Here is a 57,671-nt window from a genome sequence, read left to right as displayed (position 1 = left end):
TGGTGGGGAATCCTGTTAGAGAGGGATTGTTAACGCTAGCCCCTTATGAGCAACGATATGGCGCACGAAGTGGAAGACCATTACAGATTCTTGTTGTGGGAGGTTCGCAAGGAGCTCGAATCTTAAATCAGGTGATGCATGCTTTTGCTCAAACAGAGATGGCCGGCGCTTATCAAATCTGGCATCAGACAGGGGAGGCCTTCTATCAGTCCCATAAAGATAAGCCCTCTTTTCAGTGCGAGCATTATCGCTTAACCCCCTTCATCGATGATATGGTAGAAGCGTATGGATGGGCAGATCTTGTGATCTGTCGTGCCGGCGCTTTGACTGTTTCCGAAATATTAGTAGCAAATGTTGCAAGTTGCTTTATCCCTTTTGCAAAAGCCGTTGATGATCATCAAACCAAAAATGCCGAAGCATTAGCAGAGATTGGAGCTGCGTATCTCTATCCTGAGAGCGACTTTAATCTAGCAACACTTCAAGAGATGTTAACTCATTTTACAAGAGAAAAAGCCATCGAAATGGCGAGTAAAACCAAAATTTTAGCGAAACCTGAAGCGACAGCTGAGATTGTTTCAGTAATTGAAAAGGTCATAGAATCATGAATCAAAAAAGTTATATTTGTCCCTCTGAAATGCGCCGTATTGAGAGAATTCACTTTGTTGGAATTGGGGGTTCGGGGATGTGTGGTATCGCCGAGGTGCTTCTCAATTTGGGGTATGAGGTGACAGGATCAGATATTGCCGCTTCACCTGTTGTTGATCGTTTGATTGATCTGGGCGCTTTAGTGTGGATTGGCCATCAAAAAGAGCATGTGATCGGTGCTGATGTTGTGGTGATCTCTACCGCTGTCAAAGAGGATAATCCGGAGGTGATTAGCGCTAAAGCGGAGCGTATTCCTATTATTCAGCGAGCGCAGATGCTTGGTGAGTTGATGCGTTTTCGTTTTGGGATTGCTGTTGCCGGTACTCACGGGAAGACGACAACAACCAGTCTTTTAGCCTCTATTTTAGATGAGGCAGGGCTTGATCCAACCTATGTTATCGGTGGACGTTTAAATAGCTCTAATGTGAATGCGCGTCTAGGTTTAGGGCAATATCTTGTTGCAGAAGCGGATGAGTCTGACGCCTCATTTCTTCATCTTCATCCTATGTCTGCCATTATTACCAATATCGACCAAGATCATATGAGTACTTATGGGGGGGATATTGAAAATTTACGTCAAACATTTGTCGATTTTCTTCATCTGCTTCCTTTTTACGGCTTGGCGGTTCTCTGTATCGATAATGAAGAGGTTGCATCGCTTATCCCACGAATTCATCGTCCAATAATCACCTATGGTGAGAGTGAAGGGGCAGATTATCAGCTTCTCAATTATGAGTCGCGTGGTATGCAGACCCGTTTTGAAGTCAAAATGCCACATGGAGTGAGTGAATTTACCGTTGCTCTTCCAGGAAAATATAGCGTTCTTAATAGTTTAGCTGCAATAGCAATTGCCAATGATTTGGGGGTTCCTCATCCCGCTATCCGTCGTGCTTTACGTCGTTTTAAAGGTATTGGTCGTCGCTTCCAATTCCACCCTTCTGTTCCATTACAGAGAGGGGGAAGTGTAGAGGTGATGGAAGATTATGGGCATCATCCGACAGAGATTAAGGCCGTCTATGAGGCTTTAACGACAGCTTATCCTGAAAAGCGAATTGTTGTTGCATTTCAACCTCATCGAAATTCAAGAACAGCTGAACTCTATGATGAGTTTATTGCGGTCTTATCAGAGATCGATACGGTATTGATCACGGATATCTATGCGGTAAGAGAGGCTGAAATTCCCGGGATTTCAGGTGAGAAGCTAGCAGAAGATGTGGCCAAGAAAGGAGGGAGAAATACCCTCTATGTGGGATCGATCGATGAGATTAGAAGTGCTTATGCCAAAATCGCCCAAGATGGTGATCTCATAGTGATGATGGGGGCGGGCAATATCGGTGGCATTGCTGCCAATTTTTATAAGGGAGGGGCACTCTAAATGGTTTCAGCATTAAATCGATTTGAAGACCCGAAGGTTTTCGGTAAAGTTGCCGTTGTCTACGGTGGTCACTCATCGGAGCGAGAAGTCTCGCTCTGGTCGGGAGAGGCTGTTTTAGCAGCGCTCAAAGCACAAGGGATCGATGCTCATGGGATCGATACTGCCGAGGTAGAACTGCTTTCTCATCTAGTAGCAGAATCTTTCGATCGCGTCTTTATTGTCCTTCATGGTCGTGGTGGGGAAGATGGTGTTTTACAAGGTGCGCTTGAGTATCTCAATATTCCTTACACCGGGAGTGGAGTATTAGCTTCTAGTGTAGGGATGGATAAGTTAAAGAGTAAGCAGATTTGGCAAGCTCTAGGGCTTCCCGTATTGGAGTCTTACCTTCTCAATTCAGAAGAGGATGTTGCTCGGTTAGCGCCGATCTTAAAATACCCGGTAGCAGTTAAGCCGGCAGAAGAAGGGTCGAGCATTGGTGTTAGCCGTGTTGAGAGTGCGGATGATCTGCTAGCTGCATGGAAGGCTGCGGGAGGCTATAATTCTCCTATATTTGCAGAGAATTGGATTGTGGGTAATGGTGAATATACCTGTGCAATCTTAAATGGTACGGCGCTCCCCATTATTCGTATGGAGACCGATTTAGCATTTTATGATTATGAGGCAAAATATCTCCGTGAAGATACGCGTTATTTCTGTCCATCGGGATTGAGTCAAGCTGATGAGATGCGTTTTAGAAAACTCTGTGAAGAGGCTTTTCATGCATTAGGAGCAGACGGTTGGGGGCGCGTTGATTTTGTCTTAGATCGTGATAATAATCCCTGGTTATTGGAGATCAATACCGTTCCAGGAATGACAAATCATTCGCTTGTTCCTTTAGCGGCAAATCGTGCCGGTATCTCATTTGAGCGCCTCTGTTGGTTGATCTTAGAAGGCTCTTTGTGATCTTCTTTAGGGATATTTCAGAACCATTACATTGATGTATAATAGGCTATAGTTAATCTTGAGTAGATCATATATTTTGTTGCAATCAAATTATCGTACCTCTCGACCCAAACGTCGTCAGCGGTCAGGTGTCGTCCAGAAAAAGCCTTTTGATTGGCGACAATTTGGAAGATTTCTCTATCGCTTATTACGCTATCTTCTCTTAATCGCACTTCTTGTTGCGATCTTTGTCGGCCCCTATTGGGGATGGCAATATTTAAAAGAGAATAATCTCTTTTTTAAAATAGAGACGGTTTCTGTCTATGGAGAGATTGAGCATCTTCCAGAAGAGCGAGTCAATGAGTTGGTAAAAGATGCGATAGGGCAAAATCTGATCGGATTAGATATGAAGGGCTATCAAGATGAGATCCTTTCTGAGAGCTGGATTAAGAGTGTCTCTCTTAAACGAAATTGGTTTCATGAGCTAGAGGTGCATATTGAAGAGCAGGCACCGGTGGCGATCTGGAATGGCGTTGAGATGATCGATGCATCAGGAGAGCGATTTACCCCCTCTTTTTATCCTCAAGGAGAGTGGGTCTTTCTTGCAGGACCTGATGGTCGTGCGCTAGATGTCTTAGAGGTTTATAACCGGACTAAAGAGCGCTTAGAGGGAACCGGGTTTCAACTGAGTCATCTCTCATTAGATGAGAGTGATTCCTGGAGTCTTGTTTTAGATGATCAGCTCTTGCTCATTATGGGGTCTGAAAATTTCGATCAACGCTTAGAGCGATTTCTACGGCAATTTTCAGATCGAGAGGTTCTTGATAGAATTCAACATATCGACTTTAGATATAAAAATGGATTCTCTGTAAAGTGGAAAGAGAATTCAGATAGTATAAAGAATAAATTATAAGGTGCAGAAAGATGACGGATACCTCAGTTTCATCAGTAGGAGTTTGCATAGATATAGGAACGAACAGAGTCGTTGGTATGATGGCAGAAATTCGGGATGATGGGTCCATTGAGATTATTCGAATTATCTCAAAACCCTCTCGAGGCATTAAGCAAGGGAGTATTGCCAATATAGCGCCAATTTCAAATATTGTTCGGGATATTATTGCGGAATTTGAGCGTGAAGAGAATGTAAAGGTTCTTTCTGTCTCAACCTCTATTACGGGCACACATATTCGTAGTCGTCAGAATAATGGTGTTGTGACGATTTCAGGGGATCGTTTTACCGAAAAGGATAATGATCGAATCTTACAGGAAGCGGGTAAGATTAAACTTGATGCTGGAGAGAGCGTTCTCCACGTATTGCCACAAAAATATATTATCGATGGGGGAAGTCCTGTTGAAAATGCCATTGGACTCTCAGGGGTTAAGTTTACTCTTGATGCTCATCTCGTAACAGCATCGACCAATGCGATCAACGATATTACTAACTGTATTACAGAGAGCAATGTAGAGATCGACAATATTATCTACGAAGGTGTTGCTGCTGCGATTAGTGTTTTAACTGAGGATGAGATGCAACGTGGTGTCACCCTAATCAATATTGGTGCGGGAATAACTGATGTTGTTGTCTATAAAGGTGGGGCGGTTGTCTATCACTCTCCTATACCATTAGGTGGCAATGATGTGACAACCGATATCGCTAAAATTAAGCGTTATTCCACCCAAGTTGCTGAGAGTATAAAGCTAGAGCACGGCAGTTGTCTTGGCTATAGTAGCTATGATGATAGTTTTAAATTACCGGTGATTACCAATCAGACTGAAAATAGAACAATGTCTCGTCGAGAACTCTCTTCTATTATTGAAGCGCGCTATCGTGAAATTTTTGAGATTATCCGAATGAATCTTGAAGATGCCAATGTCTATCTACCTCATGATGCCGGCGTGGTATTGACGGGAGGCGGAAGTATGATCCCGGGATGTGCTGATCTAGCGCAAGAAATTATGGAAAAACCGTGCCGTATTGGAACTCCGTTAAATGTCATATATGATAAGGGTGAAGGATTGACGCCGGAACATGCAACAGTTGTTGGGCTTTTAGCCTCTCATAAGTATGACAATATCTGGCAAAAAGAGTTACAAAAAACAATGCCAAGTGGTAACTTTTTTAGTAACATATATAAGAAAATCACTGGAATGTGTCGAAACTACTTCTAGTGTTGTTAAGAATACGAATAAAATGAGGATTTATAATGTCCATATTTGAGTTGCAGCAAGATATTAACGAACATGGCCCTGTTATAAAAGTAATAGGTGTGGGTGGCGCTGGTGGTAATGCGATTACTCATATGGTTGATTCCGGATTAACGGGAGTAACGTTTATTGCCGCAAATACAGATGCTCAAGATCTAAGAGAGGCGAAAGCAGATATTCGCATTCAATTAGGAGAAGCATTAACTCGTGGTTTAGGGGCGGGGGCAAATCCAGAGATTGGACGTCAAGCTGCAGAAGAGACTAAAGATCACATTAAAGCAGAATTAAATGGTGCTGATATGGTCTTTATCGCTGCAGGAATGGGTGGCGGAACAGGAACCGGTGCAGCGCCTATAGTTGCTGAAATTGCAAAAGAATTGGGCATCTTAACGGTTGCGGTTGTTTCAAGACCTTTCTCGATGGAGGGTAAGAAGCGTGATCAAGCCGCAAATCAAGGATTAAAACAGTTAGCACAACAAGTTGACTCGCTCATTACAATTCCTAATGACCGTTTAATGAGCGTTCTTGGGAAAGGGGTGAGTCTCTATGATGCTTTCAGTGCGGCGAATAATGTTCTCTTCAATGCGGTACAAGGGATTACTGATAGCATTATCAAGCCAGGAATGATCAATCTCGATTTCAATGACGTTAAGACAGTTATGAAACAACAGGGATTGGCAATGATGGGGGTAGGGCTCTCATCAGGGGATAATGCGGCAAGAGAAGCGATTCAACAAGCGATCTCATCTCCACTTTTAGAGGAGGTGAGCTTGAAAGGCGCGAAAGGTCTGCTTGTTAATATTTCAGGTGGTCCTAAGTTGAGTATCGGTGATCTTCATGAGATTGGTGCAATTATTAGTGATTATGCTAATGAAGAGACAACGGTTGTCTTTGGTGCCGTGATTGATGAAGAGATGGGGGAAGATATTCGGGTAACGTTGGTAGCAACAGGATTAGGTGAATATCAAGCTCCGATCGAGCGCGGTAGTATTGCAGATCAACTATTAGGTAGAACTATAAAGCCTGCGGCAGCAACAATTCCGACGGAACCTGCGGTAAAAGAGCAACCTAAAGCCTCGCCATCATCACAATCTTCAGGATATCTCGATATCCCTGCTTTTTTAAGAAAAAATTCTTAATCGCTTCAGCTGCTACTCTTAATTTTAGGAGATAGCGTTGAAGAGAAGATTAATGAATAGAGGAATCTCTAAGTAAATAATATGCTAAAACAGAGAACAATAAAGAGTTTAGTCCAAACAACAGGTATCGGCCTTCATTCTGGGAAGAAGGTCTACTTAACCTTGCGCCCAGCAAGCATAGATCAGGGAATTATCTTTAGAAGAACAGATGTCGATTCTCCAGATATTAAAATTCAGGCTGATTCTGTTGTTAGTACGCAACTTGCAACCAAGATTGCATCCCCTTTAGCGCCAGATGTTACTATCTCGACGATAGAACACTTAATGTCTGCGTTGTGTGGTTTGGGGATTGATAATATTATTATTGAAGTAAGTGCGCCAGAGATTCCGATTATGGATGGTAGTTCGGCGCCTTTTGTTTATCTTATTCAATCGGCAGGCATTCAAGAGCAGAATGCGGCGAAGAAATTTATTAAAATTAAAAAGCCGGTCGTTTATAAACATGAAGATAAATTAGCAAAGCTTCTTCCATATGATGGATTTAGACTCGATTTTACAATCAAATTTGATCATGCTGTCTTAGATAAGACCAATCCTCAACATCGTTGTGAGTTTTCAAGTCAATACTATATTGAAGAGATTGCTCGTGCGAGAACATTTGGTTTTATGAAAGATCTAGAGCTAATGCGAGAATTAAACTTAGCGCTAGGGGGCAGTATGGATAATGCTATTGTTGTGGATGATTACCGGATTCTCAATAGTGATGGATTGCGTTATGAAGATGAATTTGTTCGCCATAAAGTTTTAGATGCGGTAGGAGATCTTTATGTATTAGGTCATCCTATTATTGGAGAATTTGTTGGTTATAAAGCGGGGCATATGATGAATAATATGTTGATCCGTGAGCTGGTAAAAGATCCATCTGCATATGAGTTTGTGGTCTATGAAGAGGCAGAGACATCACCTGTTACATTTAAGGTGCCGGCCTGGAATTAAATTTAGTAATAAAAGTGAGCAGTAAAAGTTAGTAATAATTTAGTTATTTTCACTAATGGCTCTTTTAATTTCTTTGAAAGTAGCGTATAGTTTGTGGTTTACGATTTTATATTGAATAACGTGTCTCTATATAATATAAAAAAGTTTTGGATTATAGTTGAATATAGGATATAAATTTTTATGGTTACAATTCGTCTAGCTCGTGGAGGCTCTAAAAAGCGTCCTTTCTACCAAATCGTTGTTGCGGATCAAAGAAACTCTGTAACTGGTAAATACATTGAGCGTCTTGGCTTTTTTAATCCCATCGCTAAAGGTGGAGAGAAACGTTTAGAACTTGCCCAAGATCGTGTAGATTACTGGGTAGGAGTGGGAGCACAACCTTCTGAGCGTGTTGCATCTTTAATCAGAGAAGCTAAAAGAGCTGCTGCTAAAGAAGCTTAATAGCTTATAAAGTAGAGTTTTAGAGCCATCTTACAATTTCAGTAAGGTGGCTTTTTTGTGTCAAATAAGGAGAGATCATGAGTGATGAAAAGATCATTGTAGGGAAAATCAATGGTTTTCATGGCGTTAGAGGCTTTATAAAAGTCTTTTCTGAAACAAGACCGAGAGAGGGAATTTTAGAGTATTCTCGCTTTTTTATGAAGCAAGGTAATGAATGGGTTACTTTAGAGGTTGATGGTCGGCAGAAGCATAATAAGCACGTTCTCTTAAAGTTTGAAGGATATGACTCCCGAGATGCTGTAGAACCGCTATTGGGGCAAGAGCTCTATATTTCACGTGAAGATATGCCGGAGTTAGAAGATGGTGTTTACTGGCTTGATCTTTATGGTTTAAAGGTGATCAATCATGAAGGGGTGGAGTTAGGAGAGATTGTTGATATCTTTGAAACAGGTGCTAATGATGTGATTACTGTTAAAGGCGCTAAAGGTGAGATGATGATTCCTTTTTCGATGGAGTATATCGTTATGGAGATCAATCTCGAAGAGGGTTATGTTCAGGTTGATTGGGATGAAGAGTAGAGATGAAGGGTAAGTTGATCATCGATGTTATCGCTTTAATTCCTGAGTTAATAGCACCTATTATCGAAGATGGGGTTGTCAGCCGCGCTCATAATAATGAGCTCTTTGAACTCCGTTTTTGGAACCCTCGCGATTACTCTACAGATAATCATCATACAGTGGATGCCCGTCCTTATGGTGGGGGGCCGGGAATGGTGATGATGTATGAGCCGCTGAAGAAGACTTTTGATGCTATTGAGAGCTTTAGAGGGAGTAGAGGTTTACGTCTCTATATGTCTCCACAGGGAGATCTTCTGAAGCAACAACGCGTCAGAGAGCTTAGTGAAGAGCAACATCTTATTATTCTTTGTGGTAGATATGAGGGGGTTGATCAACGTATTATCGACACAGAGATTGATGGTGAGATCTCTGTTGGTGATTATGTGCTCTCAGGAGGGGAGTTAGCGGCTGCCATCTTAATTGATGCGATTGTCCGAATTCTTCCCGATGCGATCTCAAATGAGGCGTCTCATCTTCATGACTCTTTTAGTATTGGAGATCAGCTTGATCATCCTCACTATACTCGTCCGCGGGAGATTAATGGCTTAAAGGTGCCGGAAGTACTCTTTTCTGGCGATCATGCAAAAATTGCCCAATGGCGTGACGCAGAGGCAAAAGCAAGAACGGAAGCGAGAAGAGCGCGTTTACGACAAGAAGAGTTGTAGTATCGTTAAGCAGAGAGTAGAAAGTAGGAGAGGAAAAAGGGAAGCTAATTATTAAGCTTCCCTTTTTCTATTTTGTTATCTATTGGTTCAGTTATCTCTAATTTGTCTCTAATTTTAACCCTATATTCTTGGTTAGAATTATTTTGATTTAAAACTGATTTAGAACTGATTTAGGACTCAATTAGCTCTTAATGACTTTTAGATTAGATTGAGTAGTAGAGCTTATATTCCATAGGATTAGGTGTTTCTGCTACTTGATTGATCTCTTTCTGTTTCAGTGCAATGTAAGAATCGATAATACTATTGCTAAAAACCCCACCTTTAAGGAGAAATTCACGATCCTGATCGAGCGCCTCTAATGCCTCATCAAGATTACGGCAAACTTTAGGGATATTGTTGAGTAATTCGCTTGAAAGATCATAGAGATTCTCATCAGCGGCAGGTCCTGGATGGATTTTATTCTCAATACCATCTAAGCCTGCCATAAGAAGCGCCGAAAATGCTAAGTAGGGGTTTGCTGTCGCATCAGGGAAGCGTACTTCAATACGGCGAGCCTTCTCATTAGCCACATAAGGGATACGTATAGATGCGGTTCTATTTTTGGCTGAATAAGCTAAAAGTACGGGAGCCTCAAAGTGAGGAACAAGGCGCTTATAGCTATTCGTTGAGGCATTTGTAAATGCATTGAGTGCGCGCGCATGTCGGATGATGCCACCAATAAAGTAGAGGGCATCTAATGAGAGATTGCTATATTGATCTCCGCAGAAGATATTGTCGCTCTCTTTAAAGAGAGAGATATGGACATGCATTCCAGATCCGCTCTCACCATGATAGGGTTTAGGAAGGAATGTTGCGCTTTTACCATGAAGATCGGCTGTTGTTTTTGTAACATATTTGAGACGTTGTACCTCGTCTGCTTTTTTAAGAAGCGTATTGTAACGAACGCCAATTTCACATTGTCCTGCAGAGGCGACTTCGCGATGATGAATCTCTACTTCAAGCCCCATCTTTTCTGCATTTAAGACAATCTCATTACGAAGGTTATGTAGCTTATCGACAGGTTGAAGTGGCGAGTAGCCCCCCTGTTTTTCAGCATAATGTCCAGAATAGGAGTTTTCATCATTTGATGACCAGTAGGAGGTATCTGATTGTAACTGATAGCTCATATGATCTGGTGCAATATTGTAACGGACGCTATCGAAGATAAAAAACTCATTTTCGGGTCCAAAAAAAGCTTGATCGGCAATATTGAGGTTTGATAGATGCTCTTCTGCGCGACGAGCAAGCGCTCTCGGATCTCTCTCATAATAATCCATTGTATCGGGCTCTAGAACATCACAAATTAAGACTAGGGTCGGATGTTGAGCAAGATGATCGACGAAAGCAGTCTCAGGACGAGGTAAGAGAATCATATCTGAGCACTCTGTCTTCTTCCATCCTTTAAAGCTTGAGCCATCAAAAAACTTACCCTGAGTGAAGAGGTCTTGGTTCGCTTGTCGTGCTGGAATAGTAAAATGATGTTCTTGTCCGATCATATCGGTTAAACGAAGATCGATGAATAAAATCCCATTTTCTTTAATAAACTCTAAAATGGAACGAATACTATCAGCCGGCATGCTCACTCCTTAAATTTTTCCATGTGGTGTAAATCGGTATTCTACACTAATTTTTAGGAAAAATGCTCAATAAAGTAGTAGTAACAATAAAGAAAACGATAAAGAAAACGATAAAGAAAATAATTGCGTAAAGGGTGACAAAGGGACCGAAAAAGAGATTGTTGAAAACCAACTGAGAATTTGTCCAAGAGATTTACGAAGATATTTGCTCCAAATTTGTTAAGGATTTGCTAAAAACTTGCCAAGAATGTGCTCGTGCTATTGACTGAGGCATTTATCCAAATATTTTTTGTAAAACTGTAAAACTGTAAAACTGTAAAACTGTAAAACTGTAAAACTGTAAAACTGTAAAACTGTAATAGCTAAGAAGCTTGTTTAAAAAGAGGAGCCCTTTTTTTATCTCTTTCGCTTTTAGGGAGAGTTACGTAGAATGCGCTACAATATAACTTATGTTTAAAGAGATAGAGATTAAATAATAGAATGAAAATAACTACTTGGAATGTTAACTCAGTCAATGTTCGTTTAGCCCATTTAGAGCAGTTTTTAAAAGAGGTCTCTCCTACCGTGGTGGGGCTACAGGAGCTCAAATCAGTTTCAGAAAAATTCCCCTTAGAAGCTTGTGAAGCATTGGGTTATCACGCTGCAGTTAATGGGCAGCCCACCTATAATGGTGTGGCGCTATTATCTCGCTTTCCGATGAGTGATATTCTCTTTGATCTTCCGGGATTTGAGGATAGTGAGAAGCGTGTCATTAGCGCAACGATCAATGGCGTTCGAGTTATTAATGCCTATGTTCCTAATGGACAGAGCCCCGATTCTGATAAATATCAATATAAGTTAAATTGGTTACAACATTTTAAGGCGTTTATTGAGGCGCAGCTTCAGATCTATCCGGAACTTATCGTGATAGGGGATTTCAATATTGCCCCTACCGATGATGATGTTCATGATCCTAAGAGCTGGAAAGGAAAGGTGCTCTGCACTGACGCAGAGCGAGAAGCTTTCTTTCAACTTCTCGATTTAGGGTTAATCGATGCTTTGAGAATAGAAGCGCAACCGGCGGGCCTCTTTACTTGGTGGGATTATCGTCAGAATGGATTTGAGAAAAACAGTGGTATTCGGATTGATCATCTATTATTATCAACAGTAGTGAGTCGACGATTTGTGACCTCTAAAGTTCATTTGGAGTATCGAGCGATGGAACGCCCTTCAGATCATGCGCCGGTCTCTGTTCTGTTGAAGGATCGTGAAAAAGATACGGATAGAGTATCGAAATAGAGTAGAGATAGCCTACTATTACTAGATGTCGATAGATGTCGATAGATAAAGTAGTAGATCGTAAAAGTAGAAATAGCTGCATAACGCAATCTATGTAATAGTTAAGAGAAGGACGAGATGGAGGGAGCTCATTGAAAAGCCCCTGTATTAAATTTGATAAGGAGAGAATTATGTTTGGTGGTAGTATTGTCGCGATAGTCACCCCGATGTTTCCGGATGGTCGTATTGATTATGATTCATTTGAAAAATTGGTTGAATTTCATATTGAAAATAAGACAGATGCGATTGTTGCGGTAGGTACAACAGGAGAGTCTGCGACAATTAACTTCGATGAGCATCGTGAAGTTGTTAAGCGGGTAGTCGGTTATGTGCGTGGGAGGGTTCCTGTGATTGCAGGAACAGGTGGCAATTCTACAGAAGAGGCGATTCGCTTAACCCATTGGGCGGCTGAAGATGGTGCCGATGCTTGTCTCTTAGTTGCGCCTTACTACAATAAGCCACCACAAGAGGGGCTCTATCAACACTTTAAGTTGATTGCCGAGACTGTAGATATTCCACAAATTCTCTACAATGTACCGGGGCGTACAGCATCTGATATTTTGCCAGATACTGTTGAAAAATTAGCAAATCTTAAAAATATTGTTGCGATTAAAGAGGCGAGTACTTTCGAGCGTGTAGAGCAGTTAGTTCGCCGCGTTGGTGATAAGATCGATATCTTAACAGGTGAAGATGGAATCGCGGCAAAATGTGTATTAGCAGGCGCAAAAGGGGTTATCTCTGTTACGGCAAATATTGCTCCGCTTCTAATGCATGAGATGATGGAAGCTGCTTTAGCGGGAGATGAACAGCGCGCTTATGAGATCAATGATAAGATCAAAGAGCTTCATCATGTTCTCTTTTTAGAGGCAAACCCAATCCCTGTAAAATGGGCACTTCAGCAGATGAATCGTATCCATGCCGGAATTCGACTCCCCTTAGTTCCGCTCGACAAGCAGTATCATCTAACAGTACGTGAAGCGATGAAGGGTGCAGGACTTCTATAAATCACTGTCAGATAAGTATAAAATTAAATTGTTATGAAAAAGGCATCTTATTGTTTTTTTCAGCTATAATTTTCAAAACAAGTATTTTGTGATTGTTTCAATTGCCGATACGATAACAAGAATTTTATTCAGTAAAGGTTGTTTCATGTATACAAAAAAAATAGCGTTTGCAGTGGTGCTATCTGGCTTAATTATAGGTGGGTGCTCTACTCAAAATGTGCAGTCACGAGATAATTTGCGTTATTTGAAATCATCGCAAGTTAATCCTTTAGAGTATCCTCCTAGTTTAGTGAAGCAGACAGAAACCAATGTTGAAGCTGCAACGACCCTCAAGGAATATCGTAATTATCAGAAGCAAGCAGCCTCGAAGGTATTGCCTACTGCTGGAGAGAGTATTACATTCATTGAGGCAGAAAATGGTCGCCGCTGGATCAATACAGGTCACACTCCTGATTTTGTTTGGCAGCAGGTACATCAACTCTTAAGACAGTTAGGGTTAGAGATAGAATCTCAAAGTCCTGAGGCCGGTCTTATTGAGACTAAGTGGGCAGAGAATCAAGCAGATGTGCCGGAAGGATTTATCCGAGGCTTAATTAAACGTGTAGCAAGTAATCTATTAGGTTCCTCATCGAGAGATAAATTCAAGATTCGTTTAGAGCGTGATGGTAATCGAACGCTAATTTTTGTGACACACTATGCGATGAAAGATGAAGCAACTGGAAATGATGATCAATTCCATCGATGGGTAGATGCTCCTAAAGATCCTGAACTGGAGGCGGAATTTATTGCACGCCTTGCGGCAAGATTAGGGGGTGACGGTAGCACCGCTATGGGAAAGCAGGGGCTTCCCGTCACTGATCGGGAAGGGTTACAACTTATCATTAAAAATCGCTCACAAGATGTTGTATGGGAGCAGGTGGCTAATATCTTAGATGATGGGGTCAAATATAATGTATTAGAGCAATATGCGGATCTTAATACATTGCGTGTTGGGCGAACGGTGAAAAAGCGTCGTTTCTGGTTCTTTAGTAAAAATGATCCGGAAGGAGAAGTCTACTATATACGAATCAACCCTATCGGCGAGGAGAGAACGCAGATCGATGTCTTGCCAGTATTAACGCTCAATCATCTTGAAGAGATGATGGGGAAGGTACAGACAGGATTGAAATAGGTTCCTTATAATCTGATAAAATGGAGACGCCTGGTTATTATTTAGCCAGGCGTTTCTTCTTATTTGGGAGAAGATGAGAGAGCATGAGTGAATATGAGCGAAGGAGAGAGTTTATGAGTCGACGTATTGCTAAATTAGCACCTCACGTCATCAATCAGATCGCCGCCGGAGAGGTGGTTGAGAGACCTGCTTCTATTGTGAAGGAGTTGGTCGAAAATAGTATTGATGCTGGAGCAACCGAGATTACCATCGATATTAAGGGTGGCGGAATCGATCATATTATTGTACAAGATAATGGTCATGGCATTGCGAAAGATGACCTTAATTTGGCACTGTCGAGTCATTCCACAAGTAAAATTCGCTCGCCGGAAGATCTGGTAGAGGTTTCAACCTTAGGGTTTAGAGGGGAGGCGCTTCCTAGTATTGCGGCAGTCTCACGCTTGACTTTAATCTCTCGAGAGCGGGGGGCAGAGTATGCCTACCGTGTTGATGGGAAGGGGGATGATTTAGGGGAGGAGCCGATGCCGGCCTCTCTCTTAGAGGGGACGAGAATAGAGGTGAGAGATCTCTTTTTTAATGTGCCGGCAAGACGTAAATTTCTTCGAACTGAACGGACAGAATATAGCCATATTGAGACCTTAGTGAAGCGTTTAGCACTCATTCGTTATGATATTGCATTCACCTTAATCCATAATGGTCGTGAGCAATTCTCGCTACCTCGAGCTGAGACTTTGGAAGAGCAGCAGAATCGCATTGCTGCGGTATTTAATCAGGAGTTTTTGGCAGAGAGCTTTCACTTTAGTCATACGAAGAAGATCCCGCTTGATGATTATGATACCACCCGCACCTTAACGATTGAGGGATGGTTAGCAAAACCGACATTTTTTCGCAATAACAATGATTGGCAATATGTTTATGTGAATGGACGTATGGTGAAAGATCGTCTGGTAGCGCATGCTATTCGACAAGCTTATCGTGATGTGATGTATAGTGATAAGCATCCCGTATTTGTCATCTATTTAACGCTCGATGCTGCGGCTGTGGATGTGAACGCTCATCCTCAAAAGCATGAGGTGAGGTTTCGTGAATCAAGAATGGTTCATGACTTTCTCTTTAGTACGCTCAATCATGTTATCTCACAACCTGAAGTTCTAGAGGGGCATGAGAGTCTCCCTGTCGTTGCCACGTTAGAGGATGAGGACTCAAAGGGGCTCTTGTCATCAGCATCATCAGCGTCATCAATAGCTTCTAGCGGTCAGAAAGGTTTCTCTTTTGGCGCACCTCCGGCAAAGAGTCATAAACCGGTCAATCTTTATGAGGCGATCGGCGCATCTACAGAGCGTTTAACGCCCTTATCGGGAGGTGTGGAAGAGCATTATAGTGTCACTGCCGGCAGTAATGGTGAATTGCAATCAGGAGGCTTTAATTTAGCAAAACTGAACTCCTCTCAGGAAGATCAAGCAACTGAACTCGATCCTGATGAAGCCCCTTTAGGTTACGCTTTAGGGCAACTACATGAAGCCTATATCTTGGCAGAAAATCGACAAGGTCTTGTCCTCGTTGATATGCATGCAGCGCATGAACGAATTATCTATGAGCGATTTAAGAATGCGATTGCTACAGAAGAGGGGATTATTCGTCAAGCACTCTTGATTCCAAAGCCGATCGATGTCTCAAGTCATGAGATTGCGTTAGTTGAAGAGTTTCAAAAAGAGCTACAAGATTTAGGGTTAATCATTGAGGTTTTAAGCCATAATAGTATCGTGGTGCGAGAAGTGCCGGCGAGCCTGATTCGTGCGGATATTGAAAAGTTGGTGATAGAGGTTCTTCACGATTTCGATCAATATGGATCGAGTCAAAAAATTACAGAGCATCTCAATGAGATCCTCTCTACGATGGCTTGTCATAGCGCTATTCGCCATCATCGGCGTTTAACATTGCCGGAGATGAATGCATTGCTACGTGATATGGAGCGTACTGAGCGCGCAGGTCAATGCAATCATGGAAGACCGACATGGCGTACCTTAGCCTTAACAGACCTTGATAAACTCTTTTTTAGAGGGGAGTAACATATGCAAAATAGTCAGAAGAAGTTGGCAGTTATTTTTGGTAATCCCGTTGCACAATCAAAATCACCAGAGATGCAGATGCAGTTTGCGAAAAATGTAGGAGTTGAGCTCAATTATTTAAAAGTATTAACGACACTCCCACAATTTGAGACCAACCTTAAAGAGTGGATCGAGAAGGGAATTGTGGGTGCCAATATTACCGTTCCCTTTAAAGAGGTTGTCATGTCCTATTGTGATCAATTAACGATTGAGGCGGAAGAAGCAAAGGCAGTTAATACGATTCGCATCGAAAAAGATGGTTCGATTACAGGTCATAATAGTGATGGGATCGGACTGCTAAGAGATATTACAGAGATCAAAAGGATCGATATTACCGGTAAGCGCATCTTGGTATTAGGTGCCGGCGGGGCAGTTAGAGGGATTTTAGGGCCTCTTTTAAGTCACAAGCCCGCATCACTCATCATCACGAATCGCACTTTTTCTAAAGCGAAAATGTTAGCAGAAGAGTTTTCCCACTTAGGGGAGATTAAGGCCGTAGAGCGAGATGATTTGACGGGAAGTTTTGACCTGATTATTAATGGGACAAGTGCCTCTTTACAAAATGAGTTCCCGCCACTACCTGCCGGCGTGATCAGCTCTCACACTATCGGTTATGATCTTGTTTATGGTGATCAGCCAACCATTTTTATGGAGTATCTTCTCTCGGAAGGGGGGAGAGCGGCTTATGATGGATTAGGGATGCTCATTGAGCAGGGGGTTTACGCATTTGAGTTTTGGTTTGGTAAGCGTCCAAGCATTGAAGGGGTATTAGAGATTTTTGGGCGCACCTCTTAATGCTCTTTATGAACCTCCCTTATGAACCCCTTTTTATGATCAATAGATCTGCCTTTTATCAGACAGAGAAAGTGAGATTTTGGTATCATTTCAGAATCATTATTTTAGGATAGAGAGATATGTCGGAAGAAAAAACCCATTTTGGTTATCAAACCGTAGATCGTGATGAGAAAGAGGCTAAGGTGGCGGAGGTTTTCCACTCAGTTGCTAGCCGTTACGATGTGATGAATGATGTGATGAGCTTTGGTATTCACCGTTTATGGAAAAATACCGCACTCTCATTATCAGGTGCTCGTAGAGGGCAGAAAGTTCTCGACCTTGCCGGAGGAACAGGCGATTTAACAAAACGTTTGAGTAAGCGTGTTGGTTCGGAGGGATTAGTTGTTCTCTCTGATATTAATGAGTCAATGTTGGAAGAGGGGCGCAAGCGTCTTATCAATGAAGGGATTGTTGGGAATGTTGAATTTAAACAGATCAACGCCGAAGAGATCCCTTTCGAAGATGCTACCTTTGATCTTGTGACGATCGGTTTTGGTCTTCGCAATGTGACCGATAAGATGAAAGCTTTAAAAGAGATGCGCCGGGTACTAAAGCCGGGCGGGCGCCTCTTAGTCTTAGAGTTTTCTAAACCGGTTGTTCCCGGATTAGCGACAGTTTATGATTTTTACTCATTTCAGATTATTCCTAGAATGGGGCAATTAATCGCTAGTGATGGTGATAGTTACCGCTATCTTTCTGAATCAATTCGTATGCATCCCCCGCAGGAGGAGTTGCGCGATATGATGTTAGAGGCAGGTTTTGATGAGGTTGATTATAAAAACTTAACCGGCGGTATCGTTGCTATTCATCGCGGATTTGTCTATTAGAGCAAAATTGAGAAGAGGGGGCTCCATTGATCATCTAATTGATTACTCAATTGATCATTCAATTGGTCGCCTGCCTCTTCGATATCGCGTAATACTTGTTACATTTATAAAATAAGGATGCTTTGATGATTGCTCGTAGTTTGCGAATGATTCAGATTTGGTGGATCTTTTTACGCTTTGGCCTCTATGATCTTGCCTTTATGATGCCGGGATTGCGTCATTTGCGCTTTCTTAAGCCTCTACTCTCCCTCTTTAATGCACATAAGGGAACAGCGTTACCGGTTCGCATTCGTTTAGCATTAGAGCAGTTAGGGCCCACCTTTATTAAGTTAGGTCAAGCTCTCTCAACACGCTACGATCTGCTCGATCGGGAGATTGTTGTCGAGCTTGTAAAGCTACAGGATCAGGTTAAGCCTTTTCCGACAGATATCTTAATCGATATTATTGAGCGATCTTTTGATAAGCCTTTAATGGAGATCTTTAAAGAGTTTGATGAAGTGCCGATGGCCGCCGCTTCTATTGCACAAGTCCATAGTGCGCGATTGCATAATGGGCAAGAAGTGGTGGTAAAAGTTGTTCGTCCCGATATTCAGAAGGTGATCAAACGTGATATTGCGATCATGGAGGTATTAGCCTTTATGATTGAGCGTTACTATCCTGATGGTAAGCGTTTGCGTCCGGTCGAGATTGTTGAGGAGCATGCAAAAACAATTCTCAATGAGCTCGATCTAACGATTGAAGCGGCTAATGGGGCGCAATTGAGGGAGAACTTTCGGGATTCAAAGATTCTCTATGTGCCGGAGATCTATCTCGACTATGTGCGTAAAAATGTCTTGGTTATGGAGCGCATTTCAGGTGTGCCTGTTGGTGATATTGCAACGTTAAAAGAGCTTGGTGTTAATATTCCACTTCTAGCGCAGCGTAGTGTCGATATCTTCTTCACCCAAGTCTTTGAGCATAGCTTTTTTCATGCAGATATGCATCCTGGCAATATCTTTGTCGATGTGAGTAATCCCGCTGATCCAACCTATATCGCGCTCGATTTTGGTATTATCGGCACTTTAAATGAAGAGGATCAGCACTACTTAGCAAGTAACTTTTTAGCTTTCTTTAATCGAGATTATCTAAAGGTTGCTGAGCTGCATGTTGAATCGGGCTGGGTTCCTCCCGATACCTCTGTGGGAGATTTTGAGGCAGTGATTCGCTCTCTTTGTGAGCCGATCTTCAATAAGCCCTTAAAAGATATCTCATTTGGAGCTTTTCTTCTCTCCCTTTTTCAGACGGCGCGTCGCTTTAAGATGGAGATGCAGCCTCAATTGATGTTATTGCAAAAGACCCTCTTTGCAATCGAGGGATTAGGGCGAGAACTCTATCCTGAGCTTGATTTATGGGCAACAGCAAAACCTTATTTAGTGGAGTTTGTGAAGAAGAAGCGGGGGCCCAAAGCGATTGTATCCCGTTATCGTCGAGATATCCCGATCTGGATAGAGCAATTGCCTGACTTGATGCAAAATGGTCAGCTGACGTTACAGCAAGCGGCAAAAGGGAAGCTGAAGGTCAATTTAGCAGATAATGAGTGGGCTCGTTTGGCTAAATTAGAGCATGACTCAACTGTCCGGCGAATCTACGGAGGTATTGGTGCGGTCTTTCTTTTAGCGCTTTTATTGAAGTTTGAGGAGAGTTCGCTCTGGATGATTCTCTCATTGGGAGGCGCATCATTACTCTTTCTCTATTTAGCATTGAAGAAGAGAAACCATTAGCGTCGTTAAAGGTTCTCAAATCACTTGAATTAACTTAGATCGCTTGAATCACTACTACAGAAAGAGCGATGTAGAAATAGATGTAAAGAGTGGTAAAAATTAGAGAGGGTCATATCAAGAAAATAATAAACTAAAGATTATTATAAAGAGGTTGCCTTAGCGCTTGTTAATACAATAAAAAATCATATAATGAGTGCTATATTAAATATTTATTTACGATATAATAGGGATACTGGATCTTATTGAGATCTATCATTAATAGATGATTGATTTGGATGATTGATCTGAAAGAGATGCCGGAAAATTATTAATAAGGAGAGAAGTCAATGAAAAAATTAGCACTTGCTGCGATCTTAGCAGTGTCAACGATGGGCGTTTCTATGGCAGATGTCGATAGCGAAAAAGTGATCGATTATCGTCAAGCTGCATTTAAAGTTGCAGGTTGGAATATGGGCATTCTCGGTGGAATGTTAAAAGGTGAGATTGAGTATAATCCAGAAGAGGCAGTTGCAGCAGCTAAGCGTATCAATGAGATGGCAAAAGCAGTTGGTGCGACCTTTGTTGATGGAACTTATGAAGGCTCAAATGCTAGCCCAAAAATTGTTGAAGAGCGCGCAGATTTTGATAAAAAATTAGCAGCATTTATTCAAGAGAGTGATGTAATGGTTGAAGCAGCTGGAGAGAAGAAGACTTTAGCGGCACAAATGGGTAAATTAGGTGGTACCTGTAAATCATGTCACGATAGTTACAAAGTCGATTAATGACACTCAATGGGGGCGGTAGAGTTATCGTGAGCAATAGATAGCCTTTTCCCTCAAGTATGATATAAGTTAAGAGCGGTTGAGTGATAATCAACCGCTTCTTTTATGTCTACCCACTTTATAGGAGATCAATAAAGTGATGAAAAAACTTAAGCTTGCAACTCTTTTATCCTTAGGGTTCTTATTTGGTAGTCATACCGTTAATGCGCAGGAGGTTCGTGTCTATAACTGGACAGATTATATCGATCCTGAGCTGATTACTGAATTTACTGATAAGACCGGCATTAAGGTGATTTATGATACTTTCGATAGTAATGAAGTGCTTTTGGCAAAAACGTTAACGGGCAACTCAGGTTACGATATTGTGGTACCTTCTGATTACACTTTAATCTATATGGTACAAGCAGATGCAGTTCAGAAGATTGATCGTGATAAACTTAAAAATATCGACAATATCTGGCCCTTTGTGGAAGAGAGGTTAGATGAGCTTCCCGGTGCGATAGAGTATTCAGTTCCCTACATGTGGGGAACAACGGGGATAGCCTACAACGTCAATAAAGTTAAAGAGTTAGTACCAGATGCACCATTAGATTCAATGGAGCTTCTCTTTAACCCAGAATATGCTTCAAAATTGGCAAGTTGTGGTATCTATATTGTTGACTCCCCGAGTGAGTTCTACCCGATGGTGATGCGCTATTTAGGGCTACCGGCAGAGAGTACATCTGATGCAGACTTGGCTAAAGCGAATGAGGTATTACAAGCTATTCGTCCTTATATCACTAAGTTTCACTCCTCTGAATATATCAATGCGATGGCCAATGGCGATGCTTGCTTATCACTCGGTTGGTCAGGAGATCTCTATCTAGCAAAAGCAAGGGCAAAAGAGGCGAATGCCGGTGTTGAGATCGAGTATTTTATTCCTAAAGAGGGTGGGCTTCTTTGGTTTGATCAGCTTGCAATCTTAAAAGATGCTAAAAACGTTGATGAGGCATACGCTTTTATCGACTATCTTTTAGATGCGAAAGTGAATGCACGCGCGGCAGATTATGTGGAGTATGCCACTTCTAATGAGGCGGCCTTTGAGTTTGTTGATCAGGATCTGCTTAACGATCCGACGCTCTATCCTTCAAAAGAGCAATTGGAGCTTCTCAATGTGAAGCAACCTTACACTCAACGGGAACAGAAAAAGTTGATGCGCGATTGGTTAAGAATTAAAGCGCAACGTTAAAAAATAACGCCGGTATGAGTCCGTTATAAGATTTATTATAAGATTCAGATCGATATGAAGATGGAGAAGAGTATCTAGCTGTTTTAGATACTCTTTTTTTATTTTTCTTGCTCCCCGGCTCTTTTATCATCTGTTATCCCTTTCATAAGATTTCATCAAACCTCATCGAGCTTCATTAACTCCTATTATTTCTCACGATCCCTTGTTGATGAGAGAGATATCAATATTTAATCGGTGTTACCGCCGAACGACAGCTCTTGAGTGAAACTTTTAATGTATAATGCAGTGTTAAGCATTCGATAGGACACCTAGTGAAAACTAGGTACAAGAGTTCGATAAAGTTGGATAAAAAGTTAGATAAAAATGGGGAGCGGTAGAGTATTAATGTGATCTCGTTACTGCTAAAGTTATCGATAACCCCTATCGATAGATGATATCGATAAAGATATCGATAAAGATGTCGATAAAGATATTGATAAGCACTGTTTTATAAGAATTGTTTTATTAGATAATTGTAACTTGTTACAACAAGGAAATGATATGAGTAGACAACACCATCCTTTAGTGATTTTAGGATCTGGACCGGCAGGCTACACCTCTGCACTCTATGCTGCACGCGCTAACCTTAAACCTGTGGTGATTACTGGTATGCAGATGGGCGGGCAGTTGACGACCACTACCGATATTGATAATTGGCCAGGTGGCGCTGAAGGGTTAACGGGGCCTCAATTGATGGATCAGATGCGGGAACATTGTGAGCGTTTTGGTACAGAGATCCTCTTCGATCATATTCAACAGGTTGATCTTTCTCAACGTCCTTTTCTCTTAGAGGGGGATAATGGTAGCTATAGTTGTGATGCATTGATTATCGCAACGGGAGCATCCGCTAAATATTTAGGACTTCCCTCTGAAGCGCAATATCTTGGGCGCGGTGTTTCTGCTTGTGCAACTTGTGATGGGTTCTTCTATCGAGATCAAGAAGTTGTGGTTGTCGGTGGTGGAAATACTGCTGTTGAAGAGGCGCTCTACTTAAGTCAGATTGCGGCAAAAGTTCATCTTGTTCATCGTCGTGATACCTTCCGCGCTGAAAAGATCTTAATTGATCGCCTTTACCGTAATGTCGAAGCGGGGAAAATAGAGTTACATCTTGATCAGACGCTAGAAGAGGTTAAAGGTGATGATGCTGGCGTGACGGGAGTTGTTCTAAAATCAACGAAAGATGAGTCGACCAAAGAGCTTGCGGTACCGGGGGTTTTTATCGCTATTGGACATGCGCCTAACACCGAAATCTTTGCAGGGCAGTTGGAGATGAGAAATGGCTATATCATCGTTAAATCAGGAATTGATGGTGATGCGACAAGCACTTCTGTTGCCGGTGTTTTTGCTGCTGGGGATGTGATGGATTCCAATTATCGTCAAGCGATTACCTCAGCAGGAACGGGCTGTATGGCAGCACACGATGCTGAGCGTTATCTCGATTCACTCTAAGTTGTGTTCATTAAACGAAACGTGAGGGAATTGAGTCACTTGTGAGATTCACATTGTTGAATACTGTTGAATGTTGTTGAAATATTTAGGTTAGCTGATTATTGAGAGACGTGACTTTTTTAGAGATGTCACCCATTGAGATATCACCCATTTAAAAGTGTTAATAAAAAGTGTTAATACAGTAGTGTTAATAAGAAGGATAGAGATATGAAATTTAATACCTTAGAGAGTTTAGATTTAGCGGGTAAGCGTGTGTTAGTTCGTGAAGATCTTAATGTTCCCATCCATAATGGGGAGATTACCTCTGATGCTCGTTTAGTGGCAGCCCTTCCAACGATTGAGGCGATTTTAGAGAAGGGAGGTGCTGTCATGGTGATGTCTCACCTTGGTCGACCCACGGAAGGGGAAGAGAATGAGGAGTTTTCATTAGCTCCTGCTGCCGTTTGGTTATCTGAGCGCCTTGGTAAGCCGGTAACGCTTGTTAAAAATTGGATCAATGGCGTAGAGATTCAACCGGGTGAAGTGAAGTTATTGGAAAATGTTCGCTTCCTCAAAGGTGAAAAAGCGAATGATGATGCACTCTCTCAGAAGATGGCTAATCTTTGTGATGTCTATGTGATGGATGCTTTTGCAACTGCTCATCGTAAGGCCGCTTCAACCTATGGTGTGGGAATGCTTGCAAAAGAGAGTGCTGCCGGATTGCTCTTAGAGAAAGAGTTAACGGCATTAACGAAAGCGATTAGCCATCCAGAGAGCCCGATGGTAGCGATTGTGGGTGGTGCAAAAGTATCCACCAAATTAACCGTTTTAAATGCACTCTTAGATAAGGTTGATCAATTGATTACCGGTGGAGGTATTACTAATACGCTACTTTTAGCGAAAGGCTATAAAGTTGGAAAAAGCTTAGTAGAGAAGGATCTTGTGCCAGAGGCGAAAAAGCTTCTTAAGCGTGCAGAAGAAGAGGGGAAAGAGATCCCATTACCTATCGATGTTGTTGTAGGAACAGAGTTCTCTGCAGAAGCAAAAGCAGAGGTAAAAGGCATTGATGAGGTAGGTCCAGATGATATGATTATGGATATTGGCCCCAAGACAAGTGAGCTCTACCAGCAAATTTTAATGAAAGCGAAGACAATTGTCTGGAATGGTCCTGTAGGTGTATTTGAGTTTGAAAACTTTGCCGATGGAACAAAAGCTTTAGGAGAAGCAATTGCGAAGAGCGATGCTTTCTCAATTGCCGGCGGTGGTGATACGGTTGCTGCGATTGAGATGTTTGGATTGACCGATCAGATCTCCTATATCTCCACTGGTGGGGGTGCTTTCCTTGAGTTGTTAGAAGGGGAAGTCCTACCTGCGATTGAAATGTTAGAAAAGCGAGCAAAATAACAATGAATAATAACGAAATCTTAATTAATATTACGCCAAATGAGACAAGAGCGGCGGTGATCAGTAACGCGATGGTCCAGGAAGTATTAATTGAGCGAGATGAGAAGCGAGGCCTTGTTGGCAATATTTATAAAGGGATCGTTATTCGTGTTTTGCCAGGTCTTGAAGCTGCTTTTGTCGATATTGGTCTCGATCGCGCTGCCTTTCTTCACGTAAGTGATATTCAGACAAGCTGTAGTGAGTATCAACCAGATGCTTGTGATGATAATAGAGAAGGTGAGGGAAATCAGCGCGTTCCAACGAAACGTAATCCTGAAGCGATCGATATCACTAAGTTGCTACATCAAGGTCAAGAGTTGATTGTTCAAGTGATTCGTGATCCCCTTGGGACCAAAGGGGCACGAATTACAACGCAGATCTCAATTCCCTCCTGCTATCTTGTCTATTTAGCAGATTCAGATGTGATCGGTGTTTCGGTGCGTATTGAAGATGAGGAGGAGCGTGACCGTCTAAAGAGTATCCTTTTAGGCTATCAACCGGAGATCCCGGGCGCGTATATTGCCAGAACCGCAGCTGAAGGCGCTGATCCTTGGGTCCTGCGCGCAGATATGCAGTTTCTGAATCGTCTTTGGAAAGATGTAAAAGAGCGAATTCCTGCGGCAAAAGTGGGGGAGTTAATTTATGGGAACTTTCCACTAGAGCTCCGTATCTTACGGGATTATATCTCAAAAGATATTCAGCGAGTACGAATCGATTGCATGGAAGGTTATAAGAGCATGATGGATTTTACCACACGCTTTTTGCCGGAGATGACAGAACGAATTGAGTACTATGTTGGGCCTCGTGCCATTATGGATCTCTTTAATACAGAGCGAGAGATTAATCTCGCCTTAGAGAAGCGAGTCGATCTTAAATCGGGTGGTTATCTGATGATTGAACAGACTGAAGCGATGACAACGATCGATATCAATACCGGTGGTTTTGTCGGGTATCGCAATCTTGAAGAGACGATCTATAAAACAAACTTGGAAGCTGCTCAAGCATTGGCACGACAAGTGCGACTGCGTAATCTTGGCGGCATTATCATTATCGACTTTATCGATATGCAGAGTGAAGAGCATCGCCAAGGCGTTTTAGAGGAGCTATCTGAGCATCTCTCCCACGATTATGCCCGTACCTCCATTAGTGAAGTGACCTCTCTGGGTCTAGTGCAGATGACGCGTAAGCGAACACGTGAGAGCTTAGTGCAATTACTCTGTGAGCCATGCCCTAAATGTCAGGGCAATGGTTATGTGAAGACGAGCGCTACAGTCTGTTTTGAGATCTTTCGAGAGCTGATCCGAGATGGTAAGCGTTTCCCAAGTCTTAAAGAGTTTCTAGTATTAGCGGCGCCTGAAGTGATAGAACGCCTTCTCGATGAAGAGGCGCATAGTGTTGCAGATCTTCAAAATCAGATCGATGCCAATATTCGTCTGCAACCAGAAGAGCTCTATCCTGTTGAGCAGTTTGATATTGTGCCGATGTAACCGTGTGAGAAGAGAGGAGGAGAGGCGTGAAGATTGTTTTAGGTGTGAGCGGAAGTATTGCTGCATATAAATCCCCTGACTTAGTTCGTCGCTTGAGAGAGTTAGGGCATGAGGTGCGGGTGGTGATGAGTCGTGGTGGCATCAGTTTTGTGACCCCTTTAACGTTGCAGGCAGTTTCGGGGTACCCTGTTGTCTACGATCTTTTAGATCCAGCTCATGAAGCGGGCATGGGGCATATTGAGTTAGCTCGCTGGGCGGATCTTATCCTTATCGCACCGGCAAGCGCGAACTTAATCTCAAGATTAGCCGCCGGGTCTGCTGAAGATCTTCTCTCTGCGATCGTTTTAGCCACCGAAAAGCCCATTATGTTAGCGCCGGGAATGAATCGCTTGATGTGGGCGAATCCTTTTGTTCAGCGTAATATAGCAGCGCTTTCAGCTGCCGGAATCGATATTTTAACCCCGGGAAGTGGTGCGCAAGCTTGTGGGGAAGTAGGATTAGGGAGAATGCCGGAACCCCTTGAGATTCGTGATCATGTCACCGCCTTTTTTCAGCGCTCTGCAACTGATACTGCTTTTGATAGTCGAACAGATTTAGGGGTGGAGATGGTAGATGGGGCAGATGAGGTCGATGAGAATAGTGAGTTGCAAGGGGCGCTCATCGGGAAAAGGGTGGTTATCACCGCGGGTCCTACGGTAGAAGAGATCGATCCGGTACGTTATATCAGTAATTACTCTAGTGGGAAGATGGGGTATGCACTTGCACAAGTCGCACACCGCTTAGGTGCCGAGGTGACCTTGATCTCAGGACCTGTAGCGATTGCGCCCCCGGCAGGGGTCGAGACGATCGCAATTAAGAGTGCTGAAGAGATGATGCAAGCGGTTGAAAGGGCGTGTCAAGGGGCAGATCTCTTTATTGCCGCTGCCGCTGTGGCCGACTATCGGGTTGCAGATCGCGCTTTAGAGAAGATCAAAAAGAGTGATGATCAAGATGAGTTAATTCTGAAATTGACTAAAAATCCCGATATCTTAGCAACGATTGCTAAGGGGGAGGCACGACCAACACTCTGTGTCGGTTTTGCTGCGGAGACCAATAATATTGAAGAGAATGCAAAGTCGAAGTTACGACGAAAAAATGTCGATATGATCTGCCTTAATGATGTTTCTGGTGGAAAGGTCTTTGGCGCCGCCGAGAATGAGATGCTACTCTTTAAGCGCGATGGTTCCGTAACACCGATTGCAAAAGCGGATAAAGCGATTATTGCTGAGAAGATCTTTGAGGAGATTATCGATCTCTTTCCAGCGCAGTTTTGGTGTTAGAGGGGTGTTGTTAAAAGTTGGCGTTAAAAAGTCTCTGGAGAGGAATCAGATGAACATGGATAGTCGGTAATGGAACCGATCAGTGGGGCGATAGGGGGACTGCTTTTATTGGCGCTCTCTGCATTTAGTTCGGCGACCATATTGCCGGGAAGTTCCGAGGTGGCACTACTCGGGTACCTGCATCTCTATCCCGAATGGCTCACTGCGGCCTTTGTCGTTGCCACAATTTTTAATACTTTGGGAAGTATCTCAATGTATTGGGTCGGGCGCATTATTCCAGAGCGAAAAGAGTCTTCTGCTAAGGTAGATCGTTTAATCGCACGCTTTGGTCTCTTTTCACTCCTATTTTCTAGCCTTCCGATTATCGGTGACTTTATTCCCATTGCGGCTGGTTGGTTTCGACTCAATTTTTGGTACGCCTCACTCCTTATTTTAGTAGGTAAAGCGGTGCGTTATCTGCTTCTTTTGGGGGCATTTCATACTCTTTTGCGGCTCTTTTAGATATTATTCATAGAGAAATTGGGGGGAATCACTTGCACTTCTCTCTAACTCAATTACTCTAAGAGAGTTGCCAAAATTTTGATGGAATTGCGCCGTGTTAACCTTCTTCTGGATTCTCCTTCCGATCTTCTCCATTTTTGTTGTGGGTTTTATCTCGCAGAAGATCCTTCATTTCGATATTCCCAATCTTTCTAAGATGTCGATCTATGTTTTATCCCCTTTTTTAGCCTTTAAAACTTTCTACTCTTATCAGATATCGATCGACTATCTCTACTACTTTGGTTATATCTATCTTCTCTGTTTTGCACTTGTGCTACTGGTCTCTATTGCCGCGAAGATTTTCCACTATGATGAACAGACACGTTGTGGAATGATATTAGGTTCCTGTTTTATGAATAATGGGAATTATGGAACCCCTGTTGTTTTAGCTTTTTTTGGTGCCGCTGGCTTCGATTTGGCCATCATTATGTTGGTACTACAGCAGGTGGTGATGAATACAGTCGGGACTTACTACGCGGCAAAAGGGTCTTCACGAAAGATCATTGGTAGCTCTGTTCGGCATGCCCTTTATCAAGTGTTAAAGATGCCTACAGCTCACGGCGCGCTTCTCGGGGTTCTTTTTCAATTACTCCATATCCCTCTAAGTGAATCGCTCTATCACTCGATCTCAATGGTAGGGGATGCATCTATTGTTGTGATTATGGTTATTTTGGGGATGCAGCTAGCGAATATTCGTATTACTAAAATTGCATATGGGAAGTTGTCGATTAACTTAACAATTAAGATGCTTCTCTCTCCATTAATCGCCTTCTTTCTAGTGGAGTGGCTACCCATTGATCATGCATCAAAACAGATATTGATTCTGCTCGCTGCAATGCCGGCAGCAGCAAATACAACACTTTTAGCTGTCCATTTCGATACCAAACCAGAGTTAGTTTCTAGTGCAACATTGATTAGCACCTTAGTTAGTTTGATCACATTACCAATTGTTTTGCTCCTTTTAGGAGTTGAGCTACCAACATAATAATAAAAGATGGGAGGATAAATATGGGAAGAAAAGGCGCATTGAGTATGGCGCATATTGCGGCGCTACTTTTTGGGTTAACCGGAATTTTTGGTGTTTTAATTACGGCCTCTGTAGAAATGATTACCTTAGGAAGAGCTCTATTTGCCGTTTTGGGGTTATGGTTATTGCTCTTATGGCAGGGGCGACGGATCGAGTTTCGATTCACCTTTAAGGAGTGGTCTATATTACTTCTCTCCGGAATCTTTTTAACCATCCATTGGTTAACATTTTTTATTGCTGTTAAAGTTGGTGGTGTGGCTATTGCTACTCTAGGTTTTGCTACCTTTCCCGCTTTTATTACATTGATCGATTATCTTCTCTTTAAGGAGCAGGTGACTTCTCGAGAGTGGTTATTACTACTTTTAACAACAGTGGGACTTATTCTCGTAACTCCCAATTTTTCGTTTGCTAGTAGCGGCACCGTGGGGCTACTTTGGGGGATTTTATCAGGCTTTGCTTTTGCACTATTAGTGGTTACAAATAAGCGGGGAGCGATGGGGATTGATGCGGTACAGATCGCTCTTTGGCAAAATGGCATAGTCGTTCTTCTTTTGCTCCCCTTTACCTTGACACAATTTCAGACGTTAACGTCACTGAATATCTTCTACTTAGCGTTATTGGGAATTCTCTGTACGGGAGTTTCTCACTATCTCTTGGTTAGGAGTTTAGCTGTTTTAGAAGCGCGTATTACAGGGATGATTATTGCGCTTGAGCCTGTCTACGCTATTTTAGCTGCTTGGTGGCTTTTCGGATCTAAGCCAACTTTAGCAATGATTGCCGGCGCATTTCTTATTATTGGTGCAATTTTTATGGTGTCGCAAAAGAGAGAAGAGAACAAATAGGATGAGCGCCAAAAGAGAAGGTTATAAACTTGATTTGATTGGATCTAATTTTATTTGATTTGATTTTTAATTTGCCCCTTAATTTGCCATCTAATTTTATTATATCTTATATTTTTGCAGTCTATTTTAGTGATCTATTTCTGTAGTTTATTTTACAGTTATATCTTCACTATTATTTATAAATTTGCTTTCAATCTATTATCTTTTCTTGATTGAAGTTTTTTATAGCTATCTCCCAACCATCTGTTTTAAAAGGTATATTTAAATCCTGTTTTTTAAAAAATTGTGAAAATTAATAAAAATAAGTGAGTGAATCTCTATTTTTTGCTATATTGATCAATGAGGTAGCTATTATTCATGTGCTGCAATTATGTAATGTTGCTGTATTGATATAGTGCTTTTGATTCATATTTTATGTTCTCTATCTCACTATTAATTCTTTAATGCGATTAATAATCGATTATTAATAGATTGATGAGTGATTATTGATCTATATATTGATTTATATTGATCCATGATTAATCGGATATTAAGAGATAGGGGACGTGAGCAATAAGGGAAAAGTATGAAAGAGAAAATCGAAGAGTATAAAGGTCCAGCAGGTGGTTGGGGTGCATTAAAAGCAGTTGCAGAGATTCTTGCCGAGCAAGAGAGAGAAGGTGCAGATGCAAAAGCGCTCTTTAAGATGAATAAGCATGATGGATTTGACTGTCCAGGTTGTGCTTGGCCAAATCCAGAGAGAACTCCTATTTTTGATGTTTGTGAAAATGGAGCAAAAGCAGTTGCTTGGGAAGCAACTCGCAAAAAGTTGACACCGGAGATGCTCTCGAAGATGACGGTAACAGAGCTCTCTAAATTGAGTGCTCATGAGTTAGAAGATTTAGGCCGTTTAACCTATCCGCTCAAATATGATGCAGCAAGTGATACCTATCAAGCTATAGAGTGGGATGTTGCATTTAAAGAGATCGGTGAGATCCTTCAAAGCTATGATGATCCTACAACATTAGAGCTCTATACCTCTGGTAGAACTTCCAATGAAGCGGCATTTCTCTATCAGCTCTTTGGAAGAGAATATGGCACGAATAACTATCCCGATTGTTCCAATATGTGTCATGAACCAACAAGTGTTGGATTAGGCGCTTCTATCGGTGTTGGGAAATCGACAGTCACTTTTGATGATTTCGAGAGTGTCGATCTAGTGATCGATATCGGTCATAACCCAGGTACGAATCATCCAAGAATCTTGAGCACTTATCGAGCGCTTTCAAAAAGAGGTGCAACTTTGGTTGCTGTAAACCCTCTTAAAGAGCGAGGACTTGAGCGTTTTATCTACCCACAAAATCCGGTAGAGATGTTAACGGATCATGCTACAAAATTGGCATCGCACTACTATAATGTTCGCGTCGGTGGTGATGTGGCATTGATGAAAGGTTTGATGCGTATCGTGATTGAGCGTCATGAGGATGCTGTCGCTAAAGGTGAGCTGGCGATTTTAGATCTCGACTTTATTCAGAATGAAACAGTGGGTTATGATGCGGTTCGTGAAGATGTGCTCAATACTTCTTGGGAAGATATTACGCGGGTTTCGGGATTAACAAAAGAAGCGATCGAGGAGTTTGCTGAACTCTATATCAAGGCCGAGCGTACGATTATCTGCTACGGCATGGGGATTACACAGCATGAGCATGGGACTCAAAATATCCAGCAGCTCGTCAATCTTCTGCTCTTAAAAGGAAATATGGGGCGTCCCGGTGCCGGTATTTTACCTTTAAGAGGGCACTCAAATGTGCAGGGAGATCGAACAGTCGGTATTACAGAAAAACCGAGTCAAGCGATGCTCGATAAGTTAGAGGCACGTTACGGCTTTACACCCCCTTCAAAGTGGGGGCATGCAGTCGTTGCAAGTGTTGAAGCGATGTACTCAGGAGAGTCAAAAGCTTTTATCGGCATGGGCGGAAATTTCGCTGAAGCGATGCCTGATCATGATAAGACCTATCAAGCGATGAAAAATCTTGATCTTGCGGTCCATATCGCAACGAAGATGAATCGTTCCCATCTTTTAACCTCTAAAAATACCTATCTATTGCCTGTTTTAGGGCGTACAGAGATCGATATGCAGGAGACCGGTCGTCAAGTTGTAACGATCGAGGATTCGATGAACTTTGTAACAGCCTCTTGCGGTATCCTTAAGCCGATTAGTCCAGATCTTCTCTCAGAGTGTGCGGTGGTTGCCGGTATTGCGAAAGCGACTATTCCTAACACTAAAGTGAAGTGGGATGAATTAGTGGCAGATTATAGTAAGATTCGTGATGATATTGAGTTTGTCTATCCTGATTTTAAAGATTACAACGAACGTATTAAAGCGCCGGCAGGATTCCATCTTCAAAATCCAGCATCCATTCGTAAATGGGTTACTAAGAGTGGTAAAGCCAATTTCTTTAAGACCTCAGATGGTATTATTGAAGATCCCGATTCACTCTTAAATGTAGAGTTAACTTTAACGACTTTAAGAAGTCATGATCAATATAATACAACGATCTATGGTCTCAATGATCGCTATCGTGGCATCTTTGGTCAGCGTGATGTTCTCTTTATTAGTGAGGCAGAGGCGCAGAAGCAGGGTGTGAAAGCGGATGATCGAGTTAATATTATCGCGCTGGATCGAGATAAAAAACCAACGGAGCGCCGTTTAGATAATCTGCGTGTGGTGATCTATGATATTGCCGATCGTTCAGTGGCAACCTATTTCCCTGAGGCGAATAACTTGGTCGCTTTAGAGAGTATGGATCAGCAATCAGGAATACCGGTTTATAAAAATATTCCGATAGCGATTGAGTTAGCAAGTTAGTCATTGAATATTTGTAACTGAGCGAGCAACTGTTGACTAAGTCAATTGACCTAGTTATTGATCTAGTCATTGATAGAGGCGATCTTTAGAGATCGTCTCTTATTTTTTGTCTCTATCTTTATCTTTTTTTATCTCAAAATGAAAGGCCTTTAAAAATTTTTATAAACTATGGTGCCTCTCGTTTCGTTATAATATAAACTACTATTTTAACCGGTGCTTTAAGGAGCAATTTGATGGAAAAGATCATCGTATTAGATTATGGCAGTCAATATAATCAACTTATTACTCGACGCATTCGTGATATTGGGGTCTTTTCGGAGTTGATTTCACATAAGATCTCAGCAAAAGAGCTCAAAGAGATGGCGCCGGCAGGAATTATCCTCTCGGGAGGTCCTAACAGTGTCTATGCAGAAAATGCATTTTCGATCGATCCTGAGATCTTTCATCTCGGTATTCCTGTATTAGGGATCTGCTATGGGATGCAGTTGATGACCCATACTTTAGGGGGCAAGGTAGAAAAAGCGGCTAATCGCGAATATGGTTTAGCCTATCTTCATGTCGATCTTAAAGAGACAATGCTCTTTGATGGCTTGCCGGAGACACAATCTGTCTGGATGAGCCATGGCGATCTGGTGACAGAAGTACCAAAAGGATTTACTGTCACCGCTGAGAGTAGCGATTGTCCTATTGCGGCAATGGAGTATCCTGAAAAGCGCCTCTACGGCGTACAATTTCATCCTGAAGTGAAACACTCTGTCTTTGGGACCGATCTTCTAAGAAACTTTGCTTACGATATTTGTGGTTGTTCTGATCGCTGGCATATGGATTACTTTATCGAGCAAGAGATCGAAAAAGTACGCAAACTTGTGGGGGATAAAAAAGTTCTTTTAGCCCTTTCAGGTGGCGTTGATTCAAGTGTTGTCGGTGTTCTTCTACAGCGCGCGATTGGAGATCAATTAACCTGTATCTTTGTTGATCATGGGCTTCTTCGTAAAGGGGAAGGGGATCAGGTGATGGAGAGCCTTGGTGGTAAGTTTGGACTCAATATTATTCGCGTTGATGCTAAAGATCGCTTCCTTGAGAAGTTAAAAGGGGTCTCAGATCCTGAAGAGAAGCGGAAGATTATTGGTAATGAATTTATCTATCTCTTCGATGATGAGGCGAAAAAGCTTCAAGATATCGATTTTCTTGCACAGGGAACACTCTATACCGATATTATTGAGAGTGGTACCGATACGGCAGAAACAATCAAATCGCATCACAATGTCGGCGGATTGCCAGAAGATATGAAGTTCCAATTGATCGAACCTTTAAAGACACTCTTTAAGGATGAGGTGCGAGCCTTAGGGTTGGAGTTGGGAATGCCCCATGAGCTTGTTTGGCGCCAACCTTTCCCCGGTCCTGGTTTAGGGATTCGTATCTTAGGTGAGATTACAGAAGAAAAATTAGAGATCGTTCGTGAAAGCGATGCGATTTTACGAGAAGAGATTAAACTTGCCGGTCTTGAAGGGGATATTTGGCAATACTTCACGGTTCTTACAGGATTAAAGAGTGTCGGCGTTATGGGCGATTCTCGAACTTATGATTATACAATTGCTATTCGTGCAATTACCTCAATCGATGGAATGACGGCAGACTTTGCGCGAATTCCGTGGGATGTTTTGCAGAAGATCTCTGTACGCATGATCAATGAGGTGAAGCATATTAATCGGGTTGTTTACGATATTACCAGTAAGCCACCTGCAACTGTCGAGTGGGAATGATTCCGCGTCTGGCACAGCCAGGCACCTGATGGCATGAAATGCCGCTAAGCCCGCGTAATTGCGGGCTTTTTTTTGTTTGTGTTTGGCACGATCTGGCAACGGGAGGAAGCGCCAAGCACCGTTTGAGCATGGCATTAAAGCTGGTATTATGGTTTGGCGATGCCATGATTGATGCCGATACCATGCTGCGTTCTTTTGTGTGTTCATGGTATTAATATTCTATAAGTTACTGTTTCGTAAGAAAAAATACGATAAATTCGAGATTTTTTCAGCATGGTATCGGAGACGAAGAAGGACAAGGTACATGCTGACCGATACCAAGCTGCGCAATCTCAAGCCCAGGGACAAACTCTACAAAGTGAATGACCGGGAAGGTCTCTATGTGGCAGTGACTCCAGCCGGCTCCATCTCGTTCCGTTACAACTACTCAATCAACGGTCGGCAGGAGACCATCACCTTTGGGCGTTATGGTGTCGGTGGCATCACCCTGGCCGAAGCCCGCGAGCTGTTGGGTGACGCCAAGAAGATGGTTGCGGCGGGCAAGTCGCCGGCCAAGGAGAAAGCCCGAGACAAGGCGCGGGTGAAAGATGCAGAGACGTTCGGTGCCTGGGCGGAGAAGTGGCTGCGTGGCTACCAGATGGCCGACTCCACCCGCGATATGCGCCGCTCGGTTTATGAGCGTGAGCTGAAGCCGAAATTCAGCAATCAGAAGCTGGTGGAGATCACCCACGAAGACTTGCGGGCGCTGGCTGATGCCATTGTTGAGCGAGGCGCACCGGCCACCGCCGTTCATGTGCGTGAAATCGTGTTGCAGGTATTTCGCTGGGCCATCGAGCGTGGGCAGAAGGTCGAAAACCCGGCAGAACTGGTGCGCCCAACAAGCATCGCTCGATTCGAGCCACGTGACCGAGCGTTGACGCCAGAAGAAATTGGGCTGATGTACCAGTACATGGAGCGAGTGGGCACAAGCCCAACAAACCGTGCGGCGGCCAAGCTGTTATTGCTGACGATGGTGCGCAAGAGCGAGCTGACCAATGCGACCTGGAGCGAGATCAATTTCAGCGAAGCGTTGTGGACGATTCCAAAGGAGCGGATGAAACGCCGTAACCCGCACCTGGTATTTCTGTCCCAGCAGGCTCTGGATATTTTCATTGCCATGAAAACCTTTGCCGGTGGTTCCGACTTCGTTTTGCCATCACGGTACGACTCGGATGCGCCGATGAGCGCTGCCACACTTAACCAGGTGCTGACGCTGACTTACAAGGCGGCGCAGAAAGATGGGAAGTCACTTACCAAGTTCGGACCGCATGATTTGCGGCGCACAGCCAGCACGCTGTTGCATGAGGCCGGCTACAACACCGACTGGATCGAGAAGTGCCTGGCGCACGAGCAGAAGGGCGTGAGGGCTGTCTACAACAAGGCTGAGTACCGCGAGCAGCGGGCGGCGATGTTGCAGGATTGGGCCGATATGATTGATGAGTGGACTTCGGGAGGCAGTAAGGGTTGATGTTTTTGCTATCTTTGATAGCATTGAAGTTGATGCCGTGAATTTATAAATAAGGCCGCCATTGGCATCGGGCAGGTCAATTACCGATTAGCTGCTTCGCGCAGCTACTCGATGAATAGCAACTATTCATTTGAGAGGTATTGACCCATGCAAAATATAAAGACCCTCATCAACAGGAAGAAGCTCCTGGAGATGATCCCGCTTTCGACACGAACAATTTATAACCTGGAGCAGCGAGGGGATTTTCCACGCCGTATCGCGTTAACCAGTAGAAATGTCGCCTGGGATTTGTCAGAGGTCGAAGAGTGGATTGAGGCACGTAAATCATCGGGTGATCAAGCTGCGCGACCTGGCCCTATAGAGGGCTAGTTATATGGCTCTTGATCTTATGGCGGCTTTCACGGAATTGCCGCCACCCATTGATTATGTTCTGCCTAATATGGTTGCTGGCACTGTTGGTGCTCTTGTGTCGCCTGGTGGGGCTGGTAAATCCATGTTGGCCCTTCAATTGGCTGCACAGATTGCAGGCGGGCCTGATTTACTTGAAATAGGCGAGTTTCCCACCGGGCAAGTGGTCTATCTGCCTGCTGAAGATCCACCGGCCGCTATTCACCATCGTCTGCACGCCCTTGGGGCACACCTCAGCGCAGCGGAACGGCAAGCCGTGGCTGATGGTTTGCTCATTGAACCCTTGATCGGTAAATGCCCAAACATCATGGCTGCTAGCTGGTTCGATGCTCTCAAACGAGCCGCTGAAGGTCGTCGCTTGATGATCTTGGACACTTTGCGGCGCTTCCACATTGAGGAGGAGAACGCTAGCGGGCCGATGGCGCAGGTTGTTGGGCACATGGAGGCCATAGCCGCTGATACAGGCTGCTCCATTGTGTTTCTGCACCACGCGAGTAAAAGCGCAGCCATGATGGGGTCGGGCGATCAACAGCAGACCAGTCGTGGATCGTCCGTACTGGTTGATAACATCCGTTGGCAATCGTACCTATCCGGCATGACGCAAGGCGAGGCCGAGATACTGGGGGTCGATGATTGTCAGCGTGGGTATTTTGTCCGCTTTGGCGTCAGCAAGGCCAACTATGGCGCACCTTTTCAAGAACTCTGGTTTAGACGGCACGACGGCGGCGTGTTGAAGCCTGCTGTACTGGAGCGGCAGTGCAAGGTGAAAAGGAGACAGCGTGAAGAAGCCTAAGCATGACCTGACCCACGTCCGACATGATCCCGCGCACTGTTTGGCACCTGGCCTGTTCCGCAGCCTCAAGCGTGGCGATCGCAAACGCTGCAAGCTGGACGTGACCTACACCTTTGGCGAGGACGAATCCATGCGTTTCGTCGGATTCGAACCTCTCGGGGCCGATGATATGCGTCTTTTGCAAGGCATCGTGGCCCTTGGCGGCCCGAACGGCATCTTGCTAACCCCGGAACCGACCAGTGAGACGGGGCGACAGCTACGGCTATTCCTTGAACCCCGTTTCGAAGCCATTGAGCAAGACGGCTTGGTGGTTCGTGAGAGCCTGACCAAACTGCTCTCAGAAACGGGCATGACGGATAGCGGCGACAACATCAAGGCGCTCAAAGCCAGCCTGCTGCGCATGTCGAACGTCACCATCCTTGTGACGAAGGGACGGCGGCAAGCCGCGTTCCACCTGATGAGTCATGCTTTTGACGAGACGGACGGCAGGCTATGGGTTGCCCTGAATCCGCGTATTGCCGAAGCGATCCTGGGGCATCGTCCATATGCCCGTATCGACATGGCGGAAGTGCGGGTGCTACAGACTGATCCGGCACGGCTGATGCACCAACGGCTATGCGGCTGGATCGACCCCGGCAAATCCGGGCGCGTGGAACTGGACACGCTTTGCGGCTATGTCTGGCCAGATGAAGCCAATGCCGAAGCTATGAAAAAACGCCGTCAGACTGCCCGGAAGGCACTGGCCGAACTTGCCGCCGTGGGTTGGGTAGTGAACGAATACGCCAAGGGAAAATGGGAGATCAAGAGGCCTGGCCCCACGGCAACTGCACCCGTTTACCGTCGTAACGTTCCCTTGTTACCGTCGTAACGCTCCCCTTCTGCCGTCGTAACGTTCCCCGTCCCAATTTGGAAAACCCAGACGGTGCGCTGCTTTGCGGGCAGTTTGGGAAATCCATCCAAGATTATCTAAAGATAATCCATCATGCGCGGTGCAGCTCGCGCCTTGAGGGCGCGTTCTGACCTTGCCAATAAAGCCCTGGCGGGCTTTATCAATCGGCCATAGGCCGATGGTTTAACGCCAAGAAGAGAAGGCGGCTTCAGTGGCCGCTGAAACGCCTTGTGAGAGGGGAAAACAACCCGGAGTCCCTTATTCCATGAGCTGAAGCAGAATCTGCGTCTAACGGTGCTGGAGGGCCGCTGTGTGCACTTGTAGTTATCTGTACTGAAACCTTGGCTCGAAACGTGAAATGGCTAAGCAGTGCCCATTCGTTCGGTAAGAATAATAAGAAGATTATTATTCTTATTATTACCAAGCAGGAATGAGCCGTGTGTGTTGGACGCCCATAACCAGTAACCTGCGTGAAGGTGTCAACATCAGGAAAGGTTGCCCCTCAAGTATCAATACGTCGCCTTAGTGGTATGACGGGAGGGGAGGCAAATTTCTTGTGTTCATTGACACTTGAGGGGCGGGTTATGCCCTTCTTTTTTGGCGTCCAACTCGCCCCATCGGGGCGAATGGTTTGTGTCGATTGTTGGCATTTTAGGTTCCGATTTAAAGCCGATTGAGCAGCGATTTTGAAGCGACTATGTCGATTGCAGGCCGATTTGGTGACGATTACGGTTATGTTGCCAAGAATCGGTGTTTGTTTGACGATAAAACGCTTTACGTTCGATATGCGCTAGATTTTCAATAGTGGGTGAAATGCGGGCAGGATGGGTGAAGTTAGCTAACCGGCAAGCCGGTTATCTATCTTCACTGTCCCTTATTCGCGCCGGGGGCACTCAACGGGAATCCTGCCCTGCGGGGCTGATCGGCTACCGCCGGTTGCAAGAGTATAGGTCTTGCTATTTTTAATATCTTTGATAGCATGGTTGTCGGGTACACCAAAAGGGTATTGATATGGCAAATGTGCTTATCAGGAATTTACCCGCCGAGGTGCACCGTGCGTTGAAAGTTCGAGCAGCGCTCAACGATAGGAGCACCGACGCGGAAATACGCGAAATACTGACGGCGGCAGTACAGCCGCTAGAGCTTGAAGAGATTGGCCGGGAAGTTGGCTTGTCCGAAAGCGATAAAAAAACAGAGTAGTTTTACGTTTGTAAGTCCGGGCCTCAGCGCCAAGGGCAATACCGATCAGCTAGTGGCGTAGCTCTTCGATGAAACGTTGCCGAGAACAAGCACAACGCTTGGTCAAGGCAATGCCTTCTTTTCATCGACGGAGTACGACCATGAAGTCCAAAATTTTAGCGGCTAAAAAAACCGCTCTAGCCGTTGCACTCGCAACCGGCTTTATCACCACTACCACCGCCCCTGTGCAAGCTGGTATCCCCGTCATCGACGGCGGCAACCTGGCCCAGAACATCATGACGGCCATCGAGTCGGTGGCGCAGACGCTCAAGCAGATTGAGCAGTACCAGACCCAGTTGCAGCAGTACGAAAATCAGCTCCAGAACACGATGGCCCCAGCCGCGTATATCTGGGATCAGGCGCAGACTACGATCAACCGGCTGATTGCCGCGCAAAACACGCTGGCCTATTACGAGAACCAGCTAGGCAGCCTGGATCGTTACCTGGCCAAGTTTCAGGACGTGGCCTATTACCGCAGCTCGCCATGCTTCAACGGCAGCGGCGGATGCACGCCGGCCGAAAAGGCAGCGATGGAAGAGAACCGCCGCCTGGCGTCAGAGTCGCAAAAGAAGGCCAACGATGCCCTGTTCCAGACCGTTGCCGACCAGCAAAAGGCTTTGAAGGATGACGCCCGTACCCTGGAGCGGCTGCAAGGCGCGGCCCAGGGTGCAACTGGCCAGCTACAGGCCATCGGCTACGCCAACCAGCTCGCCAGCCAGCAGGCCAATCAGCTCTTGCAGATTCGCACCATGTTGACCGCCCAACACAACGCGGAGGCAGCCCGGATTGCAGCAGAACTCGATGCCGAGGCGCGAGGTGATGCCAGGGCCGAGCAAATGCGTACCTGGACGTTTCGCCCGAGTCCGGCAGACAACTACTAGGGAGGCGGTGAGATGAAAAAAATCTTTTTTACTACCGCGGCTACGTTGCTGTTGTTGGCTGGATGTGAACAGGAAAGGATGCCCGAACCAAATGCGGCGACGTGTGCCCCCGATGCGTTCCAGGCAGCACTGAATGAAATGCGCAGCGAAGCGAACCGAGAGGCCTTTACCGAGGAATGCAGAGCATTCCAGAAGGCCAAGCAGATGCGTCAGTGGGAGTTCAAGCCCAGCCCTAAAGATGATTATTGAGGTGGTCGCCATGAGAAAGAAAATTGCTCTAGGTGGCTTGATGATGGTCGCCACAATGGTGCTGGCTGAACCTGCAATGGCGCAGGAGCTAAGTAGCAGCGGTGTTATGAATGATGTGCTCAAGCGTTTTCATGATGCTGCCGCAACATGGGGGCCAGCTATTGAGTCCGCTGCATCGCGTTTGTTCTGGACGCTGGTTGTGATTTCGATGGTCTGGACATTCGGCATGATGGCTTTGCGCAAGGCCGACATTGGCGAGTTCTTCGCGGAGTTCGTTCGCTTCACGATCTTCACCGGCTTTTTCTGGTGGTTGCTGACGAATGCGAACCAGGGCATGAATATCGCCGGTACGATTGTTCAGTCATTGCAAACTCTGGGCGCGCAGGCGGGGGGACTTTCCAATAGCAATCTTGGGCCCTCCAGCATCCTTGATCTTGGTTTCGAGTTATACAACCGCACAGTACAGGCCACCTCGGAGCTGGGATGGCGGCAGATGGCAACTGCTCTGGTCATGGAGCTAATGGCCCTGGCTGTTTTGTTTGTCCTGGCGTTGATTGCGGTCAACCTGTTGCTGTTGCTCGCATCAGCCTGGATTCTGTTGTATGCCGGTGTGTTCTTCCTTGGCTTTGGTGGAAGTCGTTGGACTTCCGACATGGCGATCAATTACTACAAGACCGTGCTGGGCCTGGCCGCACAGCTTATGGCAATGGTGCTTCTGGTTGCGATTGGCAAAGAGTTCATCAATCACTACTACACGCAAATCAGCGAGAACATGGCATCCCAGGAACTGGCCGTGATGTTGGTTATATCGGTCATCTTGCTTTTCTTGGTCAACAAAGTTCCGCCGATGATTTCTGGTCTTGTGTCTGGTGGTGGTATTGGCGCAGCCGGTGGAATTGGAAACTTCGGTGCGGGTGCGGCAGTTGGGGCGGCGGTGACGGCGGCCAGTATGGCAACTGGCGGCGCTGCCCTGGCAGGTAAAGCGGTTATGGGTGCCGCAGCCGGTGCAGCCGGAGGTGCAAGTGCACTCCAAGCGGCTTTTCAGAAAGCATCAGCGAGTATGGAAACCGGCGGTGACATGTCCAGCATGGGGTCAGTTGTCAGCAGTGGCGGAAACGGTGGTGGTGAAGCGGGTACTGCTGGCAGTAGCCCATTCGCCCAAGCGGCTGGCTTTGGTGACAGCGGCAGTAGCTCAAGCGGTGGCGGCTTTGCCAAGGCCGCGAAGCTGGCCACAGGCACGGCCTCCGAGTTAGCCAAGGGTGTCGGCTCTCAAGTGAAGCAGGGATTCCAGGAGCGAGTGAGCGAAACCACAGGCGGAAAACTGGCTGCTTCGATACGCGAAAGCATGGAGCCGAAAGAAGCAAGCCAATCTGGCCAGTTCGAGGGCAATAGCTTGGGCGCCGATTCTGGCCCAGATAGTAACGAAGTCAGGAGTTAGCACGATGACGACATCAACATACATGGCCGCATTGGCGGCCCTGGATGAAGCGCCAAGGGAAGAAGTCAGCCAGGTATTTATTTCGCCGCTGGGTGATCAATCGACCGAGGTCGATGCAGAGACAGAAACAGCCGCTTTTGTATCACGGCCAGACCCTATGAGAGAGAGCGAAACTAAGCCGATAAGTATTGAGGTTAATGGCGGCAGGAATGAGCGGTCAGCATTCGCGGAGGCGGCGGGGCTGTACCTGTAGGCGCACCGGGCTGGCCACAACCAGCCCGGCACTTTCAATCAACACCTACTGGAGAGGTGAATTATGACAACACAACATATTATCGAACCAGGGCAAGCAGTGCATCAAGCAGCGGCTATTCTTTCTTCTTTGGAGTACATCAACCAAGCGGAAGCGCGGAGCCTTGGGCCATTGGCCGAAGCCGTCGCTAATGCTTTTATGGTGGTGTACTACCAAGCTGAAACGGGCCGGGCGACACAGGCTGATTTTCAAGAAGCAATGAACGCCTTGCGCCAAGCGTGCAGCTAATGACGAAAGGGCGGCCACTCGAACTGGCCGCCTTTTTCAATCTTCACTGTTTGGCCATTCCCGACCCACAGACGGCGCATCCATCCATTCGCGTTCCTCCGGCGGCAGCGGGTAAGCCCCGGATGCTTCCGCGTCGGCCAGTAGTTCGGCCAGTGTGTAGCGCACCCGACCAGTGGAAACGGCGCGGGCCGGGTCGGCCTTCTCATGCAGCCTGTTCTCTAGGTTCTTTGGGTCTGTCATCGGGCGACCTCAGCAAGCATGGATACTAGGTGTTCCAGGTCAGTGATCGAATGCGCCAGGAAGCGGCCGGCGCGGCAATCTGCAATCATTTCCTCAGTTTTTTCCTACTCATGTTCAACCTCGTTCGTACCAGCTCTTCGAGCGATTCACCACGCGCACGACCAGCAGCATCACCGGCACTTCGACCAGGACGCCGACCACGGTTGCCAATGCAGCGCCGGAGTGCAGACCGAACAAGCTGATGGCGGCCGCCACGGCCAGCTCGAAGAAGTTGCTGGCACCGATCAGGGCCGAAGGACAGGCGACAGAGTGCTTTTCCCCCCGCCCGCTTGTTCAGCCAGTAGGCTAACCCGGAATTGAAGAACACTTGAATCAAGATCGGCACGGCTAGCATGGCGATCACTAACGGCTGCCGGATGATGGCCTCGCCCTGGAAGGCGAACAGTAGAACCAACGTCAGCAGCAGCGCGGCCATCGACCACGGCCCGATCTTCTGCATGGCCCGTTCAAAGGCGGCCTGTCCTTGCTTGAGCAGATGCCGCCGCAAGAGCTGCGCCAGGATCACCGGCACGATGATGTAGAGCACGACCGAAATCAGCAGCGTGTCCCAAGGCACCGAGATCGAGGACATGCCCAGCAGCAGGCCGACGATGGGCGCGAAGGCCACGATCATGATGGCGTCGTTCAGAGCCACTTGCGAGAGCGTGAAAAGCGGGTCGCCGTTGGTAAGGCGGCTCCACACGAACACCATTGCCGTGCAGGGCGCGGCGGCCAGCAAGATCAAGCCCGCGATGTAGCTGTCCAGTTGATCGGCCGGCAGGAACGGAGCGAACACTTGTCGGATGAACAGCCACCCCAGCAGGGCCATCGAGAATGGCTTGACGGCCCAATTCACGAACAGCGTGACGCCGATGCCGCGCCAATGCTCTTTGACCTGGTGCAGCGCCCCGAAGTCGATCTTGACCAGCATCGGGACGATCATTACCCAAATCAGCAGGCCCACCGGCAAATTGACCTGGGCCACTTCCATGCGGCCTATGGCCTGGAACACGTCAGGAAGGCCCTGGCCGAGCGCAACACCGGCGACGATGCACAGGGCCACCCACAGCGTCAGGTAACGCTCGAAGCCGCTCATCGGGGCCTGGCGCGGCTTCGCGGCGATGGCCTGTGCGCCGGCGCTCATGCTTCCTGCTCGGTCTTGCCGATGTTCGCCAGCTCGCGCTTGATGGCCGTCTGGTCAAGCATTTTGAGAGGCAGATTCACGAACAGGCGGACGCGGTTCATCATGTGCCGGAAGGTTTGTTCGAAGGCCCGGCGCTTCTCGGCGTCAGTGCCTTCGACGGCGGCCGGGTCTTCAAATCCCCAATGCGCCGAGATCGGCTGACCAGGCCACACCGGACACATTTCGCCGGCGGCGTTGTCGCAGACGGTGATGATGAAGTCCATCTTCGGTGCGTCGGGCGTGGCGTACTCGTCCCAGCTCTTGCTGCGCAGATTCTCGGTCGGGTAATTCACCGACTCCACCTTTTCGACGGCGAAGGGATTGACCTTGCCGGTTGGGTGACTGCCGGCGCTGTAGGCGCGGAAGCGCCCTTGCCCCATCGTGTTGATGAGAGCTTCGGCCATGATGCTGCGCGCCGAATTGCCGGTGCAGAGGATGAGGACGTTATAGATTCTTTCGGTCATGATGTTTCGCTTTCTGGTAGTGGCTGGGGAGCAATGGCGATGGATGAAAGATCGGTGGCCTCGTCGATGACGTGGCCGGCCGCTTTCCGTTCGGAATAGCGGTCTGTCAGTGCTTCACGGTGCGGCCGTACCAGCGCCGTGAAGCGCACCAGTTCTTCCATCACATCGGCTATTCGGTCGTAGTACGGCGAGGGCTTCATGCGGCCCGCCGCGTCGAACTCTTGGAACGCTTTGGCGATACTCGACTGGTTCGGAATGGTGAACATTCGCATCCAGCGGCCGAGCAGACGCAAGGTGTTCACGGCGTTGAAGCTCTGCGAGCCGCCGGATACCTGCATCACGGCCAGGGTGCGGCCTTGGGTCGGCCGGATGCCGGCCATTTCAAGCGGCAGATGGTCAATCTGCGCCTTCATGACACTGGTAATCTGACCGTGGCGTTCCGGGCTGCACCAGACTTGTCCCTCTGACCACTCGGACAGGGCGCGCAGCTCCTTGACGGCCGGGTGATCGTCGCTTTGCACTTGATCGGGCAACGGCAAATCGGACGGGTCGAAGATGCGTGTTTCTGCGCCAAAGAATTGCAGCAGCCGGGCCGCTTCCTCGACGGCCAGCCGTGAGAACGAGCGGGCGCGCAGCGAGCCATACAGCAGCAGGATACGCACCGGCGGGGCGTCGGGTGCCAGCCCGAGCGCCGGGCGCTCGATGGCAAAGGATTTGTCCAAAGCGGGCAAAGAATCGGGGTCGGAAAGATGGCGAAGTCTCATGCCAACACCTTCCCGGCTTCCGTGGTGCAAGACAGGTTGCACACCTGGCCGCCGCAGCAGTTTTCCGTGAGAAAGGCCACCAGGTTAGTGGCCGTCGAAAAGTTCGCCTCGTAGATCACAAATCGGCCTTCTTGCCGCGACGTGACCATGCCGGCGTGTGCCAGCTCTTTCAGGTGGAAGGATAGCGAAGACGGCGGGATGCCGGCCGCTTCGCTGATTTTTCCGGCGGCCATGCCGGCGGGCCGGCCTGGACGAGAAGCCGGAACACCGCGAGGCGCGATTCTTGAGCGATGGCCGCCAGGGCGGCTACAGCATTTATCGTTTCCATGTTTCAATAATAGTCGAAATATGGAGTGTGCTCAATAGCTCATTTAAGCTGTAAAAATGAGCTAGGCGCATTTAGATCGATATGTGATAAATTGGCCTGCCAGTTTAAGTGTCGTTTTCAGAAGACGGCTGCACTGAACGTCAGAAGCCGACTGCACTATAGCAGCGGAGGGGTTGGATCCATCAGGCAACGACGGGCTGCTGCCGGCCATCAGCGGACGCAGGGAGGACTTTCCGCAACCGGCCGTTCGATGCGGCACCGATGGCCTTCGCGCAGGGGTAGTGAATCCGCCAGGATTGACTTGCGCTGCCCTACCTCTCACTAGTGAGGGGCGGCAGCGCATCAAGCGGTGAGCGCACTCCGGCACCGCCAACTTTCAGCACATGCGTGTAAATCATCGTCGTAGAGACGTCGGAATGGCCGAGCAGATCCTGCACGGTTCGAATGTCGTAACCGCTGCGGAGCAAGGCCGTCGCGAACGAGTGGCGGAGGGTGTGCGGTGTGGCGGGCTTCGTGATGCCTGCTTGTTCTACGGCACGTTTGAAGGCGCGCTGAAAGGTCTGGTCATACATGTGATGGCGACGCACGACACCGCTCCGTGGATCGGTCGAATGCGTGTGCTGCGCAAAAACCCAGAACCACGGCCAGGAATGCCCGGCGCGCGGATACTTCCGCTCAAGGGCGTCGGGAAGCGCAACGCCGCTGCGGCCCTCGGCCTGGTCCTTCAGCCACCATGCCCGTGCACGCGACAGCTGCTCGCGCAGGCTGGGTGCCAAGCTCTCGGGTAACATCAAGGCCCGATCCTTGGAGCCCTTGCCCTCCCGCACGATGATCGTGCCGTGATCGAAATCCAGATCCTTGACCCGCAGTTGCAAACCCTCACTGATCCGCATGCCCGTTCCATACAGAAGCTGGGCGAACAAACGATGCTCGCCTTCCAGAAAACCGAGGATGCGAACCACTTCATCCGGGGTCAGCACCACCGGCAAGCGCCGCGACGGCCGAGGTCTTCCGATCTCCTGAAGCCAGGGCAGATCCGTGCACAGCACCTTGCCGTAGAAGAACAGCAAGGCCGCCAATGCCTGACGATGCGTGGAGACCGAAACCTTGCGCTCGTTCGCCAGCCAGGACAGAAATGCCTCGACTTCGCTGCTGCCCAAGGTTGCCGGGTGACGCACACCGTGGAAACGGATGAAGGCACGAACCCAGTTGACATAAGCCTGTTCGGTTGGTAAGCTGTAATGCAAGTAGCGTATGCGCTCACGCAACTGGTCCAGAACCTTGACCGAACGCAGCGGTGGTAACGGCGCAGTGGCGGTTTTCATGGCTTGTTATGACTGTTTTTTTGTACAGTCTATGCCTCGGGCATCCAAGCAGCAAGCGCGTTACGCCGTGGGTCGATGTTTGATGTTATGGAGCAGCAACGATGTTACGCAGCAGCAACGATGTTACGCAGCAGGGCAGTCGCCCTAAAACAAAGTTAGGCCGCATGGACACAACGCAGGTCACATTGATACACAAAATTCTAGCTGCGGCAGATGAGCGAAATCTGCCGCTCTGGATCGGTGGGGGCTGGGCGATCGATGCACGGCTAGGGCGTGTAACACGCAAGCACGATGATATTGATCTGACGTTTCCCGGCGAGAGGCGCGGCGAGCTCGAGGCAATAGTTGAAATGCTCGGCGGGCGCGTCATGGAGGAGTTGGACTATGGATTCTTAGCGGAGATCGGGGATGAGTTACTTGACTGCGAACCTGCTTGGTGGGCAGACGAAGCGTATGAAATCGCGGAGGCTCCGCAGGGCTCGTGCCCAGAGGCGGCTGAGGGCGTCATCGCCGGGCGGCCAGTCCGTTGTAACAGCTGGGAGGCGATCATCTGGGATTACTTTTACTATGCCGATGAAGTACCACCAGTGGACTGGCCTACAAAGCACATAGAGTCCTACAGGCTCGCATGCACCTCACTCGGGGCGGAAAAGGTTGAGGTCTTGCGTGCCGCTTTCAGGTCGCGATATGCGGCCTAACAATTCGTCCAAGCCGACGCCGCTTCGCGGCGCGGCTTAACTCAGGTGTTAGACGGCAAGAAAAGGTTCCACGAACTCTGATGAAAAACTACTTTGACAGCCCTTTCAAAGGGGAGCTTCTTTCTGAGCAAGTGAAAAATCCAAACATCAAAGTAGGCCGTTATAGCTATTACTCTGGCTACTATCACGGCCACTCATTTGATGAATGCGCGCGATACTTGCATCCAGATCGTGATGACGTTGATAAATTGATCATTGGCAGCTTTTGTTCTATAGGAAGCGGGGCTTCCTTCATCATGGCTGGCAATCAGGGGCATCGGCATGACTGGGCATCATCCTTCCCCTTCTTCTATATGCAAGAGGAACCTGCTTTCTCAAGCGCACTCGATGCCTTCCAAAGAGCAGGTGATACCGCCATTGGCAATGATGTCTGGATAGGCTCGGAGGCAATGATTATGCCCGGAATCAAAATTGGAGACGGTGCCGTGATAGGTAGTCGCTCGTTGGTGACAAAAGATGTAGTGCCTTATGCCATCATCGGAGGAAGTCCCGCAAAGCAAATTAAGAAGCGCTTCTCCGATGAGGAAATCTCATTGCTCATGGAGATGGAGTGGTGGAACTGGCCACTGGATAAAATTAAGACAGCAATGCCTCTGCTGTGCTCGTCAAATATTTTTGGTCTGCATAAGTATTGGCGCGAGTTTGTCGTCTAACAATTCATTCAAGCCGACGCCGCTTCGCGGCACGGCTTAATTCTGGCGTTAGCCACCAAGAAGGTGCCATGAAAACATTTGCCGCATATGTAATTATCGCGTGTCTTTCGAGTACGGCATTAGCTGGTTCAATTACAGAAAATACGTCTTGGAACAAAGAGTTCTCTGCCGAAGCCGTCAATGGTGTCTTCGTGCTTTGTAAAAGTAGCAGTAAATCCTGCGCTACCAATGACTTAGCTCGTGCATCAAAGGAATATCTTCCAGCATCAACATTTAAGATCCCCAACGCAATTATCGGCCTAGAAACTGGTGTCATAAAGAATGAGCATCAGGTTTTCAAATGGGACGGAAAGCCAAGAGCCATGAAGCAATGGGAAAGAGACTTGACCTTAAGAGGGGCAATACAAGTTTCAGCTGTTCCCGTATTTCAACAAATCGCCAGAGAAGTTGGCGAAGTAAGAATGCAGAAATACCTTAAAAAATTTTCCTATGGCAACCAGAATATCAGTGGTGGCATTGACAAATTCTGGTTGGAAGGCCAGCTTAGAATTTCCGCAGTTAATCAAGTGGAGTTTCTAGAGTCTCTATATTTAAATAAATTGTCAGCATCTAAAGAAAACCAGCTAATAGTAAAAGAGGCTTTGGTAACGGAGGCGGCACCTGAATATCTAGTGCATTCAAAAACTGGTTTTTCTGGTGTGGGAACTGAGTCAAATCCTGGTGTCGCATGGTGGGTTGGGTGGGTTGAGAAGGAGACAGAGGTTTACTTTTTCGCCTTTAACATGGATATAGACAACGAAAGTAAGTTGCCGCTAAGAAAATCCATTCCCACCAAAATCATGGAAAGTGAGGGCATCATTGGTGGCTAAAACAAAGTTAAACATCATGAGGGAAGCGGTGATCGCCGAAGTATCGACTCAACTATCAGAGGTAGTTGGCGTCATCGAGCGCCATCTCGAACCGACGTTGCTGGCCGTACATTTGTACGGCTCCGCAGTGGATGGCGGCCTGAAGCCACACAGTGATATTGATTTGCTGGTTACGGTGACCGTAAGGCTTGATGAAACAACGCGGCGAGCTTTGATCAACGACCTTTTGGAAACTTCGGCTTCCCCTGGAGAGAGCGAGATTCTCCGCGCTGTAGAAGTCACCATTGTTGTGCACGACGACATCATTCCGTGGCGTTATCCAGCTAAGCGCGAACTGCAATTTGGAGAATGGCAGCGCAATGACATTCTTGCAGGTATCTTCGAGCCAGCCACGATCGACATTGATCTGGCTATCTTGCTGACAAAAGCAAGAGAACATAGCGTTGCCTTGGTAGGTCCAGCGGCGGAGGAACTCTTTGATCCGGTTCCTGAACAGGATCTATTTGAGGCGCTAAATGAAACCTTAACGCTATGGAACTCGCCGCCCGACTGGGCTGGCGATGAGCGAAATGTAGTGCTTACGTTGTCCCGCATTTGGTACAGCGCAGTAACCGGCAAAATCGCGCCGAAGGATGTCGCTGCCGACTGGGCAATGGAGCGCCTGCCGGCCCAGTATCAGCCCGTCATACTTGAAGCTAGACAGGCTTATCTTGGACAAGAAGAAGATCGCTTGGCCTCCCGCGCAGATCAGTTGGAAGAATTTGTTCACTACGTGAAAGGCGAGATCACCAAGGTAGTCGGCAAATAATGTCTAACAATTCGTTCAAGCCGACGCCGCTTCGCGGCGCGGCTTAACTCAAGCGTTAGATGCACTAAGCACATAATTGCTCACAGCCAAACTATCAGGTCAAGTCTGCTTTTATTATTTTTAAGCGTGCATAATAAGCCCTACACAAATTGGGAGATATATCATGAAAGGCTGGCTTTTTCTTGTTATCGCAATAGTTGGCGAAGTAATCGCAACATCCGCATTAAAATCTAGCGAGGGCTTTACTAAGCTTGCCCCTTCCGCCGTTGTCATAATCGGTTATGGCATCGCATTTTATTTTCTTTCTCTGGTTCTGAAATCCATCCCTGTCGGTGTTGCTTATGCAGTCTGGTCGGGACTCGGCGTCGTCATAATTACAGCCATTGCCTGGTTGCTTCATGGGCAAAAGCTTGATGCGTGGGGCTTTGTAGGTATGGGGCTCATAATTGCTGCCTTTTTGCTCGCCCGATCCCCATCGTGGAAGTCGCTGCGGAGGCCGACGCCATGGTGACGGTGTTCGGCATTCTGAATCTCACCGAGGACTCCTTCTTCGATGAGAGCCGGCGGCTAGACCCCGCCGGCGCTGTCACCGCGGCGATCGAAATGCTGCGAGTCGGATCAGACGTCGTGGATGTCGGACCGGCCGCCAGCCATCCGGACGCGAGGCCTGTATCGCCGGCCGATGAGATCAGACGTATTGCGCCGCTCTTAGACGCCCTGTCCGATCAGATGCACCGTGTTTCAATCGACAGCTTCCAACCGGAAACCCAGCGCTATGCGCTCAAGCGCGGCGTGGGCTACCTGAACGATATCCAAGGATTTCCTGACCCTGCGCTCTATCCCGATATTGCTGAGGCGGACTGCAGGCTGGTGGTTATGCACTCAGCGCAGCGGGATGGCATCGCCACCCGCACCGGTCACCTTCGACCCGAAGACGCGCTCGACGAGATTGTGCGGTTCTTCGAGGCGCGGGTTTCCGCCTTGCGACGGAGCGGGGTCGCTGCCGACCGGCTCATCCTCGATCCGGGGATGGGATTTTTCTTGAGCCCCGCACCGGAAACATCGCTGCACGTGCTGTCGAACCTTCAAAAGCTGAAGTCGGCGTTGGGGCTTCCGCTATTGGTCTCGGTGTCGCGGAAATCCTTCTTGGGCGCCACCGTTGGCCTTCCTGTAAAGGATCTGGGTCCAGCGAGCCTTGCGGCGGAACTTCACGCGATCGGCAATGGCGCTGACTACGTCCGCACCCACGCGCCTGGAGATCTGCGAAGCGCAATCACCTTCTCGGAAACCCTCGCGAAATTTCGCAGTCGCGACGCCAGAGACCGAGGGTTAGATCATGCCTAGCATTCACCTTCCGGCCGCCCGCTAGCGGACCCTGGTCAGGTTCCGCGAAGGTGGGCGCAGACATGCTGGGCTCGTCAGGATCAAACTGCACTATGAGGCGGCGGTTCATACCGCGCCAGGGGAGCGAATGGACAGCGAGGAGCCTCCGAACGTTCGGGTCGCCTGCTCGGGTGATATCGACGAGGTTGTGCGGCTGATGCACGACGCTGCGGCGTGGATGTCCGCCAAGGGAACGCCCGCCTGGGACGTCGCGCGGATCGACCGGACATTCGCGGAGACCTTCGTCCTGAGATCCGAGCTCCTAGTCGCGAGTTGCAGCGACGGCATCGTCGGCTGTTGCACCTTGTCGGCCGAGGATCCCGAGTTCTGGCCCGACGCCCTCAAGGGGGAGGCCGCATATCTGCACAAGCTCGCGGTGCGACGGACACATGCGGGCCGGGGTGTCAGCTCCGCGCTGATCGAGGCTTGCCGCCATGCCGCGCGAACGCAGGGGTGCGCCAAGCTGCGGCTCGACTGCCACCCGAACCTGCGTGGCCTATACGAGCGGCTCGGATTCACCCACGTCGACACTTTCAATCCCGGCTGGGATCCAACCTTCATCGCAGAACGCCTAGAACTCGAAATCTAACGTCCGTTCGGGCATCGAGGTCCATGTCGGGGTGGGACGGGCCCGTGGCTTCAAGATCACTTGCAGTCCGACCGCGATGTCTTGGTTGCGCGAGAGGTTGTCGATATCCTCCACTTCCATCATCAACCCTGGATAATGCCGCCGCCGTCATCGCCGCCGACGCCCGTGCCGGGCTTTTCGGGCCTGTCAGGCTTGCTCGGCCTTCAGCCTGCCTGGGCGAGATCTCCGGCGGACGGATTAACGGCGGAGCTTCGCCGCCTTTCGTGCGTGTGAAGGCCGAAGATAGTTCTCTCAAAAACATCCGTTTATGAGAGATACCAAAGCCGACAGTCTGCCGAAGGTTGAAGGTCTCTCAAAACTGCCTCTCGCTTCCGATCTCTCACCGATCTACGTTTCTAAGTGTTTTGAGAGGAGAACAGCATGTTGGTGGGGTACGCCAGGGTTTCGACACGTGATCAAACCCACGCTGTTGATTTGCACCCAAATTTGACCCGGGATTTGCATTGAATTTTGACCCACCCCTTGTTGTCAGAATTATGTCTCGATTTTCAGTTTGCGGGTCTGTTTTTCCTCCTGCTTATTCTGAGTTGAACTGTGTTTGAAGCGGTAACTTTCATTGCCGGTTTCCAGGATGTGGCAGTGGTGGGTTAGTCGGTCCAACAACGCTGTTGTCATCTTTTCATCGCCAAACACTCGGCTCCATTCCGAGAAGCTCAAGTTGGTGGTCAGTATCACGCTGGTTTTTTCGTACAGCTTTGAGAGCAGGTGAAACAGCAGTGCCCCACCGGTTTGGCTAAAAGGCAAATATCCCAGCTCATCCAGAATCACCAAATCGGCATACAACAGACGGTTTGCGATTTGTCCCTGACGCCCAGATGATTTCTCTTGCTCCAGTGCATTGACCAAATCCACGGTGGAGAAGAAACGCACCCGTCGGTTCAAGTGCATCACTGCTTGTGTACCAATGGCTGTGGCCAGGTGAGTCTTGCCTGTGCCTGGCCCACCAATCAGCACCACGTTCTGGGCTTGTTCCATGAAGTCGCACCGGTGCAATTGTTTGACCGTGGCCTCATTAACCAGGCTTTGACTGAAGTCAAAGCCCACCAAGTCCCGATACACGGGGAACTTGGCCACCCGCAATTGATAGTTCACCGAACGTACTTCACGCTCTGCCACTTCAGCTTTAATCAAGCTGTCCAGCATGGGCAAGGCTTGATTAAATGCTGGTGAATTCTGATTGCCCAACTCCTCAATGGCGTGTGCCATGCCAAAGAGTTTCAAGGATTTGAGGATTCTCACATGGCCTTCATGCTGCATCATGGGCTCTCCTTAAACTGTCATAGCGGTTCACGTTGGCCTGTGGTTCCAATGTCAGCCTTAACCCCTTGGGAATTGGAATCGGTTTGGGTGGAGGTTCTTCGGTCAAACGTCCCAACAGATTAAGCACATGCTCCTTCGATGGCTTGCCACACTCCAATGCCAATTCCACAGCACTGAGTACCGCACCTTCATCGTGGTGCAATACAAGGGCCAGAATTTCCACCATGTCACGGTCACCGCCGGGGCGTTGCAGCAAGATGGATTGAAGCTTCTTGAACGCGGGTGGCAATTCAGCAAATGGCGCACCATTGCGCAACGCCCCAGGTTTCTTCTGAAGCACAGACAAGTAATGGTGCCAGTCGTATTGTGTGTGGCCACGCCGAGCGTGGCCACTGCCAAACAATCTTGGATGCTCGGCAATGTGTTGGCCTTCGGCAGCCATCACCAGCTTGTCTGCATAAATCCGAAGGCTGATGGCCCTGTTGGCGTAACTGGCAGGAACGCTGTAGCGATTGCCCTCGTGGTGAACAAGGCAGGTTGAAGTGACTCGCTTGGTTTGCTCCACGAATGCATCAAAGGCATTGGGTAGCGCCATCAACTCGCCTTGTTCATCGGCAAAGGCCTCTTGCACGGTTTGGTCCAATTCGGGGTGGCGCAGCTCAGACCACAGCGCTTTGCAGCGATGCTCAAGCCACACATTCAAATCAGCAAGGCTTTGAAAGTCTGGTGCCCCTTGCCACAGGCGTTGGCGGGAATCCTGCACGTTCTTCTCAATCTGGCCTTTCTCCCAACCCGATGCTGGATTACAGAACTGCGCATCAAACAGGTAGTGGCTGACCATGGCAGTGAACCGCTGATTGACCCTGCGCTCTTTGCCACGCCCCACCGAATCCACAGCGGTCTTCATGTTGTCGTAGATGCCGCGCTTGGGAATGCCACCGAAGATTTGAAAGGCATGCCAGTGGGCATCAAACAGCATTTCATGTTTTTGCTGGTAGTAAGCCCGAAGCACAAAGGCCCGGCTGTGGGCCAACTTAAACTGGGCAATCTGAAGTTTGACCTGTTTGCCCGCTATGCGGGCAAAGTCCTCACTCCAATCGAATTGGAAGGCTTCGCCACAAGCAAAGCGCAAGGGGATGAAACAACCCTTGCCCGAGGTTTGCGCCTTGAACTGTTCGGAATCTTTCCACTGTCGGGCAAAGGCACACACTCGGTCATAAGACCCGGTAAAGCCCAAAGCGACCAAATCCCGGTACATGCTGCGCAGGTTTCTGCGCAGCTTCTTTGTCTTTTTGTGCTCGGTGGAGAGCCACTGCCTTAACTTGGGCTCAAAAGGACTTAACTTGCCAACGCTGTCTCGCGCTGGGTACTGCGGTTCAACCACCTTGCTTTGCAAATACTTGCGAACGGTGTTCCTGGACAGGCCGCTTCGTCGGGCTATTTCCCGAATCGACGCACCATCGCGAAAATGCCAGCGTCGAATTGCGCTCAATATCGCCACGTTTATCACTCCTTGATTTCTCCCGCCATATCCAGACGGGAAACAGTGTCATACGTGGGTCAAATTTCGACGCAAATCTTTACCCTAAGTTGGGGTGCGGACAAAATCTTGGACTACTTTAGGAGTAGTTCATGTATTCGTATGAAGATCGCCTTCGAGCCGTGAGGTTGTACCTGAAGCTTGGGCGCCGGATGAGCGCCACACTACGGCAGCTGGGATACCCCACCAAGAACTCGCTGAAGGCCTGGTTGGCAGAATTCGAACGGAATCAGGATCTTCGCCGAGGCTATCAACGGATAAAACGGCAGTACACCGATGAGCAAAAGCAACGGGCAGTAGATCACTATATCGAACAAGGCTACTGCCTGAGTCACACAATCCGAAGCCTGGGCTACCCAAGCCGCGAGGCCTTGCGTGCCTGGATCCGTGATTTACGCCCTGAATTCGCTAGGACGGTCGTCGGCAGCAGCGCTCCCACAGTCGCCCGCTCTCGCCTCGAGAAGCAGCAAGCCGTCATTGCACTGAACCTGCGCGTAGGTTCGGCAAAGGATGTGGCCGACACTGTCGGTGTATCGCGACCAACGTTGTATAACTGGCAGCATCGATTACTTGGCAAAGTGCCCCTAAAACCCATGACAAAGAAGAAAGGTGACACCTCGCTCGAGCAGCGGCATGAGGCACTACTCAGGGAACTGGCCGAACTGGAGAGCCAGAACCAGCGGCTTCGCATGGAGAATGCAATTCTGGAGAAGGCGAGTGAATTGATAAAAAAAGACATGGGCATCAACCCCCTCGAACTGACAAGCCGAGAAAAAACGAAGGTGGTTGATGCCCTCAGAGTCACGTTTCCATTAGCCAATCTGTTGTGCGGCCTGAAGCTGGCGCGCAGCACATACTTCTATCAACGCCTGCGGCAGACGCGGCCCGACAAGTACACGCAGGTGCGTGAGGTCATTCGGACTATCTTCGAGGACAACTACCGCTGCTATGGCTATCGACGCATTGATAGTGCCTTGCGCCTTGGTGGCATGCGTGTGTCCGAGAAGGTCGTGCGTCGCTTGATGGCGCAAGAGCGTCTGGTCGTGAGAACACCGCGCCGCCGGCGCTTCTCGGCGTATGCTGGCGACCCGACACCAGCGGTCCCGAATCTGCTGAATCGCGACTTTCACGCGTCGGCGCCGAATACGAAATGGTTGACCGATCTGACGGAAATACACATTCCGGCAGGGAAGGTCTACGTCTCGCCGATCGTCGATTGCTTCGATGGGCTGGTGGTGGCCTGGAATATCGGCACCAGCCCGGATGCGAACCTGGTCAATACCATGCTGGATCACGCGGTACGGACACTGCGACCCGGTGAGCATCCGGTTATCCATTCGGACAGGGGCTCGCATTATCGCTGGCCTGCGTGGATCCGCCGCACTGAAAATGCCCAATTAACGCGGTCGATGTCCAAAAAGGGCTGCTCGCCAGACAATGCTGCATGCGAGGGCTTTTTCGGACGATTGAAGACCGAACTAATCTACCCGAGGAATTGGCAGCACGTGACGCTGAAAGACCTCATGACGCGAATCGATGCCTATATCCACTGGTACAACGAGCGCCGCATCAAAGTGTCGCTTGGCGGGCGTAGTCCCATCGAGTATCGTCATGCGGTCGGATTGATGTCCGTATAAACCGTCCAAGAAATCGTCCGCACCCCCAGTGGGTCAATTTTAGATGCAACTCAACAGGCCATGCTGAGTGTGCGATGGTTGATCGCTTCCTCGCCGCTCTCCACGGCGACGATGGCCGCCGCCATCAGCAAGTGCGCCAGTTCCCCTATGGTGCCCTCGCTGCGTGTGAGCAGGTAGCGAGCCATGTCCAGCGTGGCAATTGGGGAAGGCCGGCGCAGCGGGAGCGAAGCGGCGAAGCTGGCCAGCAGTGAGCAGCAATCGTCGTTGGCCTCCCATACCGGCAGCATCATCGGCTCGAAGCGATTTTCCAACTGGTCATCGGAGCGGATGGCTAGGTAGGCGTCGCGCGTGCCTACCCCAACCAACGGGATGCGCAGTTCGTTGCCGAGGAAGCGCAGCAGGTTGAGGAATTCCCGGCGGTTGACGCTGTTGCCGGCCAGCACGTTGTGCAGCTCGTCGATCACCAGCATGCGCACGCCGACCTTGCGCAGCAGTGCCAGAGCCAGTTGCTCCATTTCCGGCAACCGTGGGCGTGGGCGCAGCGGCGCGCCCATCGCGGCGAGCAGCGCGACGTAGAAGCGGATCACGGACGGCTCGGACGGCATCTGCACGACCAACACCGGGATGTGCTCCTGGTCGGCGTCGGAGCTGGCCGGGTGGGTGCGGCGGAACTTCTCGACGATCATCGACTTGCCATTGTTGGTCGGGCCAACCAGCAGCAGGTTGGGCATGCGTTGCTTGTTTGGCCACGCATAAAGGGCTTCCAGCCGGTTCAGCGCCTCGACTGCGCGCGGATAGCCGATCCAGCGGTCGGCGCGAAGGCGCTGGATGCGCTCGTCCGCCGGAAGACGGGCCAAGCCCTGGGCCGCCGGCAGCAGGTGGGACAGGTCGATGATGGGATATTCGTCCACGGCTACCACTCCTCAATCTGGTCGAACGGTTTGGCGGGTGGCAAGTTGTCTGCCTGCGGGTCGGCAATATCCGTATCCGGCGGAACGGGCTTGTCCGGCCGAGCTGATGTCTTGAGGTGCTGGCGGCGATCCGCGTCACGCCGCGCCTTGCGTGTGGCCTTCTGCGCGCTGGTCACAATCTCACGCATCTGGCCGATCATGCGGAACAGCGCCGACTCATCCACCTGTTCGCGCCCTTGCTGCCGCAGTTTCGCCAGCGCCTGCCGTTGTTCCCAGAGGGTGACAGCCGGATGCGACAAGGTACGGTAGGGAATTTCCAGGTAATGCTGTCCCTCCGGTTCCAGGACCCAGATACGGCTGATGTCGCGCGGATCGCGCCGGATCAGAAAGGACGGCCAGCGTTCACGCCGCGCAATCCACGGCTTGAGCGCATCGGCGGGCACTGTTGCAAAGTTAGCGATGAGGCAGCCTTTTGTCTTATTCAAAGGCCTTACATTTCAAAAACTCTGCTTACCAGGCGCATTTCGCCCAGGGGATCACCATAATAAA

The 57,671-nt window shown here is 47.8% G+C and carries 54 protein-coding genes and 3 pseudogenes (1 of these 57 running past the window's edge); 46 read left to right on the top strand and 11 right to left on the bottom strand.

Going from position 1 to position 57,671, the window contains the following annotated elements; genetic code table 11:
• The 10 genes from murG to trmD form a co-directional block, all read left to right on the top strand.
• A protein-coding gene (murG, locus tag AC0SAP_RS03865; protein WP_473383042.1) for an undecaprenyldiphospho-muramoylpentapeptide beta-N-acetylglucosaminyltransferase crosses the window boundary here: on the top strand, positions 1-605 show its 3' portion. Its footprint begins 466 nt before the window's first position; 605 of the gene's 1,071 nt are visible here — the last part of the coding sequence; the start codon falls outside the window, past its left edge; the stop codon is at positions 603-605.
• The gene (murC, locus tag AC0SAP_RS03860; protein WP_473383041.1) at positions 602-2,020 is read left to right on the top strand and encodes a UDP-N-acetylmuramate--L-alanine ligase; all 1,419 of its coding nucleotides are present in this window, start codon (positions 602-604) and stop codon (positions 2,018-2,020) included. The genes murG and murC overlap by 4 nt, the downstream gene beginning before the upstream one ends.
• The gene (locus tag AC0SAP_RS03855; RefSeq protein WP_473383040.1) at positions 2,021-2,962 is read left to right on the top strand and encodes a D-alanine--D-alanine ligase; all 942 of its coding nucleotides are present in this window, start codon (positions 2,021-2,023) and stop codon (positions 2,960-2,962) included.
• A gap of 76 nt (positions 2,963-3,038) precedes the next feature.
• On the top strand, positions 3,039-3,854 hold the full coding sequence (locus AC0SAP_RS03850) for a cell division protein FtsQ/DivIB (protein WP_473383038.1): 816 nt from the start codon (positions 3,039-3,041) through the stop codon (positions 3,852-3,854).
• A gap of 11 nt (positions 3,855-3,865) precedes the next feature.
• Entirely contained in the window at positions 3,866-5,110 is a 1,245-nt protein-coding gene (gene ftsA / locus AC0SAP_RS03845) for a cell division protein FtsA (RefSeq protein ID WP_094566888.1), read from the top strand.
• Positions 5,111-5,151: 41 nt separating this feature from the next.
• Positions 5,152-6,285 (top strand): cell division protein FtsZ, encoded by a 1,134-nt coding sequence (gene ftsZ / locus AC0SAP_RS03840; RefSeq protein ID WP_198959038.1) that lies wholly within the window; start codon positions 5,152-5,154, stop codon positions 6,283-6,285.
• An 81-nt stretch (positions 6,286-6,366) separates the two neighbouring features.
• The gene (gene lpxC, locus AC0SAP_RS03835) at positions 6,367-7,281 is read left to right on the top strand and encodes a UDP-3-O-acyl-N-acetylglucosamine deacetylase (RefSeq protein ID WP_473383037.1); all 915 of its coding nucleotides are present in this window, start codon (positions 6,367-6,369) and stop codon (positions 7,279-7,281) included.
• Between the two features lie 180 nt (positions 7,282-7,461).
• The gene (gene rpsP / locus AC0SAP_RS03830; RefSeq protein ID WP_094566891.1) at positions 7,462-7,722 is read left to right on the top strand and encodes a 30S ribosomal protein S16; all 261 of its coding nucleotides are present in this window, start codon (positions 7,462-7,464) and stop codon (positions 7,720-7,722) included.
• 77 nt (positions 7,723-7,799) lie between these two features.
• On the top strand, positions 7,800-8,300 hold the full coding sequence (rimM, locus tag AC0SAP_RS03825; RefSeq protein ID WP_286481068.1) for a ribosome maturation factor RimM: 501 nt from the start codon (positions 7,800-7,802) through the stop codon (positions 8,298-8,300).
• Positions 8,301-8,302: 2 nt separating this feature from the next.
• Positions 8,303-9,004: a tRNA (guanosine(37)-N1)-methyltransferase TrmD gene (gene trmD / locus AC0SAP_RS03820; protein WP_473383035.1), complete on the top strand. Its 702-nt coding sequence runs from the start codon at positions 8,303-8,305 to the stop codon at positions 9,002-9,004.
• A gap of 203 nt (positions 9,005-9,207) precedes the next feature.
• Here the strand turns inward: trmD and glnA are convergent, their stop codons facing one another.
• Positions 9,208-10,620: a type I glutamate--ammonia ligase gene (glnA, locus tag AC0SAP_RS03815; protein WP_094566894.1), complete on the bottom strand. Its 1,413-nt coding sequence runs from the start codon at positions 10,618-10,620 to the stop codon at positions 9,208-9,210.
• A 480-nt stretch (positions 10,621-11,100) separates the two neighbouring features.
• Here glnA and xth point away from each other — a divergent pair, with 480 nt between their 5' ends.
• The 28 genes from xth to AC0SAP_RS03675 all read left to right on the top strand — a co-directional run bounded on the left by xth (position 11,101) and on the right by AC0SAP_RS03675 (position 42,311).
• Positions 11,101-11,898 (top strand): exodeoxyribonuclease III, encoded by a 798-nt coding sequence (xth, locus tag AC0SAP_RS03810; protein ID WP_286481054.1) that lies wholly within the window; start codon positions 11,101-11,103, stop codon positions 11,896-11,898.
• A gap of 170 nt (positions 11,899-12,068) precedes the next feature.
• A complete protein-coding gene (dapA, locus tag AC0SAP_RS03805) occupies positions 12,069-12,941 on the top strand; it encodes a 4-hydroxy-tetrahydrodipicolinate synthase (protein WP_286481052.1) in 873 nt (290 codons plus the stop codon).
• 244 nt (positions 12,942-13,185) lie between these two features.
• Positions 13,186-14,112 (top strand): outer membrane protein assembly factor BamC, encoded by a 927-nt coding sequence (gene bamC, locus AC0SAP_RS03800; RefSeq protein ID WP_473383034.1) that lies wholly within the window; start codon positions 13,186-13,188, stop codon positions 14,110-14,112.
• Positions 14,113-14,225: 113 nt separating this feature from the next.
• Complete coding sequence (gene mutL / locus AC0SAP_RS03795; RefSeq protein ID WP_473383032.1) at positions 14,226-16,181, top strand: DNA mismatch repair endonuclease MutL; 1,956 nt, start codon at positions 14,226-14,228, stop codon at positions 16,179-16,181.
• Between the two features lie 3 nt (positions 16,182-16,184).
• A complete protein-coding gene (aroE, locus tag AC0SAP_RS03790) occupies positions 16,185-17,015 on the top strand; it encodes a shikimate dehydrogenase (protein WP_473383031.1) in 831 nt (276 codons plus the stop codon).
• Between the two features lie 119 nt (positions 17,016-17,134).
• On the top strand, positions 17,135-17,881 hold the full coding sequence (gene ubiE, locus AC0SAP_RS03785; RefSeq protein WP_286481030.1) for a bifunctional demethylmenaquinone methyltransferase/2-methoxy-6-polyprenyl-1,4-benzoquinol methylase UbiE: 747 nt from the start codon (positions 17,135-17,137) through the stop codon (positions 17,879-17,881).
• A 125-nt stretch (positions 17,882-18,006) separates the two neighbouring features.
• Positions 18,007-19,641, top strand: coding sequence for a ubiquinone biosynthesis regulatory protein kinase UbiB (gene ubiB, locus AC0SAP_RS03780; RefSeq protein ID WP_286481027.1), 1,635 nt, complete (start codon positions 18,007-18,009; stop codon positions 19,639-19,641).
• A gap of 326 nt (positions 19,642-19,967) precedes the next feature.
• Positions 19,968-20,402 (top strand): c-type cytochrome, encoded by a 435-nt coding sequence (locus AC0SAP_RS03775; RefSeq protein WP_286481024.1) that lies wholly within the window; start codon positions 19,968-19,970, stop codon positions 20,400-20,402.
• A 139-nt stretch (positions 20,403-20,541) separates the two neighbouring features.
• Complete coding sequence (locus AC0SAP_RS03770) at positions 20,542-21,630, top strand: polyamine ABC transporter substrate-binding protein (protein ID WP_233146761.1); 1,089 nt, start codon at positions 20,542-20,544, stop codon at positions 21,628-21,630.
• 540 nt (positions 21,631-22,170) lie between these two features.
• On the top strand, positions 22,171-23,118 hold the full coding sequence (trxB, locus tag AC0SAP_RS03765) for a thioredoxin-disulfide reductase (protein ID WP_473383028.1): 948 nt from the start codon (positions 22,171-22,173) through the stop codon (positions 23,116-23,118).
• A 207-nt stretch (positions 23,119-23,325) separates the two neighbouring features.
• Positions 23,326-24,501, top strand: a complete 1,176-nt coding sequence (locus AC0SAP_RS03760; RefSeq protein ID WP_286481022.1) for a phosphoglycerate kinase — start codon at positions 23,326-23,328, stop codon at positions 24,499-24,501.
• A gap of 2 nt (positions 24,502-24,503) precedes the next feature.
• The gene (gene rng, locus AC0SAP_RS03755; protein WP_473383026.1) at positions 24,504-26,027 is read left to right on the top strand and encodes a ribonuclease G; all 1,524 of its coding nucleotides are present in this window, start codon (positions 24,504-24,506) and stop codon (positions 26,025-26,027) included.
• Between the two features lie 26 nt (positions 26,028-26,053).
• Positions 26,054-27,346 carry a bifunctional phosphopantothenoylcysteine decarboxylase/phosphopantothenate--cysteine ligase CoaBC gene (gene coaBC / locus AC0SAP_RS03750; protein ID WP_473383025.1) on the top strand — a complete coding sequence of 431 codons (1,293 nt, stop codon included), beginning with the start codon at positions 26,054-26,056 and terminating at the stop codon, positions 27,344-27,346.
• A gap of 69 nt (positions 27,347-27,415) precedes the next feature.
• Positions 27,416-27,847: a YqaA family protein gene (locus AC0SAP_RS03745; RefSeq protein WP_473383023.1), complete on the top strand. Its 432-nt coding sequence runs from the start codon at positions 27,416-27,418 to the stop codon at positions 27,845-27,847.
• A 94-nt stretch (positions 27,848-27,941) separates the two neighbouring features.
• Positions 27,942-28,871: an AEC family transporter gene (locus AC0SAP_RS03740; protein WP_473383022.1), complete on the top strand. Its 930-nt coding sequence runs from the start codon at positions 27,942-27,944 to the stop codon at positions 28,869-28,871.
• A 23-nt stretch (positions 28,872-28,894) separates the two neighbouring features.
• Positions 28,895-29,755, top strand: a complete 861-nt coding sequence (locus AC0SAP_RS03735) for a DMT family transporter (RefSeq protein WP_286480987.1) — start codon at positions 28,895-28,897, stop codon at positions 29,753-29,755.
• Positions 29,756-30,320: 565 nt separating this feature from the next.
• A complete protein-coding gene (locus AC0SAP_RS03730) occupies positions 30,321-32,603 on the top strand; it encodes an FdhF/YdeP family oxidoreductase (protein ID WP_473383021.1) in 2,283 nt (760 codons plus the stop codon).
• A 233-nt stretch (positions 32,604-32,836) separates the two neighbouring features.
• Positions 32,837-34,366, top strand: coding sequence for a glutamine-hydrolyzing GMP synthase (guaA, locus tag AC0SAP_RS03725; protein ID WP_473383019.1), 1,530 nt, complete (start codon positions 32,837-32,839; stop codon positions 34,364-34,366).
• 304 nt (positions 34,367-34,670) lie between these two features.
• Positions 34,671-35,873, top strand: a complete 1,203-nt coding sequence (locus tag AC0SAP_RS03720; RefSeq protein ID WP_000954590.1) for a tyrosine-type recombinase/integrase — start codon at positions 34,671-34,673, stop codon at positions 35,871-35,873.
• Positions 35,874-36,020: 147 nt separating this feature from the next.
• Positions 36,021-36,242: a helix-turn-helix transcriptional regulator gene (locus AC0SAP_RS03715; RefSeq protein ID WP_001179606.1), complete on the top strand. Its 222-nt coding sequence runs from the start codon at positions 36,021-36,023 to the stop codon at positions 36,240-36,242.
• Between the two features lie 4 nt (positions 36,243-36,246).
• Entirely contained in the window at positions 36,247-37,074 is an 828-nt protein-coding gene (locus AC0SAP_RS03710) for a helicase RepA family protein (RefSeq protein WP_473383018.1), read from the top strand.
• Complete coding sequence (gene repC, locus AC0SAP_RS03705) at positions 37,061-37,942, top strand: replication protein C, IncQ-type (protein WP_000743064.1); 882 nt, start codon at positions 37,061-37,063, stop codon at positions 37,940-37,942. Before AC0SAP_RS03710 ends, repC begins: the two co-directional genes overlap by 14 nt.
• A 1,032-nt stretch (positions 37,943-38,974) precedes the next feature.
• Positions 38,975-39,163, top strand: coding sequence for a FitA-like ribbon-helix-helix domain-containing protein (locus AC0SAP_RS03700; protein ID WP_000024442.1), 189 nt, complete (start codon positions 38,975-38,977; stop codon positions 39,161-39,163).
• Between the two features lie 140 nt (positions 39,164-39,303).
• Positions 39,304-40,083 carry a P-type conjugative transfer protein TrbJ gene (gene trbJ / locus AC0SAP_RS03695; RefSeq protein ID WP_000836966.1) on the top strand — a complete coding sequence of 260 codons (780 nt, stop codon included), beginning with the start codon at positions 39,304-39,306 and terminating at the stop codon, positions 40,081-40,083.
• Positions 40,084-40,095: 12 nt separating this feature from the next.
• Positions 40,096-40,332 carry an entry exclusion lipoprotein TrbK gene (gene trbK, locus AC0SAP_RS03690; protein WP_000718002.1) on the top strand — a complete coding sequence of 79 codons (237 nt, stop codon included), beginning with the start codon at positions 40,096-40,098 and terminating at the stop codon, positions 40,330-40,332.
• 10 nt (positions 40,333-40,342) lie between these two features.
• Positions 40,343-41,770: a P-type conjugative transfer protein TrbL gene (gene trbL, locus AC0SAP_RS03685; RefSeq protein ID WP_001405816.1), complete on the top strand. Its 1,428-nt coding sequence runs from the start codon at positions 40,343-40,345 to the stop codon at positions 41,768-41,770.
• A 4-nt stretch (positions 41,771-41,774) separates the two neighbouring features.
• A complete protein-coding gene (locus AC0SAP_RS03680; RefSeq protein WP_000213809.1) occupies positions 41,775-42,023 on the top strand; it encodes a hypothetical protein in 249 nt (82 codons plus the stop codon).
• Positions 42,024-42,086: 63 nt separating this feature from the next.
• Positions 42,087-42,311: a type I toxin-antitoxin system ptaRNA1 family toxin gene (locus AC0SAP_RS03675; RefSeq protein ID WP_000211355.1), complete on the top strand. Its 225-nt coding sequence runs from the start codon at positions 42,087-42,089 to the stop codon at positions 42,309-42,311.
• A 36-nt stretch (positions 42,312-42,347) separates the two neighbouring features.
• Here the strand turns inward: AC0SAP_RS03675 and AC0SAP_RS03670 are convergent, their stop codons facing one another.
• The 6 genes and pseudogenes from AC0SAP_RS03670 to intI1 form a co-directional block, all read right to left on the bottom strand.
• Positions 42,348-42,551 (bottom strand): hypothetical protein, encoded by a 204-nt coding sequence (locus AC0SAP_RS03670; protein WP_000131871.1) that lies wholly within the window; start codon positions 42,549-42,551, stop codon positions 42,348-42,350.
• 114 nt (positions 42,552-42,665) lie between these two features.
• Positions 42,666-43,734 (bottom strand): annotated as a pseudogene (arsB, locus tag AC0SAP_RS03665) (ACR3 family arsenite efflux transporter).
• Complete coding sequence (locus AC0SAP_RS03660) at positions 43,731-44,237, bottom strand: arsenate reductase ArsC (RefSeq protein ID WP_000140066.1); 507 nt, start codon at positions 44,235-44,237, stop codon at positions 43,731-43,733. Before AC0SAP_RS03660 ends, arsB begins: the two are co-directional and overlap by 4 nt.
• Positions 44,234-45,001 (bottom strand): arsenical resistance protein ArsH, encoded by a 768-nt coding sequence (arsH, locus tag AC0SAP_RS03655; protein WP_001239389.1) that lies wholly within the window; start codon positions 44,999-45,001, stop codon positions 44,234-44,236. Before arsH ends, AC0SAP_RS03660 begins: the two co-directional genes overlap by 4 nt.
• Positions 44,998-45,329, bottom strand: a pseudogene (locus AC0SAP_RS03650) (ArsR/SmtB family transcription factor). Before AC0SAP_RS03650 ends, arsH begins: the two are co-directional and overlap by 4 nt.
• A gap of 311 nt (positions 45,330-45,640) precedes the next feature.
• A complete protein-coding gene (intI1, locus tag AC0SAP_RS03645; protein WP_002075255.1) occupies positions 45,641-46,654 on the bottom strand; it encodes a class 1 integron integrase IntI1 in 1,014 nt (337 codons plus the stop codon).
• Between the two features lie 164 nt (positions 46,655-46,818).
• Between intI1 and aadB the strand changes: the two genes are divergently transcribed.
• The 7 genes from aadB to AC0SAP_RS03610 all read left to right on the top strand — a co-directional run bounded on the left by aadB (position 46,819) and on the right by AC0SAP_RS03610 (position 51,714).
• Positions 46,819-47,352, top strand: coding sequence for an aminoglycoside nucleotidyltransferase ANT(2'')-Ia (gene aadB, locus AC0SAP_RS03640; protein ID WP_000381802.1), 534 nt, complete (start codon positions 46,819-46,821; stop codon positions 47,350-47,352).
• A gap of 80 nt (positions 47,353-47,432) precedes the next feature.
• The gene (locus AC0SAP_RS03635) at positions 47,433-48,065 is read left to right on the top strand and encodes a type B-3 chloramphenicol O-acetyltransferase CatB8 (protein WP_048608591.1); all 633 of its coding nucleotides are present in this window, start codon (positions 47,433-47,435) and stop codon (positions 48,063-48,065) included.
• Between the two features lie 68 nt (positions 48,066-48,133).
• Positions 48,134-48,934, top strand: coding sequence for an oxacillin-hydrolyzing class D beta-lactamase OXA-10 (locus AC0SAP_RS03630; RefSeq protein WP_000846390.1), 801 nt, complete (start codon positions 48,134-48,136; stop codon positions 48,932-48,934).
• Positions 48,935-48,950: 16 nt separating this feature from the next.
• Positions 48,951-49,742, top strand: a complete 792-nt coding sequence (aadA1, locus tag AC0SAP_RS03625) for an ANT(3'')-Ia family aminoglycoside nucleotidyltransferase AadA1 (protein WP_001206316.1) — start codon at positions 48,951-48,953, stop codon at positions 49,740-49,742.
• Between the two features lie 163 nt (positions 49,743-49,905).
• Entirely contained in the window at positions 49,906-50,253 is a 348-nt protein-coding gene (locus AC0SAP_RS03620; RefSeq protein ID WP_000679427.1) for a quaternary ammonium compound efflux SMR transporter QacE delta 1, read from the top strand.
• Positions 50,247-51,086, top strand: coding sequence for a sulfonamide-resistant dihydropteroate synthase Sul1 (sul1, locus tag AC0SAP_RS03615; protein WP_000259031.1), 840 nt, complete (start codon positions 50,247-50,249; stop codon positions 51,084-51,086). Before AC0SAP_RS03620 ends, sul1 begins: the two co-directional genes overlap by 7 nt.
• 127 nt (positions 51,087-51,213) lie before the next feature.
• Positions 51,214-51,714 carry a GNAT family N-acetyltransferase gene (locus AC0SAP_RS03610; protein WP_000376623.1) on the top strand — a complete coding sequence of 167 codons (501 nt, stop codon included), beginning with the start codon at positions 51,214-51,216 and terminating at the stop codon, positions 51,712-51,714.
• A 534-nt stretch (positions 51,715-52,248) separates the two neighbouring features.
• Here the strand turns inward: AC0SAP_RS03610 and istB are convergent.
• Together istB and istA are read right to left on the bottom strand one after the other, a co-directional pair.
• On the bottom strand, positions 52,249-53,034 hold the full coding sequence (gene istB, locus AC0SAP_RS03605; RefSeq protein ID WP_000983249.1) for an IS21-like element IS1326 family helper ATPase IstB: 786 nt from the start codon (positions 53,032-53,034) through the stop codon (positions 52,249-52,251).
• On the bottom strand, positions 53,021-54,544 hold the full coding sequence (gene istA, locus AC0SAP_RS03600; protein WP_001324342.1) for an IS21-like element IS1326 family transposase: 1,524 nt from the start codon (positions 54,542-54,544) through the stop codon (positions 53,021-53,023). Before istA ends, istB begins: the two co-directional genes overlap by 14 nt.
• A 122-nt stretch (positions 54,545-54,666) precedes the next feature.
• On the opposite strand from istA, the gene AC0SAP_RS03595 reads away from it, so the two are divergent.
• Complete coding sequence (locus tag AC0SAP_RS03595; protein ID WP_000287615.1) at positions 54,667-56,211, top strand: IS3 family transposase; 1,545 nt, start codon at positions 54,667-54,669, stop codon at positions 56,209-56,211.
• Positions 56,212-56,261: 50 nt separating this feature from the next.
• Here AC0SAP_RS03595 and AC0SAP_RS03590 read toward each other — a convergent pair whose 3' ends face one another.
• Both AC0SAP_RS03590 and AC0SAP_RS03585 read right to left on the bottom strand, forming a co-directional pair.
• A complete protein-coding gene (locus AC0SAP_RS03590) occupies positions 56,262-57,122 on the bottom strand; it encodes a TniB family NTP-binding protein (RefSeq protein WP_000344784.1) in 861 nt (286 codons plus the stop codon).
• Positions 57,123-57,124: 2 nt separating this feature from the next.
• Positions 57,125-57,559: pseudogene (locus tag AC0SAP_RS03585) on the bottom strand (Mu transposase C-terminal domain-containing protein); the annotation flags it as partial.
• Positions 57,560-57,671 lie beyond the last annotated feature (112 nt).

Source organism: Ignatzschineria sp. PL_is040 (assembly GCF_055813795.1).
Note: the sequence above shows the minus strand (reverse complement) of the source record. Positions and strands in the feature narration are given on the sequence as shown.

Coding starts and splice junctions, on each gene's coding strand:
- dapA (WP_286481052.1), top strand. CDS start 12,069: ATGTTTGGTGGTAGTATTGTCGCGATAGTCACCCCGATGTTTCCGGAT.
- aadA1 (WP_001206316.1), top strand. CDS start 48,951: ATGAGGGAAGCGGTGATCGCCGAAGTATCGACTCAACTATCAGAGGTA.
- arsH (WP_001239389.1), bottom strand. CDS start 45,001: ATGAGACTTCGCCATCTTTCCGACCCCGATTCTTTGCCCGCTTTGGAC.
- trbL (WP_001405816.1), top strand. CDS start 40,343: ATGAGAAAGAAAATTGCTCTAGGTGGCTTGATGATGGTCGCCACAATG.
- AC0SAP_RS03730 (WP_473383021.1), top strand. CDS start 30,321: ATGAAAGAGAAAATCGAAGAGTATAAAGGTCCAGCAGGTGGTTGGGGT.
- AC0SAP_RS03680 (WP_000213809.1), top strand. CDS start 41,775: ATGACGACATCAACATACATGGCCGCATTGGCGGCCCTGGATGAAGCG.
- ubiB (WP_286481027.1), top strand. CDS start 18,007: ATGATTGCTCGTAGTTTGCGAATGATTCAGATTTGGTGGATCTTTTTA.
- trbJ (WP_000836966.1), top strand. CDS start 39,304: ATGAAGTCCAAAATTTTAGCGGCTAAAAAAACCGCTCTAGCCGTTGCA.
- guaA (WP_473383019.1), top strand. CDS start 32,837: ATGGAAAAGATCATCGTATTAGATTATGGCAGTCAATATAATCAACTT.
- AC0SAP_RS03745 (WP_473383023.1), top strand. CDS start 27,416: ATGGAACCGATCAGTGGGGCGATAGGGGGACTGCTTTTATTGGCGCTC.
- ubiE (WP_286481030.1), top strand. CDS start 17,135: ATGTCGGAAGAAAAAACCCATTTTGGTTATCAAACCGTAGATCGTGAT.
- aadB (WP_000381802.1), top strand. CDS start 46,819: ATGGACACAACGCAGGTCACATTGATACACAAAATTCTAGCTGCGGCA.
- AC0SAP_RS03855 (WP_473383040.1), top strand. CDS start 2,021: ATGGTTTCAGCATTAAATCGATTTGAAGACCCGAAGGTTTTCGGTAAA.
- xth (WP_286481054.1), top strand. CDS start 11,101: ATGAAAATAACTACTTGGAATGTTAACTCAGTCAATGTTCGTTTAGCC.
- AC0SAP_RS03720 (WP_000954590.1), top strand. CDS start 34,671: ATGCTGACCGATACCAAGCTGCGCAATCTCAAGCCCAGGGACAAACTC.
- glnA (WP_094566894.1), bottom strand. CDS start 10,620: ATGCCGGCTGATAGTATTCGTTCCATTTTAGAGTTTATTAAAGAAAAT.
- AC0SAP_RS03735 (WP_286480987.1), top strand. CDS start 28,895: ATGGGAAGAAAAGGCGCATTGAGTATGGCGCATATTGCGGCGCTACTT.
- trxB (WP_473383028.1), top strand. CDS start 22,171: ATGAGTAGACAACACCATCCTTTAGTGATTTTAGGATCTGGACCGGCA.
- lpxC (WP_473383037.1), top strand. CDS start 6,367: ATGCTAAAACAGAGAACAATAAAGAGTTTAGTCCAAACAACAGGTATC.
- AC0SAP_RS03710 (WP_473383018.1), top strand. CDS start 36,247: ATGGCTCTTGATCTTATGGCGGCTTTCACGGAATTGCCGCCACCCATT.
- AC0SAP_RS03630 (WP_000846390.1), top strand. CDS start 48,134: ATGAAAACATTTGCCGCATATGTAATTATCGCGTGTCTTTCGAGTACG.
- rpsP (WP_094566891.1), top strand. CDS start 7,462: ATGGTTACAATTCGTCTAGCTCGTGGAGGCTCTAAAAAGCGTCCTTTC.
- AC0SAP_RS03760 (WP_286481022.1), top strand. CDS start 23,326: ATGAAATTTAATACCTTAGAGAGTTTAGATTTAGCGGGTAAGCGTGTG.
- sul1 (WP_000259031.1), top strand. CDS start 50,247: ATGGTGACGGTGTTCGGCATTCTGAATCTCACCGAGGACTCCTTCTTC.
- AC0SAP_RS03715 (WP_001179606.1), top strand. CDS start 36,021: ATGCAAAATATAAAGACCCTCATCAACAGGAAGAAGCTCCTGGAGATG.
- trbK (WP_000718002.1), top strand. CDS start 40,096: ATGAAAAAAATCTTTTTTACTACCGCGGCTACGTTGCTGTTGTTGGCT.
- AC0SAP_RS03670 (WP_000131871.1), bottom strand. CDS start 42,551: ATGACAGACCCAAAGAACCTAGAGAACAGGCTGCATGAGAAGGCCGAC.
- istB (WP_000983249.1), bottom strand. CDS start 53,034: ATGATGCAGCATGAAGGCCATGTGAGAATCCTCAAATCCTTGAAACTC.
- intI1 (WP_002075255.1), bottom strand. CDS start 46,654: ATGAAAACCGCCACTGCGCCGTTACCACCGCTGCGTTCGGTCAAGGTT.
- AC0SAP_RS03610 (WP_000376623.1), top strand. CDS start 51,214: ATGGACAGCGAGGAGCCTCCGAACGTTCGGGTCGCCTGCTCGGGTGAT.
- AC0SAP_RS03675 (WP_000211355.1), top strand. CDS start 42,087: ATGACAACACAACATATTATCGAACCAGGGCAAGCAGTGCATCAAGCA.
- rng (WP_473383026.1), top strand. CDS start 24,504: ATGAATAATAACGAAATCTTAATTAATATTACGCCAAATGAGACAAGA.
- AC0SAP_RS03635 (WP_048608591.1), top strand. CDS start 47,433: ATGAAAAACTACTTTGACAGCCCTTTCAAAGGGGAGCTTCTTTCTGAG.
- murC (WP_473383041.1), top strand. CDS start 602: ATGAATCAAAAAAGTTATATTTGTCCCTCTGAAATGCGCCGTATTGAG.
- AC0SAP_RS03660 (WP_000140066.1), bottom strand. CDS start 44,237: ATGACCGAAAGAATCTATAACGTCCTCATCCTCTGCACCGGCAATTCG.
- AC0SAP_RS03775 (WP_286481024.1), top strand. CDS start 19,968: ATGAAAAAATTAGCACTTGCTGCGATCTTAGCAGTGTCAACGATGGGC.
- ftsA (WP_094566888.1), top strand. CDS start 3,866: ATGACGGATACCTCAGTTTCATCAGTAGGAGTTTGCATAGATATAGGA.
- AC0SAP_RS03700 (WP_000024442.1), top strand. CDS start 38,975: ATGGCAAATGTGCTTATCAGGAATTTACCCGCCGAGGTGCACCGTGCG.
- aroE (WP_473383031.1), top strand. CDS start 16,185: ATGCAAAATAGTCAGAAGAAGTTGGCAGTTATTTTTGGTAATCCCGTT.
- AC0SAP_RS03595 (WP_000287615.1), top strand. CDS start 54,667: ATGTATTCGTATGAAGATCGCCTTCGAGCCGTGAGGTTGTACCTGAAG.
- rimM (WP_286481068.1), top strand. CDS start 7,800: ATGAGTGATGAAAAGATCATTGTAGGGAAAATCAATGGTTTTCATGGC.
- mutL (WP_473383032.1), top strand. CDS start 14,226: ATGAGTCGACGTATTGCTAAATTAGCACCTCACGTCATCAATCAGATC.
- trmD (WP_473383035.1), top strand. CDS start 8,303: ATGAAGGGTAAGTTGATCATCGATGTTATCGCTTTAATTCCTGAGTTA.
- AC0SAP_RS03770 (WP_233146761.1), top strand. CDS start 20,542: ATGAAAAAACTTAAGCTTGCAACTCTTTTATCCTTAGGGTTCTTATTT.
- AC0SAP_RS03620 (WP_000679427.1), top strand. CDS start 49,906: ATGAAAGGCTGGCTTTTTCTTGTTATCGCAATAGTTGGCGAAGTAATC.